General features: G+C 64.0%; 48 protein-coding genes and 2 pseudogenes (2 of these 50 running past the window's edge). 25 read left to right on the top strand and 25 right to left on the bottom strand.

All coding sequences use genetic code 11. The annotated features are described in order from the left end of the window. The 4 genes and pseudogenes from nagA to AC0V7N_RS04560 form a co-directional block, all read right to left on the bottom strand. A protein-coding gene (gene nagA / locus AC0V7N_RS04575; RefSeq protein ID WP_475455104.1) for an N-acetylglucosamine-6-phosphate deacetylase crosses the window boundary here: on the bottom strand, nucleotides 1-429 show its 5' portion. Its footprint begins 744 nt before the window's first position; 429 of the gene's 1,173 nt are visible here — the first part of the coding sequence; it begins with the start codon at nucleotides 427-429; the stop codon falls past the left edge of the window. Beyond that, nucleotides 426-1,459 (bottom strand): annotated as a pseudogene (locus AC0V7N_RS04570) (SIS domain-containing protein). The gene nagA and the pseudogene AC0V7N_RS04570 overlap by 4 nt, the downstream one beginning before the upstream one ends. Then, nucleotides 1,456-2,238: a GntR family transcriptional regulator gene (locus AC0V7N_RS04565; RefSeq protein WP_095202943.1), complete on the bottom strand. Its 783-nt coding sequence runs from the start codon at nucleotides 2,236-2,238 to the stop codon at nucleotides 1,456-1,458. Before AC0V7N_RS04565 ends, AC0V7N_RS04570 begins: the two are co-directional and overlap by 4 nt. Next, nucleotides 2,235-3,116 carry a glucosamine kinase nucleotide-binding domain-containing protein gene (locus AC0V7N_RS04560; RefSeq protein WP_475455099.1) on the bottom strand — a complete coding sequence of 294 codons (882 nt, stop codon included), beginning with the start codon at nucleotides 3,114-3,116 and terminating at the stop codon, nucleotides 2,235-2,237. The genes AC0V7N_RS04565 and AC0V7N_RS04560 overlap by 4 nt, the downstream gene beginning before the upstream one ends. Before the next feature lie 198 nt (nucleotides 3,117-3,314). Here AC0V7N_RS04560 and AC0V7N_RS04555 point away from each other — a divergent pair, with 198 nt between their 5' ends. From AC0V7N_RS04555 to AC0V7N_RS04525, 7 genes are all read left to right on the top strand, one after another. Continuing rightward, nucleotides 3,315-4,265 carry an N-acetylmuramic acid 6-phosphate etherase gene (locus AC0V7N_RS04555; RefSeq protein WP_475455097.1) on the top strand — a complete coding sequence of 317 codons (951 nt, stop codon included), beginning with the start codon at nucleotides 3,315-3,317 and terminating at the stop codon, nucleotides 4,263-4,265. A gap of 117 nt (nucleotides 4,266-4,382) precedes the next feature. Next, on the top strand, nucleotides 4,383-5,642 hold the full coding sequence (locus tag AC0V7N_RS04550) for an ABC transporter substrate-binding protein (RefSeq protein WP_172221469.1): 1,260 nt from the start codon (nucleotides 4,383-4,385) through the stop codon (nucleotides 5,640-5,642). Between the two features lie 347 nt (nucleotides 5,643-5,989). Then, on the top strand, nucleotides 5,990-6,919 hold the full coding sequence (locus tag AC0V7N_RS04545; RefSeq protein WP_496627735.1) for an ABC transporter permease subunit: 930 nt from the start codon (nucleotides 5,990-5,992) through the stop codon (nucleotides 6,917-6,919). A gap of 227 nt (nucleotides 6,920-7,146) precedes the next feature. Further along, nucleotides 7,147-7,986, top strand: coding sequence for a carbohydrate ABC transporter permease (locus AC0V7N_RS04540; protein ID WP_172221463.1), 840 nt, complete (start codon nucleotides 7,147-7,149; stop codon nucleotides 7,984-7,986). Further along, nucleotides 7,983-8,450: a DUF4304 domain-containing protein gene (locus AC0V7N_RS04535; protein WP_475455092.1), complete on the top strand. Its 468-nt coding sequence runs from the start codon at nucleotides 7,983-7,985 to the stop codon at nucleotides 8,448-8,450. The genes AC0V7N_RS04540 and AC0V7N_RS04535 overlap by 4 nt, the downstream gene beginning before the upstream one ends. Nucleotide 8,451: 1 nt before the next feature. Then, on the top strand, nucleotides 8,452-9,507 hold the full coding sequence (locus AC0V7N_RS04530; protein ID WP_496627734.1) for a Gfo/Idh/MocA family oxidoreductase: 1,056 nt from the start codon (nucleotides 8,452-8,454) through the stop codon (nucleotides 9,505-9,507). A gap of 226 nt (nucleotides 9,508-9,733) precedes the next feature. Then, entirely contained in the window at nucleotides 9,734-10,732 is a 999-nt protein-coding gene (locus AC0V7N_RS04525; RefSeq protein WP_475455090.1) for an ABC transporter ATP-binding protein, read from the top strand. A 216-nt stretch (nucleotides 10,733-10,948) separates the two neighbouring features. On the opposite strand, the gene AC0V7N_RS04520 is transcribed toward AC0V7N_RS04525, so the two are convergent. The 7 genes from AC0V7N_RS04520 to AC0V7N_RS04490 form a co-directional block, all read right to left on the bottom strand. Then, a complete protein-coding gene (locus AC0V7N_RS04520) occupies nucleotides 10,949-11,794 on the bottom strand; it encodes a fumarylacetoacetate hydrolase family protein (RefSeq protein ID WP_475455088.1) in 846 nt (281 codons plus the stop codon). Between the two features lie 25 nt (nucleotides 11,795-11,819). After that, nucleotides 11,820-12,551: an SDR family oxidoreductase gene (locus tag AC0V7N_RS04515; protein WP_475455086.1), complete on the bottom strand. Its 732-nt coding sequence runs from the start codon at nucleotides 12,549-12,551 to the stop codon at nucleotides 11,820-11,822. 188 nt (nucleotides 12,552-12,739) lie between these two features. Beyond that, complete coding sequence (locus AC0V7N_RS04510) at nucleotides 12,740-15,112, bottom strand: aldehyde dehydrogenase family protein (RefSeq protein WP_475455084.1); 2,373 nt, start codon at nucleotides 15,110-15,112, stop codon at nucleotides 12,740-12,742. A 67-nt stretch (nucleotides 15,113-15,179) separates the two neighbouring features. After that, complete coding sequence (gene deoC / locus AC0V7N_RS04505; protein ID WP_095202953.1) at nucleotides 15,180-16,235, bottom strand: deoxyribose-phosphate aldolase; 1,056 nt, start codon at nucleotides 16,233-16,235, stop codon at nucleotides 15,180-15,182. Nucleotides 16,236-16,333: 98 nt separating this feature from the next. Beyond that, a complete protein-coding gene (locus AC0V7N_RS04500) occupies nucleotides 16,334-19,492 on the bottom strand; it encodes an efflux RND transporter permease subunit (protein ID WP_475455082.1) in 3,159 nt (1,052 codons plus the stop codon). Then, on the bottom strand, nucleotides 19,492-20,664 hold the full coding sequence (locus AC0V7N_RS04495; RefSeq protein ID WP_475455080.1) for an efflux RND transporter periplasmic adaptor subunit: 1,173 nt from the start codon (nucleotides 20,662-20,664) through the stop codon (nucleotides 19,492-19,494). Before AC0V7N_RS04495 ends, AC0V7N_RS04500 begins: the two co-directional genes overlap by 1 nt. A 490-nt stretch (nucleotides 20,665-21,154) precedes the next feature. Then, nucleotides 21,155-21,982, bottom strand: a complete 828-nt coding sequence (locus AC0V7N_RS04490) for a ferredoxin--NADP reductase (protein ID WP_475455078.1) — start codon at nucleotides 21,980-21,982, stop codon at nucleotides 21,155-21,157. A gap of 255 nt (nucleotides 21,983-22,237) precedes the next feature. On the opposite strand from AC0V7N_RS04490, the gene AC0V7N_RS04485 reads away from it, so the two are divergent. From AC0V7N_RS04485 to AC0V7N_RS04470, 4 genes are all read left to right on the top strand, one after another. Further along, nucleotides 22,238-24,286, top strand: a complete 2,049-nt coding sequence (locus tag AC0V7N_RS04485) for a hydantoinase/oxoprolinase family protein (protein WP_496628002.1) — start codon at nucleotides 22,238-22,240, stop codon at nucleotides 24,284-24,286. 16 nt (nucleotides 24,287-24,302) lie between these two features. Continuing rightward, nucleotides 24,303-26,045, top strand: coding sequence for a hydantoinase B/oxoprolinase family protein (locus AC0V7N_RS04480; RefSeq protein WP_475460205.1), 1,743 nt, complete (start codon nucleotides 24,303-24,305; stop codon nucleotides 26,043-26,045). Nucleotides 26,046-26,169: 124 nt separating this feature from the next. Beyond that, a complete protein-coding gene (locus tag AC0V7N_RS04475) occupies nucleotides 26,170-26,946 on the top strand; it encodes an ABC transporter substrate-binding protein (RefSeq protein WP_475455074.1) in 777 nt (258 codons plus the stop codon). Nucleotides 26,947-27,015: 69 nt separating this feature from the next. Then, nucleotides 27,016-28,131: an aminomethyl transferase family protein gene (locus AC0V7N_RS04470; protein WP_475455072.1), complete on the top strand. Its 1,116-nt coding sequence runs from the start codon at nucleotides 27,016-27,018 to the stop codon at nucleotides 28,129-28,131. Nucleotides 28,132-28,408: 277 nt separating this feature from the next. Here the strand turns inward: AC0V7N_RS04470 and AC0V7N_RS04465 are convergent, their stop codons facing one another. The 6 genes from AC0V7N_RS04465 to AC0V7N_RS04440 form a co-directional block, all read right to left on the bottom strand. Further along, nucleotides 28,409-29,065 (bottom strand): methionine ABC transporter permease, encoded by a 657-nt coding sequence (locus AC0V7N_RS04465; protein ID WP_475455070.1) that lies wholly within the window; start codon nucleotides 29,063-29,065, stop codon nucleotides 28,409-28,411. Further along, complete coding sequence (locus AC0V7N_RS04460) at nucleotides 29,046-30,143, bottom strand: methionine ABC transporter ATP-binding protein (protein ID WP_475455068.1); 1,098 nt, start codon at nucleotides 30,141-30,143, stop codon at nucleotides 29,046-29,048. Before AC0V7N_RS04460 ends, AC0V7N_RS04465 begins: the two co-directional genes overlap by 20 nt. A gap of 90 nt (nucleotides 30,144-30,233) precedes the next feature. Beyond that, nucleotides 30,234-31,088: a MetQ/NlpA family lipoprotein gene (locus AC0V7N_RS04455; RefSeq protein ID WP_475455066.1), complete on the bottom strand. Its 855-nt coding sequence runs from the start codon at nucleotides 31,086-31,088 to the stop codon at nucleotides 30,234-30,236. A 254-nt stretch (nucleotides 31,089-31,342) separates the two neighbouring features. Next, on the bottom strand, nucleotides 31,343-32,830 hold the full coding sequence (locus tag AC0V7N_RS04450) for an aldehyde dehydrogenase (RefSeq protein ID WP_475455064.1): 1,488 nt from the start codon (nucleotides 32,828-32,830) through the stop codon (nucleotides 31,343-31,345). Next, nucleotides 32,827-34,026 (bottom strand): cytochrome P450, encoded by a 1,200-nt coding sequence (locus AC0V7N_RS04445; protein WP_475455062.1) that lies wholly within the window; start codon nucleotides 34,024-34,026, stop codon nucleotides 32,827-32,829. The genes AC0V7N_RS04450 and AC0V7N_RS04445 overlap by 4 nt, the downstream gene beginning before the upstream one ends. Nucleotides 34,027-34,101: 75 nt before the next feature. Continuing rightward, nucleotides 34,102-35,550: an APC family permease gene (locus tag AC0V7N_RS04440; protein WP_475455060.1), complete on the bottom strand. Its 1,449-nt coding sequence runs from the start codon at nucleotides 35,548-35,550 to the stop codon at nucleotides 34,102-34,104. A 172-nt stretch (nucleotides 35,551-35,722) separates the two neighbouring features. Here AC0V7N_RS04440 and AC0V7N_RS04435 point away from each other — a divergent pair, with 172 nt between their 5' ends. From AC0V7N_RS04435 to AC0V7N_RS04410, 6 genes are read left to right on the top strand one after another with little or no spacing between them, the layout of a single operon-like run. Next, nucleotides 35,723-36,493, top strand: coding sequence for an IclR family transcriptional regulator (locus AC0V7N_RS04435; protein ID WP_475455058.1), 771 nt, complete (start codon nucleotides 35,723-35,725; stop codon nucleotides 36,491-36,493). Continuing rightward, a complete protein-coding gene (locus tag AC0V7N_RS04430) occupies nucleotides 36,493-37,773 on the top strand; it encodes a Tm-1-like ATP-binding domain-containing protein (RefSeq protein ID WP_475455056.1) in 1,281 nt (426 codons plus the stop codon). Before AC0V7N_RS04435 ends, AC0V7N_RS04430 begins: the two co-directional genes overlap by 1 nt. Nucleotides 37,774-37,781: 8 nt before the next feature. Then, complete coding sequence (locus AC0V7N_RS04425) at nucleotides 37,782-38,438, top strand: HAD family hydrolase (protein WP_475460203.1); 657 nt, start codon at nucleotides 37,782-37,784, stop codon at nucleotides 38,436-38,438. A 21-nt stretch (nucleotides 38,439-38,459) separates the two neighbouring features. After that, nucleotides 38,460-39,809: an aminotransferase class III-fold pyridoxal phosphate-dependent enzyme gene (locus AC0V7N_RS04420; protein WP_475455054.1), complete on the top strand. Its 1,350-nt coding sequence runs from the start codon at nucleotides 38,460-38,462 to the stop codon at nucleotides 39,807-39,809. A 37-nt stretch (nucleotides 39,810-39,846) separates the two neighbouring features. After that, on the top strand, nucleotides 39,847-41,154 hold the full coding sequence (locus AC0V7N_RS04415) for an aminotransferase class III-fold pyridoxal phosphate-dependent enzyme (protein ID WP_496627733.1): 1,308 nt from the start codon (nucleotides 39,847-39,849) through the stop codon (nucleotides 41,152-41,154). Next, nucleotides 41,151-42,170, top strand: coding sequence for a phosphotransferase enzyme family protein (locus AC0V7N_RS04410; RefSeq protein WP_475455052.1), 1,020 nt, complete (start codon nucleotides 41,151-41,153; stop codon nucleotides 42,168-42,170). Before AC0V7N_RS04415 ends, AC0V7N_RS04410 begins: the two co-directional genes overlap by 4 nt. A gap of 12 nt (nucleotides 42,171-42,182) precedes the next feature. On the opposite strand, the gene hpaH is transcribed toward AC0V7N_RS04410, so the two are convergent. The 5 genes from hpaH to AC0V7N_RS04385 all read right to left on the bottom strand — a co-directional run bounded on the left by hpaH (nucleotide 42,183) and on the right by AC0V7N_RS04385 (nucleotide 47,007). Then, entirely contained in the window at nucleotides 42,183-42,989 is an 807-nt protein-coding gene (hpaH, locus tag AC0V7N_RS04405) for a 2-oxo-hept-4-ene-1,7-dioate hydratase (protein WP_496627732.1), read from the bottom strand. Next, nucleotides 42,986-43,801 (bottom strand): fumarylacetoacetate hydrolase family protein, encoded by an 816-nt coding sequence (locus AC0V7N_RS04400; protein ID WP_496628001.1) that lies wholly within the window; start codon nucleotides 43,799-43,801, stop codon nucleotides 42,986-42,988. Before AC0V7N_RS04400 ends, hpaH begins: the two co-directional genes overlap by 4 nt. 295 nt (nucleotides 43,802-44,096) lie before the next feature. After that, nucleotides 44,097-45,077: a 3,4-dihydroxyphenylacetate 2,3-dioxygenase gene (hpaD, locus tag AC0V7N_RS04395; RefSeq protein WP_475455046.1), complete on the bottom strand. Its 981-nt coding sequence runs from the start codon at nucleotides 45,075-45,077 to the stop codon at nucleotides 44,097-44,099. 13 nt (nucleotides 45,078-45,090) lie between these two features. After that, on the bottom strand, nucleotides 45,091-46,608 hold the full coding sequence (gene hpaE / locus AC0V7N_RS04390) for a 5-carboxymethyl-2-hydroxymuconate semialdehyde dehydrogenase (RefSeq protein ID WP_475455044.1): 1,518 nt from the start codon (nucleotides 46,606-46,608) through the stop codon (nucleotides 45,091-45,093). Between the two features lie 12 nt (nucleotides 46,609-46,620). After that, a complete protein-coding gene (locus tag AC0V7N_RS04385; RefSeq protein ID WP_475455042.1) occupies nucleotides 46,621-47,007 on the bottom strand; it encodes a 5-carboxymethyl-2-hydroxymuconate Delta-isomerase in 387 nt (128 codons plus the stop codon). A 214-nt stretch (nucleotides 47,008-47,221) separates the two neighbouring features. Here AC0V7N_RS04385 and hpaR point away from each other — a divergent pair. Beyond that, a pseudogene (gene hpaR / locus AC0V7N_RS04380) lies at nucleotides 47,222-47,616 on the top strand (homoprotocatechuate degradation operon regulator HpaR). A gap of 221 nt (nucleotides 47,617-47,837) precedes the next feature. Here hpaR and AC0V7N_RS04375 read toward each other — a convergent pair. From AC0V7N_RS04375 to AC0V7N_RS04365, 3 genes are all read right to left on the bottom strand, one after another. After that, nucleotides 47,838-48,770: an IS110 family RNA-guided transposase gene (locus AC0V7N_RS04375; protein WP_475455038.1), complete on the bottom strand. Its 933-nt coding sequence runs from the start codon at nucleotides 48,768-48,770 to the stop codon at nucleotides 47,838-47,840. A gap of 273 nt (nucleotides 48,771-49,043) precedes the next feature. After that, on the bottom strand, nucleotides 49,044-49,553 hold the full coding sequence (locus AC0V7N_RS04370) for a flavin reductase (RefSeq protein WP_027040919.1): 510 nt from the start codon (nucleotides 49,551-49,553) through the stop codon (nucleotides 49,044-49,046). Between the two features lie 6 nt (nucleotides 49,554-49,559). Continuing rightward, nucleotides 49,560-51,104, bottom strand: a complete 1,545-nt coding sequence (locus tag AC0V7N_RS04365) for a 4-hydroxyphenylacetate 3-hydroxylase N-terminal domain-containing protein (protein WP_475455036.1) — start codon at nucleotides 51,102-51,104, stop codon at nucleotides 49,560-49,562. 92 nt (nucleotides 51,105-51,196) lie between these two features. Here AC0V7N_RS04365 and AC0V7N_RS04360 point away from each other — a divergent pair, with 92 nt between their 5' ends. From AC0V7N_RS04360 to AC0V7N_RS04330, 7 genes are all read left to right on the top strand, one after another. Then, entirely contained in the window at nucleotides 51,197-52,060 is an 864-nt protein-coding gene (locus tag AC0V7N_RS04360; RefSeq protein WP_475455034.1) for a helix-turn-helix domain-containing protein, read from the top strand. A gap of 144 nt (nucleotides 52,061-52,204) precedes the next feature. Then, nucleotides 52,205-53,299 carry a transporter substrate-binding protein gene (locus AC0V7N_RS04355; RefSeq protein ID WP_475455032.1) on the top strand — a complete coding sequence of 365 codons (1,095 nt, stop codon included), beginning with the start codon at nucleotides 52,205-52,207 and terminating at the stop codon, nucleotides 53,297-53,299. Next, nucleotides 53,296-53,928 carry an ANTAR domain-containing response regulator gene (locus AC0V7N_RS04350; RefSeq protein WP_475455030.1) on the top strand — a complete coding sequence of 211 codons (633 nt, stop codon included), beginning with the start codon at nucleotides 53,296-53,298 and terminating at the stop codon, nucleotides 53,926-53,928. Before AC0V7N_RS04355 ends, AC0V7N_RS04350 begins: the two co-directional genes overlap by 4 nt. Then, nucleotides 53,906-54,814: an ABC transporter permease gene (locus AC0V7N_RS04345; RefSeq protein WP_475455028.1), complete on the top strand. Its 909-nt coding sequence runs from the start codon at nucleotides 53,906-53,908 to the stop codon at nucleotides 54,812-54,814. Before AC0V7N_RS04350 ends, AC0V7N_RS04345 begins: the two co-directional genes overlap by 23 nt. Next, nucleotides 54,811-55,731, top strand: a complete 921-nt coding sequence (locus AC0V7N_RS04340; RefSeq protein ID WP_475455026.1) for an ABC transporter permease — start codon at nucleotides 54,811-54,813, stop codon at nucleotides 55,729-55,731. The genes AC0V7N_RS04345 and AC0V7N_RS04340 overlap by 4 nt, the downstream gene beginning before the upstream one ends. A 51-nt stretch (nucleotides 55,732-55,782) precedes the next feature. Beyond that, nucleotides 55,783-57,426, top strand: coding sequence for an ABC transporter substrate-binding protein (locus AC0V7N_RS04335; RefSeq protein ID WP_475455023.1), 1,644 nt, complete (start codon nucleotides 55,783-55,785; stop codon nucleotides 57,424-57,426). Next, nucleotides 57,416-57,671, top strand: the 5' portion of a protein-coding gene (locus AC0V7N_RS04330; protein WP_475455021.1) for an acetamidase/formamidase family protein. It continues 689 nt past the right edge of the window; 256 of the gene's 945 nt are visible here — the first part of the coding sequence; its start codon is at nucleotides 57,416-57,418; its stop codon lies beyond the right edge, outside the window. The genes AC0V7N_RS04335 and AC0V7N_RS04330 overlap by 11 nt, the downstream gene beginning before the upstream one ends.

Below are 57,671 nucleotides of genomic sequence, written 5' to 3'. Positions count from 1 at the left end.
ATGCGCGCCCTTGCGGGCGATCGACAGATGCGGGCCTTCGAGATGCAGGCCGAGGAAACCAGGGACTTTTCGCAGCGCGGCTGCCTCGCCAGCGGTGATCGCAGCTGCGGTGATGGCGGGCGTATCGGTGATCAGCGTCGCCAGCAGCGCCGTCGTGCCGAACGGCGCATGCGCCTTGCAGATGGTTTCGATCGAGGCGACATCGGGATGGTCGTTGAGCATGACGCCGCCGCCGCCATTGACCTGGATGTCGACGAAGCCCGGCGCCAGAATGCCGCCGCCGGTCTCGACAGTGCGGACGCCCGAGGGGATGGCGCCGGTGGGCAAAATAGCCTCGACGAGGCCGTCGCGCACCACAAGCGCGTGGCCCTCATGCCAGTCGTCGCCGTCGAAAATCCGGGCGCCGGTCAGGGCAAAACGGTCGCTCATACCGTCTCCGTCACCTTGCGAAGATTGCGCGGTGTGTCCGGATCGAGGCCGCGGTGGCGCGCGAAGGCCTCGACGAACACGTAGAAGGAGACGATCAACGTCAGCGGATCGGTCAGCGGGTGACCAGTGGCGACATGCGGCAGGCGCGTGGCGCGGTTGGCAAGCGCGGAGGTGACGAACACCGGTGCCCCCTTGGCCGCCAGGCCGTCGGCCGCTTCGGCGACGGACGGCTCGGACGCATCGCGCGCGGCCAGCGCCAGCACCGGAAAGTCGGGGCCGATCAGCGCCAGCGGGCCATGCATGACTTCGGCCGCACTATAGGCCTCGGCATGCATGCCGCAGGTTTCCTTGAACTTCAGCGCGGCCTCATTGGCCATCGCCGCCGACGGGCCGCGGCCAAGGATGAACAGCGACTTCTGCTTCTCGATGGTTTCGGCGAGCAGGCTCATCCAGTCGCAGGCGATCGCCTTGCCGAAATGCTCGGGCAGGCGGGCAAGTGCCGCCAGAAGCGCCTCGTCGCCGGTGGAATGCGCCATCAAGGCGAGACCGGCGACGGCGGAATTGACGAAGGTCTTGGTCGCCGCGACGCTGCGCTCGGGTCCGGCCAATATGTCGATCGCATAGTCCGAGGCCCGCGCCAGCGGCGAATCGGCGGTGTTGGTGACGGCGATGGTCAGCGCGCCGCCGGCCCGTGCGGTTTCGGCCATGGCGACGATGTCGGGCTCTTGCCCGACTGCGAGATCGCCAGGCAGGCCGAGCCGCCGAGCCTCAGCTTGCGGCCATAGATCGAGGCAATGGACGGACCGACCGAGGCGACGGCAAGGCCCGCGGTCAGTTCGACGGCATATTTCATGAAGGTCGCCGCATGGTCGGACGAACCGCGCGCCACGGTGACGACAAACTGCGGGTCGCGTTCCCTGATGCCGCGCCCGGCCTCGGCGAGCACGGCGCCGGAGCCGTCGAGCAGGCGGGCGACGGCTTGCGGGATCTCCTCGATCTCGCGCTGCATATGGGTGGTGTTGGGGATCATGGTCGGCCCTCTTCGCTCGGCCCTGTCAGCCGCAATTCGGCGACGAAATCATAGGCGTCGCCCCGGTAGATGGAGCGGGTGAATTCGATCACCTTGCCGCTCGCCAGATAGGAAATGCGTTCGATGTGCAGGCCGGCAATGCCCGGCGGCACTTCGAGCAGGCGCGCATCGCTGTCGCCAAGATTGGCGGCCGATATGCGCTGCACCGCGCGCACCGGTCGGTTGCCGGTCAATTCCAGCGCCGCATAGAGGGAAGAGCCGATGCCCGCCGGATCGGGCAGCACGCTGGCCGACAGCGAGGCGCGTTCGATCGCCAGCGGCGTGTCGTTGGCGATGCGCAGGCGTGCCACGCGCGCTACCAGTTCGCTCGACGACAGGCCAAGCACCATCATTTCGTCGGGCGAGGGCGCGTAGAGGCCGCGGTCTAACCAGGCAGAGCGCACCGCCATGCCGCGCCGCGCCATGTCCTCGGTGAAGGAGGTCAGCCGCGACAGCGACTGCTCGACGCGTTCCATGCGTGGCGCCACGAATGTGCCGGAGCCGTGGCGCTGCACCAGAATGCCGCCCTTGACCAGGTCCTGCACCGCCTTGCGCACGGTGACGCGCGAAATATCGGCCTTGGTGGCGATGTCGCGCTCGGAAGGCAGCGCGTCGCCTGGCCCGATCAGGCCGCGATTGACGGCGTCCTCGATGCTCTTGCGCAATTGCAGATAGAGCGGCGCGCCGCTTTGCGCGGATTGCTTCAGCGTGGCGAAGATCTGGTCGGCGGCGTCGCTCATCGAGCCGCCTCTGCTGGTTTGGCGAACAGACGCGCCGCCATCTGCACCGCCCCGCCCAGCGCGTCGTCGAGCGGCGGCTTCAGCAGTGCCTGGTAGCGTGCCGAAAGGCGCGGCGCATAAAGCGGTGCCAGTCCGCCGAGCAGGCAAAGCGGCGCATCATCCGGAAGGCCGAGCGCGCCAAGCGAGGCTTCGACATCGCTGACCGCCTTGTCGACGATCCAGTTGGCGACGGTATCGCCCTTTTCGGCATGCTCGAACACTTTGGGCGCGAAGCCACCGAAATCGCCGGGCTTGGCATTGGTGGTGAATTCGACCACGTCCTCGGGATTGTTGCGGAAGGTGGCCATCATGGCGTCGGTCAGCGGCGAGCGCGCACGCACGCCGTCATGGGCCAGCAGTGTCTGCTCCAGGAGATCGCGGCCGATGCGGGCGCCGCTGCCCTGGTCGCCGACCTGAAAACCCCAACCGCCGATGGCGCGAGATTTGCCATTCCTGCGCGCCATGTAGGCGGTGCCGGTGCCGAGGATCGCCATGGCGCCGTCACCGGAACCGACGGCGCCTTCGAGCGCGATCTCGGCGTCGGTCTCGACGCGGCTGGTGCTGAACGGCAGGATCGCTTCGAGCTGTTGCCGGTAAGTACCGACATTGGCGCCGGCGAGGCCGAGAATGGCTGGGGTTTGCGGGATCAGGTCGGGATCCTGCCCGGCGGCGATGAACGCCTGCCGCGCGGCGTCGACAATGTTCGACCGCGCCCCGGTGAGGTCGGTGCGGATATTGGCCGCGCCGCTTTTGGCACGGCCGATGACGGCGCCGTCCACCGTTGCCAGGGCGGCCCTGCAGCTGGTGCCGCCGCCATCGATACCGAGCACGAATTTCACGCGATTTCTCCTCCGGGCGGATAATACCAATAAAATACCAATAGCCAAGGATTAATTTCCGTTTCAAAAAGATTAAGCTGTATTTTATTGAAAATCCTCAGCATTTCGTCGGCTCAGCCATTTCCTGCCCGCGAATTCGTTAATGCATGTGGACAAGTGGTATTTTTTTGGTATTGTTCTGGTATTGGAGGAACACGGATGGCTGAAACGCGCACCGAAGCGCTTCACAGGAATGCCGAGGGGCTGGATATCCAGGCTCCGGAAGCCATCCTTGTTTCGCTGGTCGATGCGCAGATCGAAGCCGCCAAGGCCGTCCGCAACGCCATCCCCGCCATCGCCAAAGCAGCCGAAATCATCGCCGGCCGATTGAGCGGCGGCGGCAAGCTTGCCTATGCCGCGGCCGGCAGTTCCGGCCTGATGGCGCTGGCCGACGCCCTGGAACTGCCCGGCACCTTCGGCATTCAACGCGACCGCATCGCCATCCTGATCGCCGGCGGCGAAGAGGCTTTCCACACGCTGGCCGGTGGACCCGAGGATGATACCGAGGAGGCCGCGGCGGCGGTCGCCAATGCCGGCATCGGCGCGGGCGATTGCCTGATCGCCCTTTCCGCCAGCGGCACGACACCCTATGCGGTGCGCGCCATCGAGGAAGCCGCCGGTCGCGGTGCGGCCACCATCGGCATCGCCAACAACCGGGACTCGGCGCTGCTGCGTCAGGCCGAAACCGCCATCCTGCTCGAAACGCCGCCGGAAGTGATCGCCGGCTCGACACGCATGGGCGCCGGCACCGCCCAGAAGATCGCGCTCAACATGCTGTCGACCTTGACCGCCGTCCATCTCGGCCATGTCCATGACGGCTACATGGTCAACCTCATGGCCGACAACATCAAGCTGCGCGACCGCGCCGCGCGCATCGTCGCCGCCATCAGCGGGCGCAGCACGGACGATGCGGTCCGTCTGCTCGAGAAGAGCGGCGGCGCGGTCAAGACCGCCATTCTGCTCGCCGCCGGGGCCGACAGCGCCGATGCGGCACAGAAGATACTGGAAGAGGCCGGCCAGAAGCTGCGGCCGGCCCTTTCCGCGCTGGGGCATGATCCCGAAAAGTGGAACCCGCTTTTCGGAAAAGATCATGCCCGAACAAAGAAGTAGGGCTTGTTTCATCCCGATTTCCATCGGGGTGAAACAAGCTTGCGAGGGGAGCAAGGGGTCAAAAGCCTCTGTTCTCATCAAAACCGAACCTGAAAAAGGTCAACAGGGAGACTGAGCATGACAACGAAACTACTGACGGCACTGCTTCTGGGCACCAGCATTCTCGGCTCGGCCGGGATGGCTTCTGCCGCGGACGTAACGCTCAACATCGAAAGCTGGCGCGGTGACGACCTTGCCATCTGGAAGGACAAGCTGATCCCGGCTTTCGAAGCCAAGAACCCCGGCATCAAGGTGGTGTTCGCACCATCGGCTCCAACCGAATATGACGCGGCCCTCGGCGCCAAGCTCGCCGCCGGCTCGGCGGGCGACCTGATCACCTGCCGCCCGTTCGACAAGTCGCTTGAACTCTACAAGAAGGGCAACCTCGCCGATCTCTCGGCGCTGCCCGGCATGGAGAACTTCTCGCCGGTGGCCAAGTCCGCCTGGCAGACCGACGACGGCAAGGCGAGCTTCTGCGTGCCGATGGCCTCGGTCATCCACGGCTTCATCTACAACAAGGACGCCTTCGACAAGCTCGGCATCAAGATCCCGACGACCCGCGACGAATTCTTCGCCGCGCTCGACAAGATCAAGGCCGACGGCACCTACATCCCGATGGCCATGGGCACCAAGGATCTCTGGGAAGCCGCGACCATGGGCTATCAGAACATCGGCCCCAACTACTGGAAGGGCGAAGACGGCCGTGCGGCTCTGATCAAGGGCGATCAGAAGCTGACCGACAAGGACTGGGTCGCGCCGTATGAGGAACTCGCCAAGTGGAAGCCTTACCTCGGCGACGGCTTCGAAGCCCAGACCTATCCGGACAGCCAGAACCTGTTCACGCTCGGTCGCGCCGCCATCTACCCTGCCGGCTCGTGGGAAATCGGCCTGTTCAACACCCAGGCCCAGTTCAAGATGGGCGCCTTCCCGCCGCCAGTCGAGAAGGCCGGCGACACCTGCTACATCTCGGATCATACCGATATCGGCATGGGCCTGAACGCTGCCTCGAAGAACGCCGACGCTGCCAAGACCTTCCTGTCCTGGGTCGCTTCGCCGGATTTCGCCACCATCTATGCCAACGCGCTGCCGGGCTTCTTCAGCCTGAACTCGTCGCCGGTGAAGATGGCAGACCCGCTGGCGCAGGAATTCGTCTCCTGGCGCGGCAAGTGCAAGTCGACGATCCGCTCGACCTATCAGATCCTGTCGCGCGGCACGCCGAACCTCGAAAACGAGACGTGGGTTGAATCGGCCAACGTCATCAACGGCACCGACACGCCGGAAGCTGCCGCCAAGAAGCTGCAGACCGGTCTCGACAGCTGGTACAAGCCGGCGAAGTAAGAGCTCAGGCAACGGAGCCGGCCGGGCGCATGCCTGGCCGGTTCCGGACTGGCTTTCAAGTGCATCCGTTCAGATAGCGATTGTCGGCACCGCCTCGCGGCCTTACCCTTGATCCACTGGGGAAAGGCTAGCTGATCAGTCGCAGGCCTTCGTCCTTGCCGTATCGGGTAGGGATGTCAGGGTCGTGCATCGAGGCATCATCTAGAGCAATTCCAGGAAAAGTGTGAAGCGGTTTTCCGTCCGGAATTGCGTGCAAAAAAGATAGAGCGGTTCGGCGTTTCCGTGAAACGGTGAACCGTTCTAGCATCAACATCGTCTGGAACCGAGAGACGGCGGGGACCGAACTCATGGCCGCAGAAACACAACCGAAAAGACCGACCCGCTGGCACATTGGCGTCTTCCTGGCGCCGGCGCTGCTCGTCTACACGGCGATCATGATCCTGCCGCTGGCCGGCACGCTGCAGCTGTCGCTGTTCCGCAACATCGAGCAGCACCAGATCTTCGTCGGGTTCGAAAATTTCCGCACCCTGTTCGGCGACCCCAACTGGTCCGTCGGGTTCTGGAATGCGCTCAGGAACAACACCTGGTTCTTTATGATCCACATGCTGGTGCAGAATCCGATCGGCGTCATGCTGGCGGCGCTTCTGTCCAGCCCGAGGTTGAGATTTGCCGCCTTCTACCGCACGGCGATCTTTGTGCCGACCATCCTGTCCTTCGTCATCGTCGGCTTCGCCTGGAAGCTGATCCTGTCGCCGCTGTGGGGCGTGGCGCCGCATATGATGGACCTGGTCGGCCTGAAAAGCCTGTTCACGCCATGGCTCGGCAAGGAACAATACGCGCTGACTGCGCTCAGCCTGATCTCGGTCTGGCAGTTCGTCGGCATTCCGATGATGCTGATCTACGCCGCCCTGCTGTCGATCCCCGAAGAGGTGATCGAAGCGGCCGAATGCGACGGCATCACCGGCCTGTCGCAGTTCTGGAAGATCAAGCTGCCGCTGATCCTGCCGTCGATCGGCATCATCTCGATCCTCACCTTCGTCGGCAATTTCAACGCCTTCGACCTGATCTACACCGCGCAAGGGGCGCTCGCAGGGCCGAACTATTCGACCGATATTCTCGGCACCTTCCTCTACCGCGCCTTCTTCGGCTTCCAGCTGCAGGTTGGCGACCCCAACATGGGTGCGGCGATCGCCACGATGATGTTCCTGATCATCCTCGGCGGCGTCTGCGTCTACCTCTTCCTCGTCCAGACGCGCCTGCGTCGCTACCAGTTCTGAGGGTTGGATATGTTACGGCTAAACACCCCCCTCTGGCCTGCTGGCCATCTCCCCCTCAAGGGGGGAGATTGGATGACATTGCCGCTTTCGCCAACTTTCAGCGCAGCAGAACTGGCGGCGACATCAAAGCTGCCGATCTCCCCCCTTGAGGGGGAGATGCCCGGCAGGGCAGAGGGGGGTGCCTTGGCGCCGTTCCTGGGAAATGCAGCTCGTCAGGAGGCTTTCCAATGAGCACTGCCACCCGTTCGCTGCCCCGCACCATCGGCGCCCACGCGATCCTGTTGACCTACACGGCGATCGCACTGTTTCCCGTGATCCTGGTGATCATGAACTCGTTTAAATCCCGCGCCGGCATCTTCGGTGCGCCGCTGACGCCGCCGACGCCAAAAACCTTCGACCTGATCGGCTACACCACCGTCATCGGCCAGGGCGATTTCATCCACTATTTCCAGAACAGCCTCGTCGTCACCGTGGCCTCGCTGTTCTTCGTGCTGTTGTTCGGCGCCATGGCAGCCTTTGCCCTATCGGAATACCGCTTCCGCGGCAATTCGCTGATGGGTCTGTATCTCGCGCTCGGCATCATGATCCCGATCCGGCTCGGCACCGTTGCCATCCTGCAATTGATGGTGGCGAGCGGGCTGGTCAACACGCTGACCTCGCTGATCCTGGTCTACACCGCGCAGGGCCTGCCGCTGGCCGTCTTCATCCTGTCGGAATTCATGAAGCAGGTGTCCGACGATCTGAAGAACGCCGGCCGCATCGACGGCCTTTCCGAATACACCATCTTCTTCCGCCTGGTGCTGCCGCTGGTGCGGCCATCGATGGCCACCGTCGCCGTCTTCACCATGATCCCGATCTGGAACGATCTGTGGTTCCCGCTGATCCTGGCGCCGTCGGAAGAGACCAAGACGGTGACGCTCGGCGCGCAGCTCTTCCTCGGCCAGTTCGTCACCAACTGGAACGCCATCCTGGCGGCGCTGTCGCTGGCGATCATGCCGGTGCTGATCCTCTACGTCATCTTCTCGCGGCAGCTGATCCGCGGCATTACTTCCGGAGCCGTCAAGTGAGCGAGGGTCGAGATGTAATCATTAGCGCGCTCGTCGAGACCGCAGTCCGCTACGGATTTCGCGGCGTGCGCCAAACAAATTATTATCGTGATCGGCCGGAAACGATCTGTGTGCTGAACCTCCAGAAGTCCTCCTGGGGGCCGCAGTTCTATGTTAACGCCGCGGTATGGTTTACGCGGCTCGGGCCGGAGCGCCGACCGAAGGAATACAACTGTCACATCATCTGGCGGGTCAACTCCCTCATGGTTGGCGAGCAGTCCAAGGCATTTACTGAGGCGCTCGATCTGAATCATCCGATGCCGGACGACCGCAGATATTCCCTGATCAAAGACGGGGTCGATACACACGGCTTCGGACTTCTAGCGCGTTGCGAAAGTGAAGAGGCCGCTCTGCAGGTCGCCAGTGCGAATGGGCCGACTGTGAGGGTGGCTCTCGCAGCCCGCAGGCAAGAAAAGGCAGATTGAAATGGCTCAACCCCTTCGTGTCGTCGTCGCCGGGCTTGGCAATATGGGCCGCAGCCATGCGCTGGCCTATCACACTAATCCGGGCTTCGAGATCGCCGCACTCATCAACCGCTCCGACGTGCCGCTGCCGGACGGACTTTCGGGCTATGGCATCAGGCGCTCCTTCGACGAGGCACTGCGTGACGAAAAGCCCGATGTCGCCTGCATCGCCACCTATTCCGACAGCCATGCCGACTATGCGGTGAGGGCCTTAGAGGCCGGTTGCCATGTCTTCGTCGAAAAGCCGCTGGCAACGACGGTGGCCGACGCCAGGCGCGTCGTCGCGGCCGCCAAGGCCAACGGAAAAAAACTGGTGATCGGCTACATCCTGCGCCATCACCCGTCCTGGATCAGGCTGATCGCCGAGGCACGCAAGCTCGGTGGCCCCTACGTCTTCCGCATGAACCTCAACCAGCAGTCCTCGGGTCACACTTGGGAGACCCACAAACAGCTGATGCAAACGACCTCGCCAATCGTCGACTGCGGCGTCCACTATCTCGACGTCATGCTGCAGATCACCGACGCCAGGCCGGTCGAAGTGCGCGGCATGGGGCTGCGGCTGACCGAGGAGGTGGCGCCCTCGATGTACAATTACGGCCACCTGCAGGTGCTGTTCGATGACGGCTCGGTCGGCTGGTACGAAGCCGGCTGGGGTCCGATGATCTCGGAAACCGCCTTCTTCGTGAAGGATGTCATCTCGCCCAAGGGCTGCGTGTCGATCGTCATGAAGGAAGGTGTGAAGTCGGATGACATCGACACCCACACCAAGACCTCGACCATCCGCCTGCACAGCGCCGCGACCGGTCCGGACGGCAAATTCGTCAAGCAGGACGAAATGCTGTCGATGGCAGGCGAACCCGGCCATCAGGACCTCTGCGACCTCGAACAGGCCTTTGTGCTGAAGGCAATCCGCGAGGATCTGGACCTCACCAAACACATGGACGACGCCGTCAAATCGCTCGCCGTCTGCCTTGCCGCCGACGAGAGCGTGCGCAGCGGAAAGGCGGTGAGATTGTGACATACGGATCGCTGCCGAGAGGCTGGCCCGGCACCGCCCCCCTCTGGCCTGCCGGCCATCTCCCCCTCAAGGGGGGAGATCGGATGTCGGTACTGCTTTCGCTAATTATCAGCGCCGCTAAGTGGCGCGAGGGTTTGAAGCTGCCAATCTCCCCCCTTGAGGGGGAGATGTCCGGCAGGACAGAGGGGGGTGCCCTGGCGCCGACCTATCAATTTGGAGGACTGCCGTGGGCTCGCTGAAGATCGAGAATGTGAAGAAGGCCTTCGGGCCGGTCGAGGTGCTGAAGGGCATCAACCTCGAAGTGACGGATGGTGAATTCGTCGTCTTCGTCGGCCCGTCCGGCTGCGGCAAGTCGACCTTGCTCAGGGTCATCGCCGGGCTCGAGGATTCGACCTCGGGCCGGGTGGTCATCGACGGCGCGGATGTCTCGGCCACGCCGCCGGCCAAGCGCGGCATCGCCATGGTGTTCCAGACCTATGCGCTCTACCCGCATCTGACGGTGAAGAACAATATGGGGCTGGGCCTCAAGCAGGCCGGCACGCCTGCGGCGGAGATCGAACGCCGCATCGGCATCGCCTCGTCGATGCTGTCGCTGGAACCTTATCTGGAAAGGCGGCCGGCCGAACTCTCCGGCGGCCAGCGCCAGCGCGTCGCCATCGGTCGCGCCGTGGTGCGCGAGCCAAAACTGTTCCTCTTCGACGAGCCGCTGTCGAACCTTGATGCAGCACTGCGCGTCAACACGCGGCTGGAAATCGCGCAGCTGCACCGCCGGCTGAAGGCGACGATGATCTATGTCACCCACGACCAGGTCGAGGCGATGACGCTGGCCGACAAGATTGTCGTGCTCAATGCGGGTAGGATCGAGCAGATCGGTGGCCCGATGGAGCTCTACAATTCGCCGGCAAACGAGTTCGTCGCCGGCTTCATCGGCTCACCGAAGATGAATTTCGTCGATGGCGCCAGGCTTGGCGAGACAGCCAAGACCATCGGCGTGCGGCCGGAGCATCTGACGGTCGATACGAAGTCGGGCGCCTGGAAGGGCACGGTGGTGCACGCCGAGCATCTCGGCGCCGACACCAATCTTTATCTCGACTGCGAAAAGGCCGGGCTGATTACGGTTCGGATTTTCGGTGTTTATGACGCCGAGCCAGGTGCCACGCTTTATGCGACACCGGATCCGGCTAAGACCTATCGATTTGACGCGGACGGGAAGACGATCAAGTAGCGCGGATTTGCGGTCTTCCTTCCCCCCTTGTGGGGGAAGGTGGATCGGCGCGCAGCGCCGAGACGGATGAGGGGTGTTCCAGCGGAGTGAGGCGTGAAAAGATCGAAGGATTCCAGGCGCTTACTTCTGCAAAGCCGAGATCCTTCGCGCACCCCTCATCCGACCTCGCTTCGCGAGGCCACCTTCTCCCACAGGGGGAGAAGGTAGAGCTGCCGCCTACAAATCAGCCTTGAACGTCTGCTTCTGCTGGCCCAGGCCCTCGATGCCCAGCTCCACCACATCGCCAGCCTTCAAAAACACCGGCGGCTTCATGCCGAGCCCGACGCCGGGCGGCGTGCCTGTCGAAATAATGTCACCGGGGTGCAGCGACATGAACTGGCTGAGATAGGACACCAGGAAGGCGACGCCGTAGACCATGGTCTTGGTCGAGCCGTTCTGCATGGTCTTGCCGTTGACGGTCAGCCACATCTTCAGGTTCTGCGGGTCGGCGACTTCGTCCTTGGTCACCAGCCAGGGGCCGGTCGGGCCGAACGTGTCGCAGCTCTTGCCCTTGGTCCACTGGCCCTGACGCTCGGCCTGGAAGGCGCGCTCGGAGACGTCGTGGGCGACGCAATAGCCGGCGACATAATCGAGCGCATCGGCTTCGCTGACATACTTTGCCGTTTTGCCGATCACCACGGCGAGTTCGACTTCCCAGTCGGTCTTTTCAGAGCCGCGCGGGATCAGCACGTCATCGTCCGGCCCGACAATGGCCGAGCTTGCCTTCATGAAGATGATCGGCTCCGGCGGCACGGTGGCGCCGGTTTCGGCGGCGTGGTCGGAATAGTTGAGGCCGATGCAGATGAACTTGCCGGTGCCGGCAACGCAGGCGCCGAGGCGAGGCTTGCCGGCAACCGCCGGCAGCGACTTGGCATCGAGCTTGCCCAGCATCTCCAGCGAGGCCGGGTGAAGCACAGTGCCGGCAATGTCGGCGACATGGGCGGAGAGATCGCGGATCGTTCCATCCGCATCGAGCAGGCCGGGACGTTCGCTCCCCACCTCGCCATAGCGCAGCAGTTTCATAGATACTCTCCTCAGTCAGATTGGTTCAGATCGACCAGCCGCCGTCGATATTATAGGCCTGTCCGGACGTATAGGTGGCGCCGGCCAGATAGACGGCGAGATCGGCGATCTCTTCCGGCGTGCCGAGCCGGCCCATCGGCTGGCGGGCGATGAAGGCGGCGCGGGCGGCTTCGTAGTCGCCTTGCGCATGCATGCGGTCCTGCAGCGACGGGCTCTCGACCGTGCCGGGGCAGATGGCGTTGCAGCGTATGCCCTTGCCGACATAATCGGCGGCAATTGCCTTGGTCAGGCCGATGACCGCGGCCTTGGTGACGCCATAGGCGAAGCGGTTCGGCACGCCTTTGCCGGCGCCGGCGACCGAAGACATGTTGATGATCGATCCATCGCCGCGCTCCAGCATGCTGGGCAGCACCGCACGTATGGTGCGGATCATGGCGCGGACATTGAGGTTGAAGGCGAAATCGAGGTCGCCTTCCTTCATCTCGAGGATCGAGCCGGAATGGACGAAACCGGCGCAGTTGAACAGCACGTCGACGCGGCCGATCTCGGCAAAGGCGGCATTGACCGCCTCATCGTTCAGCACATCCAGCTTGCGGGTCTTGATGCTAGACGTCTTGGCGAGTTCGGCGAGAAGCGTCTCGTTGATGTCGGTGGCGTAGACCGTGGCGCCAGCCTTGGCGAAGGCCAGAGCGCTCGCCTTGCCGATGCCTTGCGCCGCTGCCGTGATGACAACGACCTTGCCTGCCAGATCCGCCATATCTTTTCCTCGCCTGCTTGGGTCAACTGCCTTTATCGGCGACCGGCCAAGGCGTCATGTGCCAGTCAGGCTCGATTGTGCGGCCTGTGTCGCAGCCAGTTCACAGATAAAGATGTTTTTTCTCGTTAAAGAACATGCGTCCGGGCGTCAAGCCCGAACACGATCACCATTGCGACAGCCTGGAAATGTCAGTCGCCGTAAGGCACCCAGACGTTCTTCACCTCGACGGCGCGGCGCAGGAAGGCATCGCCAGCCGCTTCGCCGGATGCCCAATCGAGGCTGCGGCCATTGCCGCTCCAGACGCGCTTGAGGTTGCCGATGGACTCGGCCTCCGCCTTGGCGCAAGTGTCGGCATCGGCGAATATCCAGAGCCCGTCGACATCGTCATGCTTGGCCAGAACGCCGGCGAGTTCCGCCGTGCGGCCAGTGACAATGTTGATCGCGCCGGCTGGAACGTCGGAATATTCGATCACCTGGTAAAGATCGGTGGCCAGCAGCGGATAGCGCTCGGACGGCACCGCGACCACCGTGTTGCCCATGGCCAGCGCCGGCGCGATGAGCGAGATCAGGCCAAGCAGCGGCGACGCATCCGGCGCGACGACGCCGATGACGCCGACCGGCTCATGCAGCGCCAGCGTCACCGCGCGGGCCGGCGGCTGGTGCACGCGCCCCTCGAATTTGTCGGCAAGGCCGGCATAGAGGAACAGCCGTTCGATGGTTTGGTCTACTTCTTCCCGCGCGGCCTTGGGCGTAGCGCCGGTCAGATCAGTCAGACGAGCGGCAAACTCGCCGGCGCGGCCGGACAGGTTCTCGGCCAGATAATAAAGCACCTGGGAGCGGTTGTAAGCGGTCGCCTCCGGCCAGCCTTTGCAGGCGCGGGCGGCGGAGACGGCGTCACGGATGTCCTTGCGGCTGCCAAGCCCGACTTCGCCGGCCAGCTTGCCCTTGGCGGTGGCGACGGCGAGCGAATAATTGCCGTCCGGGCGCACCTGCTTGCCGCCGATGAACAGTTTTGCCGTGCGGTCGATGGCCGCGCCATCGGCTTGCTCGACCGGCTGCGCCGAGACCGTCGCCGGCTTGATGACCGGGCCGAGCGGCAGTTTTGCCGTGAGATATTCGAACATGCCTTCGCGCCCACCCTCGCGTCCGAAGCCGCTTTCGCGATAACCTCCGAAGCCGCAGGCGGCGTCGAACATGTTGGTGCCGTTGACCCAGACGACGCCGGCCTTCAGCTGCGGCGCGACATGCAGCGCGAGGTTGACGTTCTCGCTCCACACGCTCGCCGCGAGGCCGTAGCGGGTGTTGTTGGCAAGCTCGATCGCTTCCTCGGTGTTGCGGAAGGTCATGGTCGCCAGAACCGGTCCGAATACTTCTTCCTGGGCAAGAATATTAGCCGGCGAAACACCCGTGGCGAGCGTCGGCAGATGGTAGTAGCCAGAGGACGGCAGCACCGCATCCGGCTGCCAGCAGACGGCGCCCTGTCTGGCGCCTTCGGCGACCAGACCCTTGACGCGATCGAGCTGGCTGATGTCGACCAGCGGGCCGATATCCGTATTCTTGTCGAGCGGGCTGCCGACGCGCAGACGGCTCATCCGCGTCTTGACCTTGGCGATCAGGGCATCGGCAATGCCTTCCTGCACCAGCAGCCGCGAACCGGCGCAGCAGACCTGTCCCTGGTTGAACCAGATGCCGTCGACTAGCCCTTCGACGGCGCTGTCGAGGTCGGCATCCTCGAAGACGATGAAGGCCGACTTGCCGCCGAGCTCCAGCGACAGTTTCTTGCCTGAGCCGGCAGTCGCCTTTCGGATGATCTTGCCGACCTCGGATGAGCCGGTGAAGGCGATCTTCTGGATGCCGGCATGGTTGACGATGGCCGCACCCGCTTCCGGTCCGCCGTGAACAATGTTGACGACGCCCTTCGGCACGCCGGCGCGTTCGCAGATTTCGGCGAACAGGATGGCGGTCAGCGGCGTGAACTCGGCCGGCTTCAGCACCACCGTGCAGCCGGCGGCAAGCGCCGGCGCGATCTTCCAGGCCAGCATCAACAGTGGGAAATTCCACGGAATGATCTGGCCGACGACGCCGACGCCCTTGTGGCCCGGAAAATCCTTGTCCAGCGCCTGTGCCCAGCCGGCATGGTGGATGAAATGGCGGATGGCCAGAGGCACGTCGATGTCGCGGCTTTCGCGGATCGGCTTGCCATTGTCGATCGACTCCAGCACCGCGAACAGGCGCTGGTGGCGCTGCATGGCGCGGCCGATGGCATAAAGCACCTTGGCGCGCTGATAGCCGGTGCTGGCGCTCCACTTCGGCAGTGCCTTGGTGGCAGCAGCAACCGCCGCGTCGATATCGGCCGCACTGGCGTCGGACACCTTGGCCAGCAGCTTGCCGGAAGACGGCTCGCTGGTCTCAAAGGTCTTGCCGCCTGAAGCGGCTTTCCAGCCACCGTCGATGAAAAGCGCCTTGCCGAAATCGCGCGCGGCAAGCCACGCATCGGCCTCGTTGCGGGCTTCCGGCGCCGGGCCGTATTCCATGGCGTGATAGCGTTCGAGAATGTTCATGGGGTGCCTCCTTTACCCTCCCCCTTCGCGGAGAGGGTCGATCGGCCAGGCCGATCCGGTTGGGTGCTCAAGCCATTGCGTGGCGGTGATTGGCCGAATAATGCCCGGTCAGATGGTGCTCGAGCTGCCGCTCTATGTCGGTCAGCAGGCTTGAAGCACCGAAGCGGAACAGCTCCGGCTCCAGCCATGGCCGGCCAAGCTCTTCCTTCATCAGCACCAGCCAGTCGAGCGAGGCTTTTGCCGTGGAAATGCCGCCGGCCGGCTTGAAGCCGATGAGATAGCCGGTTTCCTCGAAATACGCCCTGATGGCGCGCACCATGGCCAGCCCAACGGGCAGCGTCGCATTGACGCTTTCCTTGCCGGTCGAAGTCTTGATGAAATCGGCGCCCGCCATCATCGCCACCATCGAGGCCAGCATCACATTGCGCAAAGTGGCAAGGTCGCCGGTGCCGAGAATGACCTTCAGATGCGCGTCACCGCAGGCGGCGCGCATCGAGACGATCTCGTTGTAAAGCTCCCGCCATTTGGCGCCGAATACCAGCCCGCGCGGAATGACGACGTCGATCTCGTCGGCGCCATCGCGCACCGAAGCCTCGATTTCCTGCAGGCGGGTCGACAGCGGCGCCAGGCCATGTGGAAAGGCGGTGGAGACGGCGGCGACATGAATGCCGGTGCCGCGCACGGCGTCGACGGCGGTGGCGACGAAGGGATGGTAGACGCAGACCGCGGCCGGCCGGATGGTTTCGCCCGCAATGCCGAGGCCCTCGACGATGTCGCGGCGGAACGGATTGATCGCCTTGGCGCAGAGCCGGCGCACGCGCTCCTCGGTGTCGTTGGAATTCAGCGTCGTCAGATCCATGCAGGCGACGGCGCGCAGCAGCCAGGCCGCCTGGTTGTCGGCCTTGATCGAGCGCCGCTTGGTCAGGCTGGCGACACGGCGCTCCAGCGCCGAGCGGTTGACGCTGCGCACCGATTCCATGAAGCCGAGATCAAGCTTCATGCCGGGATTGCGCGCGATGCGATGGTCCAGCGCTACGGGTGTGTTGGCGGCGGCGCGGGCCGGCAGCGGCGTCACCTTGGACGCGCTGGTGCCAGGCTCGGCTTCGCGGATCGTGTTGCTCATTTCCTGCCCTTTCTCGTTTAGGGCGATACTTACACGATCGTTTCGGTCGAGGCCACAAGCCTGTCCTGTCCGATGCCGGCCTTAAGCGTTGAGGCAGCCTATTCGGCCGCCAGCTTACGCGCGGGCTGGCCGATTTCAGCCTCCATATGCTCGGGTTCACGGTCATCCTGCTCATGCTTTCGGAATGAGGTGAGCCAATGCGAAAGGTCGTCGAGATAGAGATAGATCACCGGCGTGGTGAACAGCGTCAGCGCCTGGCTGACAAGCAGCCCGCCGAACATGGTGTAACCAAGCGGCTGACGGATTTCCGCCCCGGTGCCGTTCTCCAGCATCAGCGGCAGCGCGCCCAGCATGGAGACCATGGTGGTCATCATGATCGGCCGGAAGCGCAGCAGGCAGGCCTGGCGGATTGATTCCAGCGAGCTGAGATGCTGGTCCCGCTCGGCCGCGATGGCGAAGTCGACCATCATGATGCCGTTCTTCTTGACGATGCCGATGAGCAGGATGACGCCGATCAGGCCGATCAGGTTGAACTCCATATGGAAGACGAGCAGCGTGCCCAGCGCGCCAAGCCCGGCGGAGGGCAGAGTGGAGAGAATGGTCAGCGGGTGGACGTAGCTTTCGTAGAGGATGCCGAGGATCAAATAGACCACGACCAGGGCGCCGAGGATAAGCACCGGCACCGAAGACAGCGACTGCTGGAAGGCCTGCGCAGTCCCGGTGTAACTGGTCTCGATGGTCGCCGGCAGCCGCATCTCGGCGGCGGCCCTGTCGATCGCGGCGGTGGCCTGGCCGAGCGCGACGTTGGGCGCCAGGTTGAAGCTGATCGTTACCGAGGGGAACTGGCCTTCGTGGTTGATCACCAGCGGCTGCACCGGCTTGGTCGTCCATTTGGCGATGGCCGAGAGCGGCACCTGCGAACCGGTCGATGTCGTCAGATAGATCTGGTCGAGCGCCTTGAGGTTGCCGCGCAGTGACGGCAGCACTTCCAGGATCACGTCATAGGTCGAAAGCTGCGTGAAGTACTGGGCGATCTGGCGCTGGCCGAAGGCGTCGTTGAGCGTGTTGTCGACATCGTTTGCCGTCAGGCCGTAGCGGGCGGCCTGGTCGCGATCGACCTGCAGCGTCAGCGTCGTGCCGGAACTCATCTGGTCGGTCGAGACGTCCCGCAATTCGGGCAGGCGCTGCAAGGCCGTCAACAGCTTGGGCGCCCAGTCGTCGAGCGTGTCGAGGTCGCTGCTCTCCAGCACGTACTGATATTGCGATGCGGACAGCCTGGCGCCGACGCGCACGTCCTGCGAGGCCTGCATGAACAGGCGCGCGCCCTGGACGACCGAGAGCTTCGGTTGCAATCGCCGGATGATCTGGTCGGCGGAAACGTCGCGCTCGTCGCGCGGCTTCAATTGGATGAACATGCGGCCGGTGTTCTGCGTGTTGCCGCTGCCGCCCGTCGATGCGGCGAAATGCGCCACCGCCGGATCCTTGGAGACGATCCCGGCAAATTGCGCCATGTAGGACTGCATCTGGCCGGTGGAGACATCCTGCCCGGCGATCACCTGGCCGAAAATCAGGCCGGTGTCCTGCTGCGGGAAGAAGCCGCTTGGAACCAGCGTGAAGAAATAGCCTGTCAACCCCACGCAGGTCAGGAACACCAACAGCGTGATGAAACGATGCCCAAGTGCCCGGTCGAGGCCGCGCTCATAGGCGCGCAGCATCCCGTCGAAGACGCTTTCGCTCCACCGGTAGAGCCTGCCGTGATGTTCCTCGTTGGCCGGCTTGATGAAACGCGAGGCCAGCATCGGCGTCAGCGTCAGCGAAACGCAGGCCGAAACCAGAATGGTCATGGCCAGCGTCACAGCGAACTCCTTGAACAGGCGGCCGATAATGCCGCTCATCAAGAGCAGCGGGATCAGCACGGCCACCAGCGAAATCGAGATCGACATGATGGTGAAGCCGATTTCGCTGGCGCCGCGGATCGCGGCATCCATCGGTTTCTCGCCGTGCTCGATGTAGCGGACGATGTTCTCCAGCATGACGATGGCGTCGTCGACGACGAAGCCGATGGAGATCGTCAACGCCATCAGCGACAGATTGTCGATGCTGTAACCCGCGGACCACATCAGGGCGCATGCGCCAAGCAGCGCCAGCGGCACGGTGAAGGCCGGGATTGCGGTTGCCCAGACATTGCGCAGGAACAGGAAGATCACCATCACCACCATCCCGATGGTGAGCATCAGCGTGAATTGCACGTCCGCCACCGAGGCGCGGATGGTCTGCGTCCGGTCGGAAAGCACCTGCAGCTTCAGCGAAGCCGGCATCGAGGCAGTCAGCATCGGCAGCTCCGCCTTGATCTTGTCGACCGTGTCGATGATGTTGGCGCCGGGCTCCTTGAAAATGACGAGGACGACGCCGCGCGTCGTGTCGGTCCAGCCGGCCTGGGTGTAGTCCTGCGCGTCGAGCACGGCCCGGCCGACATCCTTGACCCGCACCGGCGCCCCGTCGCGATAGGCGATGATGGCGTTGTTCCAGTCATCGGCCGCCGTCATCTGGTCATTGGAGAAGATGGTGAAGGAGCGCACTTCACCCTGGATGTTGCCCTTGGGCAGATCCACCGTGCCGATCGAGAGCGGGGTGCGCACCGCTTCCAGCGACAGGCCCCTTGCCGCGAGCTTGGCCGGATCGAGCTGGACACGGATCGACGGTGTCTGCTGGCCGCCGACCAGCACCTGACCGACGCCGTCGACATGGCTGATCACCTGCGCGAGCTTGGTGTAGACGTCGTCGCTCAACGTTGTCAGCGGCAAGTCGGTCGAACTGGCGCCAATCAGCATGATCGGTGAATCGGTCGGATTGACCTCCCTGTAGGTCGGCGGATTGGGAAGGTTCTTCGGCAGCTGTCCGCCGGCGGCGTTGATGGCCGACTGCACCAGTCCGGCGGCCGATGCGATGTCGACGTCGAGAGCGAATTGCAGGGTGACCTGGCTGGAACCCGACAGGCTGCTCGACGTCATTTCGGCAACGCCCGGGATCTGCGCGAACTGCGTCTCAAGCGGCTGGGTCACCGACGACGCGATGGTGATCGGGTCGGCGCCTGGCAAGCTGGTCGACACCTGGATCGTCGGAAAGTCGACATTCGGCATCGCCGCGACCGGCAGGTTGAGATAAGCGACCACGCCGACGAACAGCACGCCGATCATCAGCAGCGACGTGGCTACGGGATAGCGGATGAAAGGCGTGGAAACACCGATGGCTGCCATCAGCTTGCCCCTCCAGCAGCGCCGTTCTGCGCCTGTCCGGCACCGGAAGCCGGCGTCGGATCGACGCTTGCACCGTCAACCACCCGGTATTGGCCGCCAACGACCACACGCTGCCCCTGGCTGAGGCCGTCGGTGATGACCGTTTCGCCGCCGTCCGAAGGACCCGTCTTGACGGTCTGACGACGGACCTTGCCGTCGTCGCCGACGACATAGGCGAAGAGCCCGTCAGGGCCATGCTGGACGGCTTCGTCCGGCACCACGATCGCGCCTGCCATCGTGCCGATATGTATGCGTGTGTTGACGGACAGGCCTGGCCATAACGCATCGTCCTGGTTTGCGAATGTCGCCCTGAGCGAAATCGTGCCGGAAGCCTGGTCGACTGCGTTCTGGACCGCCTCCAGTTTGCCGCTCGCCAGCACGGTCTTCATATCCGCACCCAGCGTGTCGATCGAAACCGGGCCGGCCGCGAAAACCTTGTTGATGGTCGGAACGTTGTCCTGCGGTTCCGTGAACGACACATAGATGGGCTGAAGCTGCACGACCGTGAAAAGCCCGGGGCTTTGACCAATCTGCACGATGTTGCCGGGGTCAATGGTGCGGAAGCTCGTCTTGCCGGTCAGCGGCGCCGTGATGCTGGTGAAATCGAGGTTGAGCTGCGCCGCCTCGATGGCGGCCTTGTCGCCCTCGATCGTGGCCGCGGTGGAGTTGACCACAGCCTGCTGGTTATCGACGTCCTGCTGCGTCTCGAAGGTCTTTTGCAGGAGCGTGGAAAGGCGTTTGAGGACGACCTGCGCATTCTTGAGCGTTGCTTCGTCCTCCGCCTCCTTGGCTTTCGCCTGGTCGAGCACCGCCTGATAGGGGCGGGGGTCGATCACGGCGAGCAGGTCGCCTTGCTTGACCATCTGCCCCTCCTCGACCGGAACCTGCGTGACGACACCGGCGACGCGGCTTGAGATGCTGACATTGTTCAGCGGCGTCACCGTTCCGAGCCCATAGAGGTAAAGCGGGAAATCGGTCTTTTGCACGGTGGCCACGGTGACCGGGACCTTGGGTGCGGGCTGCGACGACTGAGTGGCTGCGCTTGCCACGCCGCCGGCGTGGTTGCGCCATATCCCGTAGCCGCCGCTCAAGACGAGGATTGTGGTCAATAGGACGATACGCCGAGAACGCATGGGTCGGTTTCGCCTGACTTGCTGTGTTGTGGAAATGGTCATGATGCCGTCCACCTGCGGGCAAGAATATCAAGCCTTTTCAGGATGGTTGGGGGTTAGGACCGACCGTGTCGATCACCGGGAGAGTAGTCCCGATGACCCAGCCCTGTCAGGTTACAAGTCGGTCATGTTGCGCCGCAGCATTCAAGGATGCGTGAGGCCGCGTTGAATGCACCATCGCGATAAAGTGACTTCTACGGTCCGCCTGAGCGAGGGTTCGAGAAGTGCCTCAACCGTCCACGGCTATGCCGGCCCGGTCGACGCGGCAGACGTCGTCGGTGCCGTTCCAGGTCAAATCTTGCTTGACCAGAAATCAGATATGGCTGGTACGCGACGGGAGGTGTGCGCTTGCCGTATTCGCGGTTGGGATGGAGTGGCCCGAGCTATTGCAGCAGCCGATCCAGACTTTCAATATTCGCCTGGAAAGGCAGCATGTTCTGGGCAGGAGGCCTCAGCCGACGAAGGCGCGCTCGACGACGAAAGTCGCGGGATGGCTGAGTGAGCCTTCCTGGAAGCCGAGGCTTTCGGCGAGTTCCTTGACGTCCTTGAGCATATGCATCGAGCCGCAGATCATGATGCGGTCGGTCTCGGGATTGAGCTTCTCGATGCCGAGATCGGCGTAGAACTTGCCCGAACCGATCAGCGCCGTGATGCGGCCCATGCAGGCCGACTCTTCGCGGGTGGTCGAATTGTAGAGCTTGACGCGCCCGGCGGTCAGCTCGCCGATCAGCGGGTCGCTCTCCAGCGCCGCCACCAATTCCTGGCCATAGGTCAGCTCGGCATTGTCGCGGCAGGTGTGGGTCAGGATCAGCTGATCGAACTTTTCGTAGGTGTCGGGGTCGCGCAGCAGGCTGGCGAAGGGCGCGATGCCGGTGCCGGTCGAGATCATGAACAGCCGTTTGGCCGGGGTCAGTGCGTCGACCACCAGCGTGCCGGTCGACTTCTGGCGCATGATGACGGTATCGCCGACCTGGATCTTCTGCAATTCCGAGGTCAGAGGACCGTCCGGCACCTTGATCGAAAAGAATTCCAGCTCTTCGTCCCAGGCCGGGCTTGCCACCGAATAGGCGCGGTACACCGGCTTCTCGGCATTGGGCAGGCCGATCATGACGAACTCGCCGGAACGGAAACGCAGCGACTGCGGACGGGTGATGCGGAACGAGAACAGCCGGTCGGTGTAGTGCTTCACCGAGACGACGGTTTCGGCATAAACGTTGGCCGGAATCGGAAACTGCAGCGGGCGGGCGCCGGCGGTGTCGAGAGCGGATGTGGTGTTCATCAAATCCAACCTTCTGGCCCAACCGAGGACGCGGGCGCCAAACCTTCACCTGCGCGCCCGGACCGTTCAGGTCCCGGCGTGCCGTTCGCACACTCCAAAGCGGTAAGCTCTTGTGTCCGGAATTTATTAGTATACAAACGATATTTGCGTCAAGATGCTACCTTAAAACACCTTTCCAAACTGACGCATATCCGTAGTCTCAGCATTTCGGGTTTCGACGATGAAGAGAATTTTCCAGCGCAAGCGCGCGATTCCCTGGGAAATGTCGTTGCCGGCATCGATGTCGGCGGAACCTTCACCGACCTGCTTTTGATCGACGGCAAGGACGGCGGCAAGGTGCATATCGCCAAGACCCCGACCACGGTCGACAACCAGGCGTTCGGGGTGGTTTCGGCACTTGGCGCCACCGGCTTTGCGATCGACGGCATCGACCTCATCGTGCATGGCACGACCACCACCACCAATGCCGTGCTGGAGCGCCGGCTGGCCAGGACCGGCATGATCACCACGCGCGGCTTTCGCGACGTGATCGAGCTTGGCCGGCGCACACGGCCGCAACCCTATGGCATGACCGGCACTTTCGTTCCGATCATCCCACGCAATCTCCGGCTCGAAGTGTCGGAGCGCGTCGAGGCCTCGGGTGCGGTGCGCACGCCGCTCGATGAGGCCGGGATGCGCGAGGCGGTGAAGGCGCTGATCGCGGCCGGCTGCGAATCCCTCGTCATCCATTTCCTGCATTCCTACGCCAACCCTTCGCATGAGCGGCGCGCCGCCGAAATCGCCGCCGAGCTCTGGCCGAACAGCTACATCACATCAGGCCATGCGCTGCTGTCGGAAGCGCGCGAATTCGAGCGCGGCGTCACCGCCTCGGTCAACGCCTCGGTGCAGCCGATCCTCGAACGCTATGTCGAGCGGCTGCGCAAGGAATTGGCCGCCAAAGGCTATGCCCGCGACTTCCTGATCATGAACGGCAATGGCGGCATGATCTCGGCCCGCTTCGTCACACGTGAATCGGCCAAGACCGTGATGTCCGGCCCGGCCTCCGGCGTCATCGCCGCTGCCTACACCGGCAAGCGCGCCGGCTTCGAAAACCTCGTCACCTACGACATGGGCGGCACCTCGACCGACGTGGCGCTGATCCGCAATGCCGAGCCGGCGGTCTCGAACGAGATCGAGATCGAATATGCCATGCCGATCCATGTGCCGATGGTGGCGGTGCACACGGTCGGCGCCGGCGGCGGCTCGATCGCCCGTGTCGATGCGGCCGGACTGATCCAGATCGGCCCGGAAAGTGCCGGCGCCAATCCCGGCCCGATCTGCTACGGGCGCGGCGGCCTGGAGCCGACCATCACCGACGCCAATCTGGTGCTCGGCCGGCTGGCGCCGAAGAAGCTGCTGGCGGTCGAAAACCCCGTCACATCAGAGCGCGTCACCGGAATCTTCGAGGACAAGATCGGTAAGGCGACCGGCCTGTCCGGCGTCGAGGCGGCGGGCGCTGTGCTGCGGCTCGGCAACATGAAGATGGCCGGCGCCATCCGCATGGTGTCGGTGTCGCGCGGCCATGATCCGCGCGATTTTGCGCTATTTGCCTTCGGCGGTGCCGGTCCCCTGCACGCCACAGCGCTGGCGCGTGAGCTAGGCCTGCCGCGTGTGCTGGTGCCGGCACGGCCCGGCATCACCAACGCGCTCGGCTGTGTCGTCGCCGATCTGCGCCATGATTTCGTCAACACCATCAACCAGCCGGTCGCCGTGCTTGATGAAACCCAAATCCACGCAGTATTGGAACGGCATCGAAACGAAGGTGAGGAGCTGATCGGAAAGGAAGCGGTGAAGCCGGAGACGATCCGTGTCACCCACTCCGCCGACATGCAGTTCGTCGGCCAGACGCACATCATCAACGTGCCGCTGCCGTCGTCATCGGTGACCCGCAACGAGCTGCAAGCGCTGTTCGAAAAGGCCTATTTCGCCCGCTTCAAGGTCGAGCTGCCGGAAATCCGCGCCAACCTGGTCAACCTCAACACCTCGGTGACCGGCGTGCGGCCGGCGATCGACCTGTCGCGGCTGATCGACCCGGCCGGGCGCGCCAAGACGCTGGACGAGGCGCGGCGCGAGATCCGGCCGGTCTGGTATGCGGGCCGGTGGCACAACACGCCGGTCTATGCACGCGAAAAACTGCCGCTCGACGCGATCATCGACGGCCCGGCGATCCTCGAACAGATGGACGCCACCACCGTGCTCGAACCCGGCGACCGTGCAAGATCGGACGCCGACGGCAACATCATCATCGACATTGGCGAGGCCTGAGATGCCTGACATTGATATGGCAAAGCTCGACGCCATCACGCTTTCGGTGCTCCAGGCGGCCTTGCAGCAGGTCTGCGACGAGATGGACCTGACCTTTTCGCGCGCTGCTTTCTCGCCTGTGATCGCCGAGGCCAATGACCGTTCCGACGGCATCTACTCGGCCGCCGACGGCTCGCTGATCGCACAAGGCAGCCAGGGCCTGCCGGTGTTCGTCGGCGTCATGCAGTATTCGACCAGGACGGTGATCGAGATGATCGCCGACGGCCGCTGCCTGCCGCCGGAGCCAGGCGACATCTACATCGTCAACGACCCCTATCTCGGCGGCACGCATCTGATGGATGTGCGCTTCGCCATGCCGGTCTACCGGCACGGCAAGATCTTCTGCTGGCTGTCGAACACCGGCCATTGGCCCGATATTGGCGGCTCGGTGCCGGGCGGGTTTTCCGCCTCCGCGACTGCGGTCGAACAGGAAGGCCTGCGGCTGCCGCCGGTAAAACTGTTCAAGAAGGGCGTGCTGGATCCGGAGATCTACGCCATCATCTGTTCGAACATCCGCGTCGCCGACCAGCGCATCGGCGATATCAGGGCCCAGGCCGCGGCGCTACTGATCGGGCAGGACCGGCTCAATGGAATCCTGGATCGTTACGGAGATGAAACGGTCGTCGAGGCGATCGCCGAGCTGCGCCGCCGCGCCGCCGAACAGATGCGCGCCAACATCGCGGCCATTCCCGACGGCACCTATAGCTCCAAGGCCTTTGTCGATTCCGATGGCGTGGTCAACGAGCCGCTGACCATCGCGCTCGCGGTGGAGAAGCAGGGCGATACACTGACCTTCGATTTTACCGGCTCGTCAAAACCCTGCGCCGGACCGATGAACAGCGTGCTGGCAACGACCTTGTCGTCAGTCTACCTCGCCATGCGCCATATTTTCCCGGATGTACCGATCAGCGCCGGCGCCTTCGAGCCGCTGATCGTCAAGCGGCCGGAAGGCACCTTCCTCGACGCGAAATATCCACGTCCTGTCTCGGGTTGTGCGGCCGAAGTCTCGCAGCGCATCGCCGAGGCAGTGTTCGCCGCGATGGTGCAGGCGCTGCCGGACAAGGTGACGGCAGCACCCGCCGGCTCCAGCGGCAATTTCGCGCTCGGCGGCAACGATCCGGCGCGCGGCCGCGACTACGTCATGTACCAGATCTCCGGTGGCGGCTATGGCGGCAATTCGGGCCATGACGGCCTGACCAATGGCTGCTCGACCATCGGCATTTCGAAATCGCCGCCGGTCGAGATCATGGAGCAGGCCTTTCCGGTGCTCTACCGCCACTATGCCTTGCGCGAAGGCTCGGGCGGCGCCGGCAAGCATCGCGGCGGTTTCGGCCTCGCCTACGAGGTCGAAATCCTGCGCGGCGATGCGCGCGCCTCCTTCGTCATGGATCATGGCCGTTTCGGCCCGCAAGGCGCGCTCGGCGGCAGCGACGGGGCGGTGAACACGGTGACTGTCTTCCGCAATGGCGAGGAACATGTACCGCCGCACCTCTCCAAGGAGCAGGACATCCCGCTCAAGGCCGGCGACCGCGTGCGCGTCGGCACGCCGGGCGGCGGCGGCTATGGTGATCCGCGCGAGCGTGACGCCGATCAAGTGCAGCGCGATGTGGCGTTGGGATACTACACGGCGGCGGAGGCCAGCGAAAAGTTTGGCGTTGTCTTGTCCGCGAACGACCTTGCCGTTGATCACAAGGCGACGAACAAACAGCGCGCCGGCTAACCCAAAGCCAGCCGCAGTCACGCGGACAGCCTGCGGCGCCGTGATCGCCGCAGCATATGTCGCTTCCGTCTCCGCCGGGAGCACCAAAGCCCGTAGACTTCGCCAGTCAACGGGGATCTGGAACATGCGTCTTTTCGGCCGTTTCGTGCTTGCCGCTTCCGTCGCTCTTACCCTTGCCACCGGTGCTGCCAGCGCCCAGGACAAGAAACTCAGGATCGGCACGGAGGGCGCCTATCCGCCCTTCAACTATGCCAATGCCGACGGCACACTGGGCGGCTTCGACATCGATCTCGGCAAGGCGCTGTGCACTGAGATGAAGGCCGATTGCGAATTCATCGTGCAGGATTTTGACGGCTCGATCCCGGCACTGCAGGCCGGCAAGTTCGATGCCATCATCAACATCACCATCACGCCCGAACGGGCCGAGAAGGTCGAGTTCACCCACAAATACTACCAGACGCCGCCGGCCATCGCCATGCCGAAGGACTCGACCATCGCTGGCACCTCGCCGGACGATTTGAAGGGCAAGGTGCTGGGCGTGCAGACCGCCACCATCCACCAGAAATTCGCCGAGCAGAAATATTCGGGCTCGACCGTCAAGGCCTATCCGACCGGCGATGACGCCCGTACCGACATGGCCAATGGCCGCCTCGATGCGATGATGGACGGCTCGATCATCCTGACTGAATGGCTGAAGAAGCCCGACGGCGCCTGCTGCAAGTTGCTTGGCACGCTGACCGCCGATCCGGTCATTCACGGCCCCGGCGTCGGCATCGCGCTGCAGAAAGGCAACAAGGAACTGGCCGACAAGTTCAATGCGGCCATAGACACGCTGCGCGCCAACGGAAAATACAAGGAAATCAACGACAAGTATTTTGCCTTCGACGTCTACGGCAACTGAGACCGACAGCAAATGCCTTCCGGCAGCGCCGGTTGGCGCTGCCGTTTTTCATGAGTGATGGAGACCTTCTTGGCTGAGCGGCGTTCCCCCTTTTACAGCAGCATTGTCGGGCTCGGCGCGACCATGGGTCGGGTCGGCGGCGATTTCATCTCGGCCAAATATTACTCCGGCATTGCCGACGAGCACCTGAACACGCGCAAGAATGTCGGCGTCCAGGATCTCAGCACCATGGGCAAGATGGACATCAAGGGGCCGGACGCCGAGGCGCTGGTCAACCACGTCATCGTCAACGATGCCGCGGCGATGAAGCCGGGCCAGGTCCGCTACTCCACCATCTGCCGCGAGGATGGCGGCATCATGGACGACCTCACCGTGTTCCGGCTGGCACCAGAGCACTTCATGCTGGTCACCGGCTCGGTCAACCGGCTGAAGATGCTGCCCTGGCTGCAGCACCATGCCGGAGGGCGAAAAGCCTATGTCACCGATATCACCGCCGCCGTAGCCTTCCCCACCATCCAGGGCCCGCGTTCACGCGACCTGCTGAAGGCGCTGGTCACGGAGGCCGACCTTGATGGTTTGAAACGCTGGGCGTTCACCTCAGGCCGCGTCGGCGAAACAAACGTGCTGATCTCGCGCACAGGCGTGACCGGCGAACTCGGCTTCGAACTCTTCGTGTCGGCCGACGAGGCAGCCTCCGTCTGGGATGCACTGATGCGAGCCGGCAAGGACTTCGGCCAGAAACCCTATGGTGTGCTGGCTATGTTTACGCTCGGCCTGGAAAAGGCCTATCCGGCGCATGGCATCGACATGGACGAGACCCGCACGCCGTTCCATGTCGGCCTCGACCGCTGGATCAAGTTCGACAAGGGCAATTTCATCGGCCGCGAAGCCTTGCTCAAGATCCGCGACAAGGGCCTCGACGAGCGCTGGACCGGCCTGATCCTCGACGGCGACAAACCAGCGGCAACGGATGCGCGTGTGCTGGCCGACGGCGAGGATGCCGGCGTCGTCACCTACAGCGATCACGGTCATTCTCTCGGCAAGGTGCTGGCGACCGCGCATCTGCGGTTGCCTTTCACGGCTGTTGGCACCGAGCTGAGCATCGAGATAGACAGCGTGCCGACCCGCGCGGTGGTGGCGCCGATGCCGTTCTTCGATCCGGAAGGGACGAGATTGCGGGCTTAGCCTGGGTTGGGTCGACGGGCCGGATGCCTTGGCGATTGGCGCAAACGCCCATCGCTTCGTCATCCACGGGCGGAGCAAGGAGCGCAGCGACGCAGCGCAGACCCGAGGATCCATGCCGAGACTCCAACGCGTCACCACGGTCCAGAATTCTGCTCCGCTGCGCTCGTCGGCTCCGGGCGCGGCATGGATCCTCGGGTCTCCGCGACGGAGCTTCGCGGCTGCTCCGCCCGTGGATGACGAAGTTGGGGGAGCCTCGGCTTAGCCGAAATTAGCCGGCTCACCCTCGCCGATCCAGCCGCGCCATGAGGCGATCCCCCGCCCACTGAATGCCACAAACCAGGATGATCAGCACAATCACGACGGCGACCATCACCGACGTCTCGAACCGCTGATAGCCATAGCGGATGGCGAGATCGCCCAAGCCACCGGCACCGATCGCGCCAGCCATGGCCGAGGCGCCGATCAGGGTCACCAGGGTCACCGTGAAGCCGGCGACGATGCCGGGCAGGGCTTCCGGCACCAGCACCTCGCGGATGATCGTCCAGCGGTTGCCGCCCATGGCGCGCGCCGCTTCGATCAGGCCATGGTCGACCTCGCGCAGCGACACTTCGGCGATGCGCGCATAGTAGGGCGTGGCCGCGATCGACAGCGGCACGATGGCCGCCCAGGTGCCGATCGAGGTGCCGACGATCAGCCGTGTCAGCGGGATCAGCGCCACCAGCAGGATGATGAACGGCACCGAGCGGAAGCCGTTGATGATGGCGCCGAGCGCGCGGTTCACCCACAGGTTTTCGGCGATGCCGCCGCGTTCGGTTGATATCAAGGCCAGCCCAAGCGGCAGGCCGAAGACCAGCGAGATCAGGCCGGAGGCGGCCGTCATCAGCACCGTCTCCCAGATCGAACGCAACAGAAGCTCAAACAGGATTGGCGACATGGCCAAGCACCTCCACCCGCGCCTGGCGGGCCTTCAGGAATGTAATCACTTCGGCGAGATGGCTTGCATCGCTGCCGGGAACAGACAGAAAGAGCGTGCCGACGGGCTGCTGCTGGATATGGTCGATGCCGCCATGGACGAGGCGGAAGGCGCCCGGAACGGCCACGGCAAGGTCGGACAGCAGTGGGCCGCTTGCCGCCTCGCCGGCCACGTCCACGCGCAGGATCGTCTCCGCGCCGGAAGCCGGCAGCAGCCGCGCCGCCAGTTCGGCCGGCAGCTGCGGCCGGATGGCGCCGAGCAGGCTTTCGGTGATGTCCGATTGCGGGTCGGCAAACACCGACCAGACCGGCCCTTGCTCGACGATGCGTCCGGCATCGATCACCGCCACCCTGTCGGCGATCGAGCGGATCACCTCCATCTCATGCGTGATCAAAAGGATGGTCAGGCCAAGCTGCCGGTTGATGTCCTTCAGCAAGGCAAGAATGGAGCGCGTCGTCTCCGGGTCGAGTGCCGATGTCGCCTCATCCGACAACAGCAGCGCCGGCCGGGCAGCAAGCGCCCGGGCGATGCCGACGCGCTGCTTCTGGCCGCCGGACAGCGATGCCGGATAGGCTTTTGCTTTCTCCGACAGGCCGACAAGCTCGAGCAACTCTGCCGCCCGCGCCAGCCGCTCCGCCTTCGGACGGCCCTCGATCTTCAGCGGCAGCGCCACATTGTCCTCGATCGTCTTGGCCGACAGTAGGTTGAAGTGCTGGAAAATCATGCCGATGCGCCGCCGCAGCGGCTGCAGGTCACGTTCGCCGAGCCGGCTGATCTCACGGCCCTCGATGAACACCTCGCCGGAATCCGGCCGCTCCAGCCCGTTCAGGCAGCGGATCAGCGTCGACTTGCCGGCGCCGCTGCGGCCGATAATGCCGAGGATCTCGCCCTTGCGCACCGTCAGCGAAATGCCGTCGATGGCCGGAGTGGCACCAAAGCGGCGCTTCAGCTCGACAAGCCGCACCACGTCCTGTGGTGCGTCCGGCCGGGCGTGGGTGGGATCGGCGATCTCCTGGGATGCCGTTATATGCTGGTTCATGCGGTTCCCTGTTCTCGCCATCCGAAAACGCAATTGCGGCCCGCGCTCAGGCGCGGACCGCATTTGCTCTCGAACGGGCGTCCGGTCGGATCAATAGGCGCTGAGGCCGGTGCCCTTGTAGACCTTGTCGAACTCGGCCTTCACCGCCTCGTTCTGGTAGGACGCCACCAGCGTCTTCACCCAGGCTTCGTTCTCATTGCCGACCTTGACCGCGATGAAGTTGCGGTACGGGTTGTCGGCGATCGGCTCCTGCGCGATGCGGTTGTCTGGCGTCAGGCCGCTTTTCAGCGCCCAGTCGGTGTTGACCACGGCGGCGTCGAGGTCCTCGACCGAGCGGCCGACTATGCCGGCGTCGAGCTCCTTGATCTCGACCTTCTTGGGGTTCTCCGAAATGTCGGCGGTGGTGGCCAGAATGCCGGTGCCGTCTTTCAGCTTGATCACGCCCTCATTCTGCAGCACGCGCAGCGCCCGGCCTTCATTGGACGGGTCGTTCGGCACGCCGATGACGGCGCCCTCGGGCAGGTCGGCAACCGCCTTGAACTTCTTCGAGTAGAGGCCGATCGGCCAGACGCCGGTATAGCCGACGCGCACGATGTGATAGCCCTGCGTCTTGATCTGGTTGTCGAGATAGGGCTGGTGCTGGAAGGCGTTGGCGTCGATCTCGCCGCGCTCCAGCGCTTCGTTGGGCTGGGTGTAGTCGTTGAACACCACGGTCTCGATGGTCAGGCCCTTTTCGGCGGCTTGAGCGACGACGACGCGCCAGACATCCTCGTCCTCGCCGCTGATGATGCCGACCTTGATCGCCTTCTTGTCCTCGGCGAACGACGCATGCGGCGCCATCAGGCTGCCGACCGCGACCGCCGATGCGAACAGCAGAGCAAGGCCACTGCGCCGGTTGAGGGTTGACCAAAGGGAAGATGGCAAAGTGTTCTTGAAGTCCGACATGGTTTGATCTCTGCGGTTGTGAAGTCATGGCAGCCGGGCGGATTGCCTAGGCTTGGTCACATCGTCAGAAATTCTATCGATTTTATCAAAGAACGTGTTTCGCCTTTGCCCCCGATGCCAGGAATATTCTCTCAAAAATTTCAAGACATGGAGCACAAGACGGTGCCGGACCGCCCGCTGCGGCGCTGCGCTGCGATCCTGTACGCCTTGCATGGGAGATCAGATTTGGCGGGAGCCCGATATGGCCACGGGTGTCAAAGCGCGATCCAGGCGGTCTTCAGTTCGAGATATTTCTCCAGCGCGTGCAGCGACTTGTCGCGGCCGAAGCCGGACTGCTTGACGCCACCGAGCGGCACGGTGATGTCGGCGCCGCCATAGGTGTTGACGTGGACGACGCCGGCATGGATGGCGCGCACCATGCGATGCGCGGTGGAGAGGTTTGATGTCCACACCGCCGAGGCCAGCCCATAGACGGTCGAATTGGCAAGCCGTACCGCTTCCTCCTCGGTCTCGAAGCGCATGACGCCAAGCACCGGTCCGAACACTTCTTCGCGCGCAAGCTGCATATCCTGCGTGACGTTCTCGAAGATCGTCGGCGCCATGTAGCTACCGCCGGTTTCGGCGAGGATCCGTTCGCCGCCGCTGACCAGCCTCGCACCCTCTTCCCTCGCCTTGGCGACGAAGCCGAGATTCTTGTTCAGTTGCTCCGCACTCGACACCGCGCCGACATCGCTGGTGAGATCCAGCGGATCGCCGACCTTCAGCCGTTTGGTCGCCGAGACAAGCTCCTCCATGAAGCGGTCATAGACCGAGGACTGAACGAGCAGGCGCGAACCGGCAACGCAGACCTGGCCGGAATTGCGAAAGATGCCATTGGCCGAGACGACCGCGGCCTGCTTCAAATCCGGCGCATCGGCAAAGACGATGTTGGGTGACTTGCCGCCGAGCTCGAGGAAGACGCGCTTCAGATTGGAGCGGGCGGAGTAGTCGAGCAGCCGCCGGCCGACCGGCCCCGAGCCGGTGAAGGCGATGGCATCGACATCCATATGCAGGCCGAGCGCTTCGCCGGCGACGGAGCCTCGGCCGGTGACGACATTGAGCACGCCGGCGGGCAGGCCGGCCTCGCTGGCCAGTTCCGCCAGCCGCAGCAGCGTCAGCGAGGCGATCTCCGGCGGCTTGACCACCACGCAGTTGCCGGCGGCCAGAGCCGGCGCGATTTTCCAGGCGCCGATCATCAGCGGAAAATTCCACGGCACGATGACGCCGACGACGCCGAGTGGCTCCTTGTGGATCAGCCCCAGCACGTTCTCGGCCGTCGGCGCGATCTCGCCATAGACCTTGTCGATCGCCTCGGCGTAGTAGCGGATGGTGCCGGCCGCCGACAGCGGCTCGGCCTTGTAGGCCATGCCGATCTCGGTGCCATTGTCGCGCACGCCAAGCACGGCCAGTTCATCGACATGCTTTTCGATGAGTTCGGCGAGCCTGGTCAGCACCTTCTTGCGGAAGGCGGGCGCGGCGCGCGACCACGAACCTTTCTCGAACGCCTTGCGCGCCGATTTCACCGCGCGGTCGATATCGGTGGCATTGCCGTCGGCAATGCTGGCGAAGACGCGGCCATCGATCGGCGAAATGACAGGCAATGTCGCGCCGCTTGTTCCCGCCGATTGGGCGCCATCGATGAACAGGCCGCGCGCACCGATCTCCGTCCTGCGCAGCGTGTCGATGGCATTTTGAGTGATCATGGGGAACCGGCTCCGAAATTGACATGCAATGTGGTTGGCGCCCGGAACTCCCAGCCACGGAACACCGGCTCCTTGCCGGGCACCAGGCTGAGATCGGGGAAGCGTTTGAGCAGCAGCCTTACCGCAAGGCACATCTGCTCGCGTGCGAAAAACCGGCCGGAACAGAAATGATGGCCGAAGCCGAAGGCGGCATGGTTGCCTTCGTCGCGGTTGATGTCGAAGCGGTCGGGGTCGGCAAAGCGGCTCTCGTCGCGGCTGGCCGAGGAGACAAGTGCGGCGACCGGTGCGCCGGCGGGGATCGTCGCTCCGCCGATCTCGACCGAGCGCGTCGTTTCGCGCGTCTGCGTACCGATCGGCGCCACCCAGCGCAGGCCCTCGTCGACAGCCTTGGGCACGAAGGTCGCGGGATCGTCGAGCACCTGCCGCAGCTGGTCGGGATTCCTGAGCAGGCCGACAAGGATCGAGCCGGCGCCGTGGCCCGGCTCCTGCATGCCGCCGAGCAGGATGACCTTGATGGTCGGCATCAGGAAGTCGATCGGGCGCGTTTTGCCCTCCGGCATGCCGTCATGCAGCATGTGCGACAACGCGGAATCGTTGGGCTCGCGGGCGAGCCTTTCCAGCGTCGGCGTCACGGCATCGCCGACCTCGGCGCCGATGGCGTCGGCGATTTCCTGCCGCTTCGGGTCCTTCTCGAAGTTGATGGCGCCTTGCGCGAGCCCGTAGAACCAGCGGCGGAGCGTCGGCATGTCGATGTCGGCAAGGCCGAGCGAGCGGGCCAGGCTGAGCGTCGACATCGGCTCGAAATAATCGGCCATCAGTTCGGCGGAGCCTTGGCTGGCGATAGCGTCGAGATAGGGTTCGGCGATCGAGCGCACGAGATCGCCGGCATAGGAGGCGACGGTGCGCGGCCGGTATTTCGGGTCGACGCCCTGGCGGAGGTTCTTGTGGACCTCGCCATCGCTGGTCAGGATGGTCGGCTTGCCGAAGGAACGCTCGACGGGCGACACGCCCGCTCTGACGATTGCAGAAAAGATGTCGGGTGATTTCGCCACCAGTTCGACATCCTTCCAGCGGGTGACGAACCACAGATTGACCGAGGGCACGAAGGCGACCGGCGCGCTGCGCCTGAGTTCGGCATAGATCGGGTAGGGGTCGGCCTCCAGCGCCTCGACGGTGATGTTTTCGGCAAAGCTCAAAGCCGCCACTCCCTGTAAGGTGGGAAGGGGCGGCGTGGCATGCCGCCCCTTGCTTGTCTTAACCGGTTGCTTCGCTCAATCCTTCAGGGGCACACCGAGATTGTCGAACGCAACGGGATCGCGGCCTTTCAAGGCGCCGGCCAGCAGCAGGCCGATCACCGCCGCTATCAGCACCAGCCCGGGCAGGAACACACCGAGGAAGCCACCGGCCCCCGACAGGCTGCCGAAATTGATGACGATCAGGTAGATGATGACGACGAAGGCGATGAAGGTCAGCCCGGGCAGGATGGTGGTCTTCACCGCGTTCTCTCGGCTGGATGGGTTGGCGCGGAAGTACATCACCACGGCGAGCGAGGCGACAGCCATCATGACGATGACGCCGAGTGTCGCGACATTGGTCAGCCAGGAGAACAGCGCCAGCACCGGATCGAGGCCGAGCACGGCGAACAGGCCGACGACGACAGCCGCCAGCACGCTCTGGATCACCGAGGCGACATGCGGGCTCTGGTGCGCCGAATGCGTCACGCCGATCGACTGCGGCAAAAGCTTCTCGCGGCCCGAGACGTAGATGTAGCGGGCAACCGCATTGTGGAAGGCCAGCACACCGGCAAACAGGCTCGACACGAACAGGATGCTCATCGCATGCGTCAGCAGCGTGCCGGCATAACGGTCGGACAGGCCAAACAGGAAGGTCGTCGGGTCCTGCAGGCCCTGCAGCGCCGGCATCAATTTGTCGACACCGGCGCCGACCGCCATCAGCCAGGCGGTGACCATGTAGAAGACGCCGATCAGGACGACAGAGAAATAGGTGGCGCGCGGAATGGTGACTTTGGGGTCGCGGGCTTCCTCGGCATAGATCGTGGTCGCCTCGAAGCCGATGAAGGCGGCGAAGCAGAACAGGATGGCGATCGCCGGCGCGCCCGAGGTGATCTGGCTCCAGCTGAACGGAGCCGCCGACAGGCCGCTGTCGCCACCGGTCTTGAGGATCGTCAGATCGAGGATCAGCACCACGGCGTATTCGCACAGCACCAGCACCGTCAGGATCTTGGCCGACAGGTCGACCTGGCGGTAGCCGAGCACGGCGACAATGGCGATGGCGATGAAACTCCACACCCACCAGGGCAGGTTGATGCCCCAGCCGGCGAACAGCCCGGAGGTCGCGGCACCGAGCAGGCCCATGACGCCGATCTGCATGGCATTGTAGGACAAGATGGCGATCAGCGCCGTGGCGCCGCCGGCGAGACCGCCGAGGCCGCGCGCGGCATAGGCATAGAAGGCGCCGGCATTGCCGACATGGCGCGACATGGCGACATAGCCGACCGCAAACAGGAGCAGCAGCACCGTCACGATCAGATAGGTGCCGGCAAAGCCCGCGCCATTGCCCATCAGCATGCCGAGCGGGGTGCCGCCGGCCACCGCCGTGAGCGGCGCCGCCGCCGAGATCACCATGAAGGTGATGGCGCCGACACCAAGACTGTTCTTGCGCAGCCTGTTGGCCGGCGCCTGTTCCGAAACTGCTGTCATTGGTCCCTCCTGTTCGCGAACATCGTTGTCCGCCGGCCGCTTGGCCTGTCCCATACGCTCTGGATGCTGGTTCATTATTTGAACCCTTATTTTGAATATAGACTTGCAAACAAAGCAGCTTCCTGTCAAGTTAATTCACACGTTAAATGATTGCCCGATCCAGGAGGATGCGTTGGGTACGGTCGGCAAGGCGATTTCACTTCTGGAGCTGTTCAGCGTGGCCGAGCCCGAGTTCGGGCTGACCGAGCTGGCGCGCCGCTCGGGCTTCGACAAGGCGACGACGCGGCGGCTGCTGGTGGCCCTGACCGGCCATGGTTTCGTCGAGCAGGACGCCGGCACGCGGCACTATCGGCTCGGCGCCGGCCTGTCGCGACTGGCGCGCATCCGCGAGGCCCGCTTCCCTTTCCTGCAGACCGCGGTGCCGCTGGTGCGCGATCTGGCAAGTTCCACGGCCGAGACCGTGCATCTGTCGGAATTCGGCACCGACAGGCTGGTCACCGTCCATGTCGAACATCCCAGCTGGGCAAACCGCGTCAACATCGACATCGGCCAGCTTCTGCCCATGCATTCGACTGCGTCGGGCATCGCCTATCTGGCTTTCGCCAGGGATGAGGCCGTCAAGGCGTGCCTGGCGGGTCCGCTTGAAGCCTTCACGGCGCATACGCTGATCGAGCCGGCCGCCATCTCCCGTTCCATGGCCGAGGCGCGCGAGCGCGGCTATTCGATCTGCGACCAGGGCCTGGAAGAAGGCGTCATATCCGTCGCGGCGGCGATCCTGGCGGCGGACGGCTTTGCGCTCGGCACCATCGCCGTGGCGGCGCCCAAGGCCAGGACGGCGACGGCTGATATCGTGGAACGAGGACTTGCGGTCATGGCCACGGCACGGGAGATTTCGATGCGCCTCAATGGCGACAATTTGCAAACCTTGAGGAGGCAGGCCTGATGTCTGCACAGACAACGCCCCGCATCCTGGTCATTGGCACCGGCGACACCAAGGCCGACGAGTTGCTGTTCATGAAAGCCTGCATCGAGGCTTCGGGCGGCAGCGCCGTGATGATGGATGTCAGCGTATTGGGCAATCCGCCCTACAGCCCCGATCACGACAAGCATACAGTGGCGCAGGCCGTCGACGTGACGATCGAGGAAATCGTCACCAGCGGTGACGAGAACACCGCCATGACCCTGATGGCCGGCGGCGCCGTGCAATTGGTGCGCAAGCTGCATGGGAATGGGGAGATCGACGCCTTCATCGCCATAGGCGGCTCGATGGGCACCGATCTGGCGCTGGACGTAGCGCTTTCCCTGCCGCTCGGCGTGCCGAAATTCGTCGTCTCCACCATCGCCTATTCGCACCTGATTCCACCCGAGCGGGTCGCGCCGGACCTGATGATGATCCTCTGGGCCGGCGGGCTCTACGGCCTCAACTCGATCTGCAAGCTGGTCCTGTCGCAAGCCTGCGGCGCGGTTGTCGGCGCGGCCAGGATCGTGCTGGAGGCCCGCGCTTCGGCACCGGTGACCGGCCCGACCATCGGCATGACGTCGCTCGGCAGCTCCTGCCTGCGCTATATGAAGACGCTGAAACCGGCATTGGAACGTCGCGGCTATGACGTCGCCGTCTTCCACACCACCGGCATGGGCGGCCGCGCCTTCGAATCGATCGCCGGCCAGGACCATTTCTGCGCGGTGTTCGATTTCAGCCTGCAGGAGATCACCAATCATCTGGCCGGCTCCGTCGTCAGCTCCGGCAACGACCGGCTGGAAAATGCCGGTGCTCGCGGCATTCCACAGATCGCCGCCCCCGGCGCCGTGGATATGGTCGACCTGCCGACGTGGCAGGATTTGCCGGCTAAATTTTCCGAACGCCCGTTTCACGCCCACAACAGGCTGATCGCTTCGATCACGGTCGATGCCGACGACCGCCGGGAGGTCGCCAGGACCATCGCCGCCAAGCTCGGCGCCTCGAAAGGCCGCTCCGCCTTCATCCTGCCGTCCCGGGGTATCCAGGAATGGGACACGCAGGGCGAGCCACTCTATGAGCCGGAAGCGCTTGCCGCCTTCGTCGACGAAATGCGCAAGGTGATCCCCGGCGGGGTCGAGTTCCACGAGATCGACGCCCACATCAACAGCGACGACTTTGTCGGCAAGGCGCTGGAAATCTTCGATCGCTGGGTCGAGGAAGGCATCATCCCGCGTGGCATGCCGGCCAAGGGAGTGGCCGCGTGAGCGCTCCGGTGGCCCAGGCGCTGGTTCTCGATTTCGGCGGCGTCGTCACAAGGACGCTGTTCGAGACCCATGCCTTGACCGAACAGGCGCTCGGTCTGAAGCCCGGCACGCTGCAATGGCGCGGACCATTCGATCCGGGCAGCGATCCGCTGTGGCGCTCCATGCAGGCCGACGAGATCAGCGAGCGCGACTATTGGCGCACCCGTACCAGCGAGGTCGGCCTGCTCGTCGGCGAGGACTGGCAGGCGATGGAGACCTTTGTTCAGCGTGCGCGTGGCGCCGAGCCGGAAAAGGTGGTGCGGCCCGAAGCCGACCATGCCATCCGCGCCGTCCATGCCGCCGGGTTTCGCCTGGCGATCCTGTCCAACGAGCTCGACCTGTTCTACGGCACCGACTTTCGCCAAAAACTGCCGCTGCTCGGCCTGTTCGACGTGATCGTCGACGCTACCCATACCGGCATCCTCAAACCCGATCCGCGCGCCTATGGCTTCGTCACCGAAGCACTCGGCCTGCCGGCCGGTGCCTGCGTCTTCGTCGACGACCAGCAGCGCAATGTCGATGGCGGCCGTGCCGCCGGCATGCGCACGGTTCATTTCGACGTTGCCCGGCCAGCGCTTTCCTATGCCGAAGCCCTTGCCCATTTCGACCTCGTCCCAGCTGCCTGAGACCATTTGCGGAGCCTTGTCATGCGCGACATCAATTTCCTCACCGAGACCAACGCCAAGCCGATCTGGCATCCGATGGCGCATCCGGCCGAGATGCGGGCCAATCCGCCGAAGGTGATCATGAAGGGCGAGGGCGTCATGGTCACCGACATCGCCGGCAACACCGTGCTCGATGCCGTCGGCGGGCTGTGGAATGTCAATCTCGGCTACAGTTGCGACCCGATCAAGAAGGCGATCGCCGACCAGCTCGGCGCGCTGCCCTATTACTCGGGTTTTCGCGGCACCTCGACCGGACCGTCGATCGAACTCGCCTACGAGCTTTCCGAATGGTTCGCGCCGGAAGGCATGGTGCGGACCTTCTTCACCTCGGGCGGCTCGGATTCGGTCGAGACCGCGCTGCGGCTGGCGAGGCAATATTGGAAGATCCGTGGTCAGGGCGACCGGACAAAATTCCTGGCGCTCAAGAAAGGCTATCACGGCACCCATTTCGGCGGCGCCTCGGTCAACGGCAACGCCAATTTCCGTCGCAACTACGAGCCGCTGCTGCCGGGCGTCTTCCACATTCCGGCACCCTGGACCTTCCGCAACCCGTTCGACGAGACCGATCCGGCACGGCTGGCAAAACTGTGCGCCAAGGCGCTGGAGGACGAGATCGCCTTCCAGGGCGGCGACACCATCGCCGCCTTCATCATGGAGCCGGTGCTCGGCGCCGGCGGCGTCATCGTTCCGCATGAAAGCTTCATGCCGCTGATACGCGAGATCTGCGACCGCCACGAAATCCTGCTGATCGCCGACGAGGTCGTCACCGGCTTCGGCCGCACCGGCGCCTGGTCGGGCTCGCGGCTGACGGGCGTGCAGCCGGACTTCATGACCATCGCCAAGGCGATCACCTCAGGCTATTTCCCGCTCGGCGCCACCTTGATCAGCGCAAAGGTTGCCGACGTTTTCGAGGCCGACAAGACCAGTTTTGGCGCCATCGGTCATGGCTATACCTATTCCGGCCACCCGGTCGGCTGCGCGGCGGGACTGGCGGCCCTTGCCGAGACCAAACGACTGCGCCTGAACGAGAACGCGGCCGCGCGCGGTGTCGAATTGGCGGCCGTACTGGAGGGGCTGAAGGCCAAGCACGCCATCGTTGGCGATGTCCGTTACAAGGGGTTGATGGCGGCGGTCGAGCTGGTCTCGGATCGCGCGACGAAAAAACCCGCCGACAAGAAGACCATGGCCGTGGTTTCGGAGGCTGCCTACGAAGCCGGCGTCATGCTGCGCGTCTCCGGCAACACCATCATCCTGTCGCCGCCTCTGATCATCAGCGCCGCCGATGTCGCCAAGATCGGTGAGGCGATCGGCGCAGGCCTGTCGAAGGCCTGATGAGCCGGCGGACACAACGAGGTTCAGGTACCCACAGATGACACAACCGCAGAAGAAAATGACCGAGGAAGCGCTTGTTAGCCGGCGTTCCCGCCTGCTCGGTGCGAAATCGCAATTGTTCTATGACGAGCCCGTGCACCTGGTGCGCGGCGAAGGCGTCTGGCTCTACGATGCCGACGGCCGCAAATATCTCGACGCCTACAACAATGTCGCCCATGTCGGCCATTGCCACCCGCATGTGGTCGACGCCCTGTGCCGGCAGGCAAGCCTGCTCAACACCCACACGCGCTATCTGCACACCGCTATCCTCGACTATGTCGAGCGGCTGACCGCGACCTTCGACGCCAGCCTGTCGACCGCCATCCTCACCTGCACCGGCAGCGAGGCCAACGACATCGCGCTGCGCATGGCGCAGGCGACGTCAGGCCAGATGGGGATTATCGCTACCGACGCCACCTATCACGGCAACACCACGGCGGTCTCGCAGCTGTCAACCCGGATGCCGCCGGTCGGCGGCCGCGCTCCCTATGTCAGGCTGGTGCCGGCGCCCGACAGCTATCGCCATCCCGACGCGATGGCCAACGGCAAGGCGTTCGGCGACGCCGTGCGCGAAGCCATCGCCTCGCTGGCAAAGGACGGCATCGGCCTGTCCGGCATGATCCTGTGTCCGCTGCTCGCCAATGAAGGTTTTCCGACGCTGCCCGGCGGCTTCTTCGACGATGCCGTGGCGGCGATGCGTGACGCTGGCGGGCTGGTCATCGCAGACGAGGTTCAGCCCGGCTTTGGCCGCACCGGCAGCCATTTCTGGGGCCATCAGCGCGCCGGCTTCACCCCCGACATCGTCACCATGGGCAAGCCGATGGGCAACGGTCATCCGGTCGCCGCTGTCGTCACCACGACAGAAATCCTCGCGACCTTCCGGAACGCTTTCCGCTACTTCAACACATTTGGCGGCAATCCGGTGTCCTGCGCCGTGGCCAATGCCGTCCTCGATGTCCTGGAACAAGAAAATCTTGTCACCAACGCGCGAGACGTAGGCACCTATGCACTTAGCCTGCTGCAGCCGCTGGCCGACCGGCATGACTGCATTGGCGAAGTCAGGGGCGCTGGCCTGTTCTTCGGCGCCGAACTGGTGCGCGACCGCCTGACGCGCGAACCGGCGCCAGATATTGCCGGGCGCGTCATCAACGCCATGCGTGACCGTGGCGTGCTGATGGGCAAGACCGGCATTCATGGCAATGTGCTGAAGATCCGCCCGCCCATGCCGTTTTTCCGTGCCAATGCCGAGCTGCTGATCGGCGTGCTCGACGAAGTGCTTGGTGAAGTCGGCGGAGTGACGGCGTGAACGCAGTGTCCGCGCGATCCGAGCCCGAGACGGCGGCTGACGTCACCGAGCTTGCCCGGCATACGCTTGAGCATTGGGGCGTCCGCAACGCTGAGCCGGAGCTTTTGAAATACCGCGAGAATGCGGTGTTCCGCGTCCGCCTGGCCGATGGCCGGTCGGCAGCCCTGCGCATCCATCGGCTTGGCTATCACACCGATGCCGCGCTGCGCTCGGAACTGCAATGGATGGGTTTTCTGCAATCCGCCGGCGTCGCCACGCCATCCCCGGTCCCGACGCTGGCCGGCGATCTGTTCGTGCCGGTTGGCCTCGGCACTTCCACGCCGCGTCAGGTCGATTGTCTGAGCTGGCTCGAAGGTCGCGCCGTCGGCGCGCGCGGCGTGCCGCTCGGCTATTCGCCGCAACGGGCAAGAGAGGTCTTCACCGTCATCGGCCGAACCATAGCGCGCATGCACAATGCCGCCGCCAGCTGGGCACCACCGCCCGGTTTCACCCGCCATGCCTGGGATTTCGACGGTTTTTTCGGCCCGAACCCGACATGGGGCCGTTTCGAGACCTGCCCCTTTCTCGACGAGGCCAACCGCGAGCTGGTCCATTGTGCCCACGAGAAAGCGGTCGCGGCACTCTCGCGGCATGAGCGCAGCGCGCGCAATTTCGGCCTGATCCATGCCGATCTGGTGCGTGAGAACGTGCTGCTCGACGGCGACAGCATAGAGATCATCGACTTCGATGATTGCGGCCATGGTTGGCACGCCTACGACCTTGCCGTAGCACTCTACCAGAACCGCGAAGAGGCGATCTATCCGCTGATCGAAGCGTCGCTGCTTGAGGGCTACCGGCAGGAGCGGGAACTGGCGCGAGAGGACGTCGCGGCCTTGCCGCTGTTTTCAGCGCTGCGCGCCTTTGCCTTTCTTGGCTGGGTGCAGAGCCGCGTCGAGGGCGACATTACGAGGGATGCCGGCATGCGCATCTCGACCATCGCCGCCGGCGTGGTGGCGGATTATCTGCGCGGTGTGTGAGTTGCCGAACCGTCAGCTCTTGGCGAAATGGATGCTGACCGTGCCCGAACTGCCGAAATCGGCGACGATCATGTCACCCGGCCGTGCCTCGACCGGTCGCACGAATGACCCCGACAGCACCACCTCACCGGCCGCGATCGATAGGCCGTAGTGCGCGAGCCGGTCCGCCAGCCAGGCGATGCCCATCGCCGGATGATTGAGCACGCCGGCGCCGAGCCCGGTCTCCTCGACCTCGGCATTGCGCGAGACGATGGCGCCGATCCAGCGCATATCGGCCTCATCAGGCCGCTGCGGCCGGCCGCCGATGACGATGCCGGCATTGGCGGCATTGTCTGAGATCGTGTCGAAGAAAGTGCGCGCCTTCTTGGTCTCGGCATTGACGCGCTCGATGCGCGTGTCGAGGATTTCCAGCGCCGGCGCGATGTAGTCGGTGGCGTTGAGCACGTCGAAGATGGTCACGCCGGGACCCTTGAGGGGCGCCTTCGTGACGAAGGCGATCTCGGCCTCGACGCGCGGCTGGATGAAGCGGCCGGCGGGAATGGTCGCGCCGTCGTTGAAGAACATGTCGTCGAACAGCACGCCGGAATCCGGCGTGTCGATGGCCAGCGCATATTGCATCGCCTTTGAGGTCAGGCCGATCTTCCAGCCCTTTGGCTTCAGCCCTCCGGCGATCTTGCGCGTCACCAGTGCCGCCTGGACGCGGTAGGCGTCCTCCATGGTCGCTTGCGGGTAATCGAGGCTGAGCAGCCGGATCTGGCGGCGCGAACGTTCGGCCTCGAACAGCCGCGCCGCGGCGTCTTCCACTTGCTCCGGGGTCATGCTGCTGCCTCGTCGACGACGCCGTTTCGGAGCACGCCGATGCCGTCGGCCTCCACCTCGATGACGTCGCCGGGTTTCAGCCAGATCGGGGGGTCGAAGCGGGCGCCGGCGCCGGTCGGCGTGCCGGTGACGATGATATCGCCAGGCACCAGCGTGGTGAAGGTCGAGATGTAGTTGATGATCTTGCGGAAGGAAAAGATCATCCTGCTGGTCCGATCCTGCTGGCGGATCTCGCCATTGACGCGGGTGGTCAGCGCGATGTCGGCGATCTGCGCCTCGTCCGTGAACGGCACCAGCCACGGGCCGATCGAGCCGGTGCGGTCGAAATTCTTGCCTTGCGTGACGTTGAACTTGGCGTGCCGCACCCAGTCGCGGATGGTGCCCTCATTGCACAGCGACAGTGCCGCAATGTGACCGAGCGCATCCGCCTCGGCGATACGCCGCCCGCTTTTGCCGATGACAATGACGACCTCGCCCTCATAGTCGAGCTGCGGCGATTCCGGCGGCCGCACCAGTGCAGCGCCATGGCCGACGAAGGAACGCGGAAAGCGGATGAACAGCGACGGATTCGAAGGTGCTGCCTGGCCGTCCTTGTACTCCTCGTTACGGTCAGGATAGTTGACACCGACGCAGATGATCTTTTCCGGCGACGGGATCGGGATGTCGTAGGCGATGGCGTCGAGCGGGAAATCGACGGCAAAGGCCTCGGCCTCTTCCGCCAGCCGCCGCAAGGCGCCGGCCTCGATTACCTCGCGCAATGTCGGCCACTGGCTGTGGCGGGCCGACAGGTCGACGACGCCCTTGCCGGTGATCGCGCCATAGCGCGCCTTGCCGTCGGCCGTGAAGGTGGCGAGCCGGGGGGAATCATGCTGCGGCTCCGCCGATGGTGTTGGATGTCTGCAGGGGCGGAGTTCTATGGCGCCCCCCTCTGTCCTGCCGGACATCTCCCCTCTTGGGGGGAGATTGGATATCGTCTCTACCTTCGCCAATTTCCAGCGTTGCGAGAAAGGGGCGGGCCGTCGGGTCAGCCAATCTCCCCCCTTGAGGGGGAGATGTCCGGCAGGACAGAGGGGGGCGCCACGGAACGTTGACATCTCCAAAATCCCACTACGGCGCAATGATCGGCGACGCCGTCAGATCGGGCTGGCGCGCGGTGACGCCGGCAAAGGTGCTGCCTTCGTCGAACCAGCTTTTCGGTGCCGGCGCGCCCCACAGTGTCTGGCGTTGCGGGTCCTTGAGGTCCCATTTGATCGGCTCGAGGTCCGGATCGACCGTCTGGTAGTCCGAACAGTAGATCTCGATGCGATGGTTGTCGGGATCGCGGACATAGAGGAAGAAGGCGTTGGAAATGCCGTGCCGGCCGGGACCGCGCTCGATGTTCGGCAAATAGCCGGTCGTTGCCATCAGGTCGAGCAGGTCGATGATGTTGAGCGGCGTCGGCACCCAGAAGGCGACGTGATGCAGGCGCGGCCCGACACCATTGGTGAAGGCGATGTCGTGGACGCCACCCTTGCGGTGCGTCCAGGCCGCCCACAGCTTCCCGCTCGAGGCATCCTCGGTGTATTCGGTCACCCGGAAGCCGAGCTCGTTGTAGAAGGCGACGGACTCGTCGACATTGGGCGAGAAGCAGTTGAAGTGGTCGATGCGTAGCGGCTTCACGCCCCGGTAGAGCGCATATTTCTGATGGATTGGCGGCAGCCTTGCCATCTCAGCATAGAATTCTAGAGGTATGCCGTGCGGGTCACGCGTGCGGAAGGTGCGCGACTGGTAAGGCCGCTCCACCCATTCCACCGGCAGGCCCTTGCCCCTAAAGAAATGCTCGGCCTTGTCGAGATCGTCGTCCGAAAAGACCTTGAAGCCGAGGTCGCGCGCCTCCGGCGTCGTCGCCTTGCGCAGCACGATGCAGTGATGGCCACGCTCTTCCATGGCGCGCAGGTAGATGGCGCCCGAGGTTTCGTCGGTGACCTGCAGGCCGAGCGTGTCGACATAGAAAGCGCGGGATTTGGCAAGGTCGGTGACCGCCAGCTCGACATGGCTGAGGCGCACGATGTTGAAGGCGGGATAGAGGTTGGGCTTGGGCAAGGGCATCTGATTTCCTCCGTCAGCCGCCGAGTTTCTGGATCGCGTGCGCCGTCGTCGAAAAGGCGACGTTCTTCGTCTCCATGTAGAAGTCGAAGGAATGGTCGCCGCCGTCGCGGCCGATGCCGGAATTCTTGACACCACCGAACGGCGTCGGCAGATGGCGCACATTCTCCGAATTGACCCAGATCATGCCGGCCTCCAGCGCATCGGTGAAACGGAAGGCGCGGGTGACGTCCGAAGTCCAGAGATAGCCGGTCAGGCCATATTGCGTGTCGTTGGCGAGCGCCAGCGCCTCCGCCTCGTCCTTGAAAGCGATTGCCGTCAGCACAGGCCCGAAGATCTCCTCCTGGGCGATGCGCATCCTGTTGGTGGCGCCGGTGAACAACGTCGGGCTGACATAGCAGCCGCCACCCGGCCCGGCGAACTTGCCGCCGCCGGCGGCAACCACCGCGCCCTCCGATTTGCCGATCTCGATATAGGACAGCACCTTTTCCTCGTGCACGGGATGGATCAGCGGGCCGACCACGGTCTTCGGATCGAGCGGATGACCGATCTTGATGCGCTTTGCCTTCTCAGCCACCAGATCGGTGAACTGGTCGTAGACCGAGGCTTCGACCAGCAGCCGCGACGACGAGGTGCAGCGTTCACCGTTGAGCGAGTAGATCATGAACACGGCGGCGTCGGCCGCGCGGTCCAGGTCGGCGTCGGCGAACACGATCACCGGGTTCTTGCCGCCGAGCTCGAAATGCACGCGCTTCAGCGTGTCGGCGCCCTGTTTCATGATCATCGAACCGGTGCGGCTCTCGCCGACAAAGCCGATCGCCTTGATGTCGGGGTGCTCGGTCAGCGCCTTGCCGGCATGCTCGCCAAGGCCGTTGACCAGGTTCCAGACGCCTTTCGGCAGGCCGGCCTGCTCGGCGATCTCGACCAGCAGGCGCGCCGTCAGCGGCGAGAATTCAGCCGGCTTATGAACGGCGGTGCAGCCGGCCGCCAGTGCCGGCGCGATCTTCCAGGTCGACAGCATGAACGGCGTGTTCCACGGCGTGATGATGCCGACCGGGCCGATCGGCACGCGGGTAGTGATGTTGACCTGGCCTGTGGTCCGCAGCGTCTCGCCGTCACGCGCTTCCGGCGCGCGGTCGGCGAAGAAGCGGAAATTCTCGGCACCCCGCAACGCCGCCTTGGCCATGAATTTCAGCGCCTGGCCGGTGTCCATGCATTCGACGAAGGCGATCTCCTCGGCGCGCGCCTCGATCGCATCGGCTATTTTGTGCAGCAGTTTCTTGCGCGCCTCGCCCGGCATGGCGGCCCAGGCCGGGAATGCTGCCTTGGCCGCCTTGGCGGCGCGGTCGATGTCGGCGGCGCCACCGCGCGCGACCTTGGCCAGCGGCTTGAGATCGACAGGCGACAGCGTCTCGAAGGTCGAACCGTCGGCGGCCGGCAGCGCTTCGCCGCCGATCTGGTTCAACACGCCATCGTTCTTGAAGCGGGCCAGATAGGCCTCGGCCTTTTTCAGATTGCCTTCGAGGTCGGACATGTCAGCTTTCCGTCACTTGCCGCGCAGCCGCGGGTGGATTGCATTCTTCTTCCAGCTCAGCACCGGATCGATTTCCCTGATCTCCAGCGACAGAGCGAAATGCGGGGTCTCGAACAGCGTGGCCAGGTATTCGCTCACCGCCGTGAAGACGGCCTCGCCGGTGCGCTTCTTGTCCTCGGCGCTGCGGCCGGTGCCGATGCGAAACGACATGTCGAGAAAGGCGTTTTCCGGCAGCCTGTCGGCAATGGCGTAGGCCTCGGCACGAAAGGCCCGCACCCGCACCGCGCCGGTCTCGAACAGCCCGGTGTCCAGCACCGTGCGCAACACCAGCGCGCACAATTCGCCCATATCGACCTTGGCATCGAGATTGGCCGAATACTCGATGGAGAAGTGAGGCACTGCGTTTCGTTCCCAGGATCATTGCATTGTTGTAGTTAACGCGTTAATTACATGCGATATCGCCGAAGTCAAGCCTTGCATCAGGCTTGAGGCGACGATACGGGATGGAAAGGTCGGGTTTTGGCGTTGTCCATATCGGGTCAAATCCGACTGACAACCGCATGATTGAGGACGCTGCTTCTTGCTGCCTGAAAACACTCGTCGTTCCCTGCCTATGGCGCTGCTTCACGCCCGCGAAGCGGTGATGGCGCGGTTTCGCCCGATGCTTGCAGCGCATGACGTGACCGAACAGCAATGGCGCGTGCTGCGCGTGCTGAGCGAAGCCGGCTCGGTCGAAGCGACGGAGCTTGCCGATCGCGCCTCGGTGCTGCCGCCCAGCCTGACCCGCATCATCAAGGCGCTCGAGGGCCGAAATTCATCACCCGCAACAAGGCGGAAGGCGATGGCCGCCGCGTCATCCTGGCCATCGCCCCAGCCGGATCCGCCTTGATCGACGCCCTGTCGCCCGAACGCCGCGTCATCTACGACGACATCGAGCAGCGCTTTGGCCATGAGAAATTGGAGCAGTTGCTCGACCTGCTGGAGAAGCTGATCGACGGCGAAAGCTGAGGTTTTTCGGCGGATCTCCGCAGAAGTTTTAACGGTTTGTTGGGGTCGCAACCTTGGAAATTAGCCGCAGCGCCCATCACTTCGTTATCCACGGGCGGAGCAAGGAGCGAAGCGACGCGGCGCAGACCCGAGGATCCATGCCGGGACTCCTGAGCGCCGCCACGGTCCAGAATTCTGCACCGCTGTGCCCTACGACTGAGGTCGCGGCATGGCAACTGTGTTTATGCGAATGCTTTTTTATCACGGATGATGGCGTTGAGGACGACGAGGAGCTTCCTTGCGACAGCGATGATGGCCAGTTTCTTTGAGCCTGAGCGGGCTGCGATGGCGCTATAGAAATCTCTGAAGCGCTCACAGGCTCGGATGGCGCCCAGCGCTGCCATGTAGAGGGCACGGCGCACGCGCGACCGGCCGCCCTGGATCTGGCTCCTGCGGTTGAGCTTGCCGCTCTTGTTGTCGAAGGGGGCAAGGCCGGCGAGTGCCGCGATCGACTTGGGTGAACGCAGGCCGAGCTCGGGCAGGTGCGCCAGCAGTGAGAACGCGGTGATCCTGGAGACACCGGGCACGGAGACCATCAGCGCATTGTCGCGGGCCGTATCCTCGGATTGACGAATGACCTCGGCGATCTGGCTCTCGAGCGCCTTGATGCGCGTGTTGAAGGTTGCGATCAGCTCTTCGAGCTCGGTGATGACGGTCTCGTCAAAGGCCTCACTGAGTTGCTTCTTCAACTTTGCCCTGATCTCGACCAGTTGGTCTCGGAGGCGGGCAAGCGATTGAAGGTGTTCACCTTCTTCGCGCGGCGCCGGCTCGGCCTCAGGGTGATAGCGACGGCCATAGCCGCTCAGCATCCTGGCATCGAGACGATCGGTCTTGGCGCGCCGTCTCGTCGACTTCGCATAGTGGTGAGTGTGCGCCGGATTGTGTCGCGAGAACGCAACGCCTGCCTTGGCCAGCGCATGGCGCAGCAGCCGGTCATGAACGCCTGTCGCCTCCATGACCACAAAATCTCGGTCGGGATAAAGGCCTGCCACATAGGCAGCGATCGCATCGGCCTGGTTGTCGATGCGCTGGGAATGCCCGCTTGTCTCATCAAAAAAATCGAGCCACTGCTTGGAGATATCGCAGCCGACGTAGTTCTGCATTATCATGTCCATGCCTCTTCCTGTGGTGCGGGGTCTGCTGCTAACAGCCCCGTGCAACTGTTCAGGTTGATGGTTCACCGGTGGGAAGGGACCGAGCCATGCCACGGCCTGTCCTCAAAAGGACGACCAGGATCCTCTCGGTCTCCTTCCCACTTCAGACATAGCATGGCACCGACACACAGGATCCTCGGGTCTGCGCTGCGTCGCTGCGCTCCTGCTTCGCCCGTGGATGACGACGTCGGGAAGGCTTCGCCTCCATCCCCCTGTCAGCGCCATCAAATGCCTTCACCCGCCAAAACTGCCGAGCCGCGTCGGCTGCGTATAATTCCGATCGACATAGAGCAGCGCCGAGCCGCCGCTGCCGTGCCGCACATCGATGACGCGGCCGATCATGACATTGTGCGTGCCGACGATGTGCACGTCCTCGATCTCGCAATCGAAATTGACGATCGCGTCCGACAGTGCCGGCGTGCCCGAGGTCAGCGTCTGCCAGCGCGCCGCCGAATAGCGCGCTTCCATGTCCCTGGTCGCGCCGGCAAACTTTCCCGCCAGGTGCATATGGTCATGCGTCAGCACGTTGACGCAGAAGCGGCGGTTGGCGAGGAACATGGCGGCCTGCGTCGAACGCCCGTTCATGCACACCAAGAGCGTCGGCGGCTCGTCGGAAACGCTGCACATGGCGGTGGCGGTGAAGCCGCCGCGCCCTGCCGGGCCATCTGTCGTGACGATGTTGACCGGCGCGCAGACCCTTGCCATGGCGTCGCGGAAATCGGTCTTCGAAATCTGCGTGGCCATCGGCGTTCACCCAGCCGGCGAAGCAAGCGGATTGAGCCAGGTGTTGCCCGTCCAGCCGTTCTCGTCATAATCGGCCATGCAGGTGTCGACCAGTTCCTCCATCGCCTTCAGCCGCCCGCCGCGCTCGGCCCCCTTCAGCACCTGCAGCCGCACCTCTTCCGGCGCGCCGGCATAGTTGAGTTCATAGAGCGCGTGGCGGCCGCCGAACTCGGTGCCGGTCGCGTCCCACAACAGCTTCATGATCTTGATGCGCTCGATATGGCCCATGTCGTTGGAGCCGCGCACATATTGCGCCAGGTATTTGTCGATCTCGGGATTGTTGAAGTCGCGCACCGAAGACGGCAGGTAGATCAGGCCGGAGGCAATCACCCGCCGCACCGTGTCGATGACGCGCGGATAGGCTTCCGACATGAAGGTCCGGTAGGCGAGCGCGGCCTCCAGATTGGGCAGCACCGCGCCATTCGCCCACGGGATCGGATTGTAGGCCATGGCATTGGAAAAACTCCAGAACATGTGCCTGAGCGCGATGACCTCGCCCAGTGCCGCCTGGTTGCCGCGGAAGGCGTCGCCGCCGGTGGCGCGCAGCGCCTTGGCTAGCAGGCCGGCGAGGAAATCGAGCTTGACGGCGAAGCGCGTGCAGCCCTGGAAGCAGTAGCCATGCATGAATCCGGACGCCGGATGGAACGACAGGATCTTCTGCGCGTCGCGCAGCACCAGCACGTCCTCCCAGGGGATGAAGACATTGTCGAGCACCAGGATCGCGTCGTTCTCGTCGAAACGCGACGACAACGGATAGTCGAAGGGGGCCGCCACGGTGTTGGCCGTCTGCTCGTAGGAGACGCGGCAGAACATCTTTATCCCCGGCGCGTTCATCGGCACGATGAACATCACCGACAGCGACGGATCCTCGGTGACCGTCGCCGAGCCCTGCGCCAGGAAATTGTAGTGGGTCAGCGCCGAGGACGTCGCCACCACCTTGGCGCCGGAGACATAGATGCCGGCATCCGTCTCCCTGGTGATGTGGACGAAGACATCCTTCACCTGTTCGGCCGGCTTGTGGCGGTCGATCGGCGGGTTGACGATGGCATGGTTCATGAACAGCACGGCTTCCTGGGCCCGTTTGTGCCAGGCGAGCGCATTGTCCTTGAACGGCCCGTACCAGTCGGCATTGGCGCCAAGCGTGTTCATCAGCGCCGCCTTGTAGTCGGGCGTGCGCCCCATCCAGCCATAGGACATGCGCGACCACTCGGCGATCGCCGTCTGCTGCGCCGCGAGTTCGCCAGAGGATTTGGCGACCCGGAAATATTTGTGGGTGTAGCCGCTTGATCCGGTGTCGGTGGCCGACGTCAGCGTATCCCGCCGTTTGGGGTCATGCAGCGCGTCGTAGAGGCGTGCCAGCGACCGCGCCGAATTGCGCATCGCGGGGTGCGTAGTGACGTCGGCGATGCGTTCGCCGTTGATATAGACCTCGCGGCCGTCACGCAGGCTCTCCAGATACTCGGCCCCGGTGAACGGGCGCGCTTTGTCGGCACGGAAATCTTCTGATCGCATATGTTCCTCCACTGATAACATCGATCCTAGCGCTAGGACCGTGTATCGGTTATGGACGGAACGGCAAAACCGATTGGACTTTTTCCGGCGCCATGAGCCAGAACTCCATTCCCGATTTCTTCGTCTATGGCGAGCCGGTGCGGCCGCTCGATGTCGGCTTCCTGCATGTCGAGACAGTGCTTGCGCGCGGCAGTATCCACCATGGCCAGGTTGCGGCGCACAAGCATCCGCAGATGGGCCAGATCACCTACTGGACCAGCGGCTCCGGCACCTACCGCATCGAGGACCGATCCTGGGACTTTTCGGCACCCGCCGTCAGCTTCGTGCCGAGCACGGTCGTGCATGGCTTCTCCATCGGCCCCGGCACCGACGCCATCGTCGTCTCGGTCGCCGACGATGCGCTCGCCGCCCTTGCCGGCCACAGCCTGCTGCCATTGGACAGGCCGGTGTTTGCCGACGGCCTTCCGCAACACGCCGCATGGCAAAGGCTGGCGGCGGTGCTGGAGATGATCGCCGCCGAATACGCCGAGGCGCAGGCCGGCAATGACAAGGTCCTGCCGGCGCTGATCGCCGTCGCGCTCTCCCACATCGCGCGTCTCGCACCGGCGACAATTGCCGCCGCACCGTCTTCCGATGCGTCACTGGCGATAGGCTTGCGCCGCCTCGTCGATGCGCATTTCCGTGAAAACTGGCCGGTCGACCGTTATGTCGAAAGCCTTGCCACCACACCGCATCTTCTCGACAAGGCCAGCCGTGCAGTGCTGGGCACCGGCGTCAAGCGGGTGGTCAGCGAGCGCCGGCTGCTTGAGGCCAAGCGCCTGCTGCTGTTCACCGTGCGCACGGTCGAGGATATCGCCTACGAGATCGGTTTTGATGATCCCGCCTATTTCTCCCGCTTCTTTCGCGAACGGACAGGCGAGGCACCCGCCGCCTGGCGGCGTAGGCAGTTGAGGTAGGGACGCACTTTCCCGCTTGACTGACCAGCAGTACCGAATACGCTAAGGCAAAATACCGGCCCTGATCGCCGGGCGGCAAGAATGCCTCGTATGCCTCGCCCTTGCGGCGTTGGCTGCGGGGCATTGTCATTTCTGGGGTTCTGTTTGAAACGGCGTATCGAGATCGGCATCCTCTATTCCCGCTCGGGGAGCTATCAGCTCGTCTCCGATGCGTGCCGCATGGGCGCCATGCGCGCCATCGCCGACATCAATGCCGACCGGAACTCAGGCATCGAGCTGGTGCCGGTCGAGCGCGATCCGCAAAGCAATGCGGACCGCTACGCGACGCTCTGCGAGGACATTTTCAGGACCAGCAGCGCGCGCCATGTCGTCGGCTGCGTCACCTCCTGGAGCCGCAAGGAGACCATCCCCGTGCTGGAGAAGGCCGGCGGCATGCTCTGGTACGCTTGCCCCTATGAAGGCTTCGAGGCCAATGAGCATGTCGTCTACATGCACGCCTGCCCCAACCAGCATCTGGTGCCGCTGATGGCGCATGTCGTGCCGCGTTTCGGCGCCAACGGTTTCCTGCTCGGCTCGAATTATATCTGGGGCTGGGAAATGAACCGCGTCGCGCGCGACCTGATCGCGGACGCCGGCGGCAAAGTGCTGGGCGAACGCTATCTGCGCATCGGCGAGACCGACGTGTCGCGGCTGATCGCGGAAATCCGGGCGACACGGCCGAACTTCATCCTCAACAATCTGATCGGAACCTCGTCCTACGCCTTCCTCGCCGCCTATCGCGATTTGGGCCTTGAAGATTCCGCCTTCAGCCCCGAAAACTGCCCGGTCATCTCCTGCAACCTCACCGAGGGCGAACTGCCGGCGATCGGCGAAACGGGCAAGGGGCATCTGTCGGTCGGGCCGTATTTCGCGCCGCGGCCGGCCGCCTTCGCCTCGTCCTTCGAGGCCTCCGCCTATGCCTCCGTGCAGGTGATGGCCGATGTGCTTTCGCGCGATCCCGATGCCGGCCCGGCGGCGTTTTCCAAAGCCTTTGCCGAACGGCGCTTCTCCACCCGGCTCGGGCCGATCGCCATCGACGCCCACTCCCAGCACGCCACGTTGCCGGTGATCATCGGCCGGATCGCGGACGGCTTCTTCGAGGTGGTCAGCCGCGAGGATGAGGTCGCGCCGGATCCCTATCTGTCGCGTTACGATCCGGCAAAAACATTTGGCCGGCCGCGTCTGCGGGTGGTGTCGTGACCAGAACACCGCGCATCCCCAATCTTGGCGGCGCCAGGGCCTTCATCCTGCATCGCCCGCATCCGACGGTGCAGGCGATCACCAGGCAATTGTCGGCCATCGGCCTGATCGCTCTGGACTGCTGGCCGGAACTGCCGCCCGAGGCGCTGGCCGCCGATTTCGTCTTCTTCGATGCCGATCTCGGTTTCGACGAGCAATTTCCGTGGAGGCCGGGCGAGGCGCCGATGCCGCTGGTGGCGCTGATCGGCTCCGAGGCGCCGGGCCGCATCGAATGGGCGCTGTCGCACAAGGCCGACGCGCAACTCCTGAAGCCGGTCGGCAATGCCGGCGTCTACAGCGCGCTGCTGATCGCAAGGCAGAGTTTCGAGGCGCGAAAACACTTAGCCGGCGAGATTGCCTCGCTGCGCCAGCGCGTCGCAGAGCGCCAGACCATCGTGCGCGCGGTGGCGGCGCTGTCGAAAGGCACGGATGACGAGCGCGCTTATGCGCAGCTGCGCTCGCTGGCGATGAGCTGGCAGATCAGCGTCGAGGATGCCGCGCGCCGGATCGTGGCGATGACAAGCGAGGAAGGAACGGGCGAGGAAGCAACGGGTGAGGAAGGCGGCGATGACCAGTCCCATCGCGCCTGATCTCACCGCGCCAGCGCGCATGCCGACCAAGCCGCGCCCTGGCGTCTGGCGCCGGCTGGTCAAACGCCGGCTGGCGCTGCTCGGCCTGGTCATTGTCGCCATCGTCGTCGCCGGCGCCATGCTCGCGCCATGGCTGACCGGCTATGATCCCAACGAGCAGATGTTCGACGGCCTGACCATCGAGGGCTCGCCGCTGCCGCCGGATGCCAAATTCTGGCTCGGCACCGACCTGCTCGGCCGCGACCTGTTGACCCGCATCCTCTATGGCGCACGCACCTCGCTGATCATAGGCATCGTCGCCAATGGCGTGGCGCTGTTCATCGGCACGCTGGTCGGCGTCACCGCGGGTTATTTCCGCGGTTGGATCGGCGGCGCACTGATGCGCTTCACCGATCTGATGATGGCGTTCCCGGCATTGCTGCTCGCCATCTGCCTGGCGGCGGTGTTCCAGCCGAGCCTGTGGATCGTCGCCATGGTCATCGCGCTGGTCAACTGGGTGCAGACCGCGCGCGTCATCTACACCGAGACGTCCTCGCTGGCCGAACGCGAGTTCATCGATGCCGAACGCACCATCGGCGCCGGCGCGCCACGCATCCTGTTTCGCCACATCTTGCCACATCTCCTGCCGACCATCATCGTCTGGGGCACGTTGGGCATCTCGACCACCGTGCTGCTCGAGGCGACGCTCTCCTTCCTCGGCATCGGCGTGCAGCCACCGACCGCGTCGTGGGGCAACATCATCTTTGAGAACCAGACTTATTTCCAGGCAGCACCCTGGCTGGTGTTCTTCCCCGGCGCCGCGATCCTGGCGCTGGCGCTGGCCTTCAACCTGATCGGCGACGCGCTGCGCGACATCCTCGATCCGACGCAAAGAGGCCGGGCATGATCGCCTATCTCGGCCGTCGCCTGATCCAGTCGGCTCTAATCCTGCTCGGCGTCTCGCTGATCACCTTCGCGCTGCTCTATCTGTTGCCGGCCGACCCGGTGCGCCAGATCGCCGGCCGCAGCGCCACGCCGCAGACGGTCGAGAACATCCGCCAGCAGCTCGGCCTCGATCAGCCCTTTATCGTCCAGTACTGGCGCTACCTGACAAAGCTCATCAGCGGTGATCTCGGCCGCTCCTATATCCAGCGCTCCGAGGTCACCGAACTGATCGTCTCGCGGCTGCCGGCAAGCCTGCTCCTGATGGTCGGAGCCATCCTGTGCGAACTGCTGATCGGGCTCTCGATGGGCCTGATCGCCGCCGTCAAGCGCGGCACCGCCACCGACCAGACTTTGATGGTCGCCTCCTTCGTCGGTGTCTCGGCGCCGCAATTCGTCGTCGGCCTTTTGCTGCTCTATGTCTTTGCCGTGCGGCTGAACTGGTTTCCGATCGGCGGCTACGGCACCTGGCGCCATCTCGTGCTGCCGTCGCTGACCATGGGCATCCTCGGCGCCGGCTGGTATGCGCGCATGATGCGCTCGTCGATGATCGACGTGCTGCGCCAGGATTATGTCCGCACCGCCCGAGCCAAGGGCCTGGCGCGCAGCGCCATCATCTTCCGCCATGCTTTGCCCAACGCCATCCTGCCGGTCATCGCCATGATCGGCATCGACATCGGCATCTTCATGGGCGGCATCGTCGTCGTCGAAAGCGTCTTCGGCTGGCCCGGCATCGGCCAGCTGGCGTGGCAGGCCATCCAGCGCGTCGACATTCCGATCATCATGGGCGTCACGCTGGTCTCGGCCTTCGCCATCGTGCTCGGCAATCTGCTCGCCGACATCATCGCGCCCTTCATCGACCCCCGTATCAAACTGAGATGAGCATCAAGCTCAGATGAAACCAAGAAAACAAACAGAGAAAGGGAACACGACATGAAAAAATTTCTCGCCTCCACAGTGGCTGCATCGGCGCTGGCGCTGATGCTCGGCATGACAAGCGCCCGCGCCGAGGACGCCATCGACCCGAACGCCAAGCAGGGCGGCGCCATCACCATCACCTACAAGGACGACGTCGCCACGCTCGACCCGGCGATCGGCTATGACTGGCAGAACTGGTCGATGATCAAAAGCCTGTTCGACGGTCTGATGGATTACGAACCGGGCACCACCAACCTCAAGCCGGACCTTGCCGAAAGCTACGCGATTTCGCCCGACGGCAAGACCTTCACCTTCAAGCTGCGCCATGGCGTGAAATTCCACAATGGCCGCGAGATGACGGCCGACGACGTGAAATATTCGCTCGACCGCGTCACCAACCCGAAGACGCAGAGCCCCGGCGCCGGCTTCTTCGGCTCGATCAAGGGCTATGACGATGTCGCCGCAGGCAAGGCGACAAGCCTCTCCGGTGTCACCGTCGTCGACCCCAACACGGTCAAGTTCGAGCTGACCCGCCCCGACGCGACCTTCCTGCATGTCATGGCCATCAACTTCTCGCATGTCGTGCCGAAGGAAGAGGTCGAGAAATATGGCGCCGATTTCGGCAAGCATCCGGTCGGCACCGGCGCTTTCAAGCTCGCCGAATGGACGCTCGGACAGCGCATCGTCTTCGAGCGCAACCCGGACTATTGGCACAAGGGCCTGCCGCATTTGGACAAGATCACCTTCGAGATCGGCCAGGAGCCGATCGTGGCGCTGCTGCGCCTGCAGAAGGGTGAGATCGACGTGCCCGGCGACGGCATTCCGCCGGCCAAGTTTCAGGAAGTGATGGCCGATCCCGAACAGAAGGCGCGCGTCGTCGAAGGCGGCCAGCTGCACACCGGCTATGTCACCATGAACACCACCATGGCGCCGTTCGACAATGTGAAGGTGCGCCAGGCCGTCAACATGGCGATCAACAAGGCGCGCATCATCCAGATCATCAACGGCCGCGCCGTGCCGGCCAACCAGCCGCTGCCGCCGTCGATGCCGGGCTACGACAAGGAATACAAGGGCTACCCCTATGACGTCGCCAAGGCCAAGGCGCTGCTGGCCGAGGCCGGCCATCCCGATGGCTTCGACACGCAATTGTTCGCCATGAACACCGATCCCAACCCGCGCATCGCCCAGGCGATCCAGCAGGACCTGGCGGCGATCGGCATCAAGGCCAGCATCCAGTCGCTCGCCCAGGCCAATGTCATCGCCGCCGGCGGCGACAAGGCCGGTGCACCGATGATCTGGTCGGGCGGCATGGCCTGGATCGCCGACTTCCCCGATCCGTCCAACTTCTACGGCCCGATCCTCGGCTGCGCCGGCGCCGTGCCGGGCGGCTGGAACTGGTCGTGGTATTGCAACAAGGATCTCGACGCCAAGGCGGCCGAGGCCGACTCGGTGGTCGATCCGGCCAAGGCGGTCGAGCGCGACAAGATGTGGAGCGCCATTTACGACAAGGTGATGGAAGACGCGCCCTGGGCGCCGGTCTTCAACGAGCAGCGCTTCACCATGAAATCGGCCCGCATGGGCGGCGCCGACAATCTCTATGTCGACCCGGTCCATATTCCGATCAACTATGACAATGTGTACGTAAAAGATGTGCAATAACTGCGACTACACCATCCACGGGCGCCATCACCATTTCGGCTGGGACAATTCGTTTGTCCCGGCCGAGCGGGTGGCGCCCGGCTCGACCATCGAGTTCCAGTGCCTTGATGCTGGGGGCGGCCAATTGAAGGCCGACAGCACGGTCGCCGATATCGCCAAGCTGGACTTCGGCCAGATCAATCCGGTGACCGGGCCGATCTTCGTCGAGGGCGCCGAGCCCGGTGACGCGCTGAAGGTGACGATCG

The sequence above is a fragment of the Mesorhizobium kamtschaticum genome, from assembly GCF_056174585.1.
This window is presented reverse-complemented; position numbering and strand designations above follow the sequence as displayed.

What these genes read in the sequence shown, in the direction of transcription:
- AC0V7N_RS04530 (WP_496627734.1), top strand. Translation starts at nt 8,452, where the DNA reads ATGGCTCAACCCCTTCGTGTCGTCGTCGCCGGGCTTGGCAATATGGGC.
- AC0V7N_RS04545 (WP_496627735.1), top strand. Translation starts at nt 5,990, where the DNA reads ATGGCCGCAGAAACACAACCGAAAAGACCGACCCGCTGGCACATTGGC.
- AC0V7N_RS04555 (WP_475455097.1), top strand. Translation starts at nt 3,315, where the DNA reads ATGGCTGAAACGCGCACCGAAGCGCTTCACAGGAATGCCGAGGGGCTG.
- AC0V7N_RS04440 (WP_475455060.1), bottom strand. Translation starts at nt 35,550, where the DNA reads ATGACAGCAGTTTCGGAACAGGCGCCGGCCAACAGGCTGCGCAAGAAC.
- AC0V7N_RS04415 (WP_496627733.1), top strand. Translation starts at nt 39,847, where the DNA reads ATGACACAACCGCAGAAGAAAATGACCGAGGAAGCGCTTGTTAGCCGG.
- AC0V7N_RS04520 (WP_475455088.1), bottom strand. Translation starts at nt 11,794, where the DNA reads ATGAAACTGCTGCGCTATGGCGAGGTGGGGAGCGAACGTCCCGGCCTG.
- AC0V7N_RS04550 (WP_172221469.1), top strand. Translation starts at nt 4,383, where the DNA reads ATGACAACGAAACTACTGACGGCACTGCTTCTGGGCACCAGCATTCTC.
- hpaE (WP_475455044.1), bottom strand. Translation starts at nt 46,608, where the DNA reads ATGTCCGACCTCGAAGGCAATCTGAAAAAGGCCGAGGCCTATCTGGCC.
- AC0V7N_RS04375 (WP_475455038.1), bottom strand. Translation starts at nt 48,770, where the DNA reads ATGGACATGATAATGCAGAACTACGTCGGCTGCGATATCTCCAAGCAG.
- AC0V7N_RS04340 (WP_475455026.1), top strand. Translation starts at nt 54,811, where the DNA reads ATGATCGCCTATCTCGGCCGTCGCCTGATCCAGTCGGCTCTAATCCTG.
- AC0V7N_RS04365 (WP_475455036.1), bottom strand. Translation starts at nt 51,104, where the DNA reads ATGCGATCAGAAGATTTCCGTGCCGACAAAGCGCGCCCGTTCACCGGG.
- AC0V7N_RS04510 (WP_475455084.1), bottom strand. Translation starts at nt 15,112, where the DNA reads ATGAACATTCTCGAACGCTATCACGCCATGGAATACGGCCCGGCGCCG.
- AC0V7N_RS04450 (WP_475455064.1), bottom strand. Translation starts at nt 32,830, where the DNA reads ATGATCACTCAAAATGCCATCGACACGCTGCGCAGGACGGAGATCGGT.
- AC0V7N_RS04360 (WP_475455034.1), top strand. Translation starts at nt 51,197, where the DNA reads ATGAGCCAGAACTCCATTCCCGATTTCTTCGTCTATGGCGAGCCGGTG.
- deoC (WP_095202953.1), bottom strand. Translation starts at nt 16,235, where the DNA reads ATGAGCAACACGATCCGCGAAGCCGAGCCTGGCACCAGCGCGTCCAAG.
- AC0V7N_RS04515 (WP_475455086.1), bottom strand. Translation starts at nt 12,551, where the DNA reads ATGGCGGATCTGGCAGGCAAGGTCGTTGTCATCACGGCAGCGGCGCAA.
- AC0V7N_RS04465 (WP_475455070.1), bottom strand. Translation starts at nt 29,065, where the DNA reads ATGTCGCCAATCCTGTTTGAGCTTCTGTTGCGTTCGATCTGGGAGACG.
- AC0V7N_RS04565 (WP_095202943.1), bottom strand. Translation starts at nt 2,238, where the DNA reads ATGAGCGACGCCGCCGACCAGATCTTCGCCACGCTGAAGCAATCCGCG.
- AC0V7N_RS04490 (WP_475455078.1), bottom strand. Translation starts at nt 21,982, where the DNA reads ATGAACACCACATCCGCTCTCGACACCGCCGGCGCCCGCCCGCTGCAG.
- AC0V7N_RS04335 (WP_475455023.1), top strand. Translation starts at nt 55,783, where the DNA reads ATGAAAAAATTTCTCGCCTCCACAGTGGCTGCATCGGCGCTGGCGCTG.
- hpaD (WP_475455046.1), bottom strand. Translation starts at nt 45,077, where the DNA reads ATGCCCTTGCCCAAGCCCAACCTCTATCCCGCCTTCAACATCGTGCGC.
- AC0V7N_RS04420 (WP_475455054.1), top strand. Translation starts at nt 38,460, where the DNA reads ATGCGCGACATCAATTTCCTCACCGAGACCAACGCCAAGCCGATCTGG.
- AC0V7N_RS04495 (WP_475455080.1), bottom strand. Translation starts at nt 20,664, where the DNA reads ATGCGTTCTCGGCGTATCGTCCTATTGACCACAATCCTCGTCTTGAGC.
- AC0V7N_RS04455 (WP_475455066.1), bottom strand. Translation starts at nt 31,088, where the DNA reads ATGTCGGACTTCAAGAACACTTTGCCATCTTCCCTTTGGTCAACCCTC.
- AC0V7N_RS04500 (WP_475455082.1), bottom strand. Translation starts at nt 19,492, where the DNA reads ATGGCAGCCATCGGTGTTTCCACGCCTTTCATCCGCTATCCCGTAGCC.
- AC0V7N_RS04540 (WP_172221463.1), top strand. Translation starts at nt 7,147, where the DNA reads ATGAGCACTGCCACCCGTTCGCTGCCCCGCACCATCGGCGCCCACGCG.
- AC0V7N_RS04460 (WP_475455068.1), bottom strand. Translation starts at nt 30,143, where the DNA reads ATGAACCAGCATATAACGGCATCCCAGGAGATCGCCGATCCCACCCAC.
- AC0V7N_RS04370 (WP_027040919.1), bottom strand. Translation starts at nt 49,553, where the DNA reads ATGGCCACGCAGATTTCGAAGACCGATTTCCGCGACGCCATGGCAAGG.
- AC0V7N_RS04345 (WP_475455028.1), top strand. Translation starts at nt 53,906, where the DNA reads ATGACCAGTCCCATCGCGCCTGATCTCACCGCGCCAGCGCGCATGCCG.
- AC0V7N_RS04475 (WP_475455074.1), top strand. Translation starts at nt 26,170, where the DNA reads ATGCGTCTTTTCGGCCGTTTCGTGCTTGCCGCTTCCGTCGCTCTTACC.
- hpaH (WP_496627732.1), bottom strand. Translation starts at nt 42,989, where the DNA reads ATGACCCCGGAGCAAGTGGAAGACGCCGCGGCGCGGCTGTTCGAGGCC.
- AC0V7N_RS04480 (WP_475460205.1), top strand. Translation starts at nt 24,303, where the DNA reads ATGGCAAAGCTCGACGCCATCACGCTTTCGGTGCTCCAGGCGGCCTTG.
- AC0V7N_RS04430 (WP_475455056.1), top strand. Translation starts at nt 36,493, where the DNA reads ATGTCTGCACAGACAACGCCCCGCATCCTGGTCATTGGCACCGGCGAC.